We start from the raw sequence: 57,671 nt of genomic DNA on the forward strand, positions 1-57,671 counted from the left end.
TTTCCCATTGATTCTCCAATATACAGCATTCTGTATCACGGAATTTGCCGGAAAATCTTTATATACGCCACCGACTGTAAAAGATAAATTATTATCCTTCAAAATTTTACCCACAGCCTGGTCGTTCCCAAATATTTTTTGCGCATAACTCATCGGTATTAGAACAGTACCCGGATTATTTATGCTCTCTACATTACCTTCCAACATCCGGAAATCAAAAATAGTCGCATATTCAGGTGTCATGGCATTTACCATACACCAAAAACCGACATCATCATTCTTTCCGGTTTCCGCCTTTAGCGTTAAGCGGCTTCCACTGGAAAAAAGCAATGCTCCTTTCTCTATATGAGGAGACGATTGAATAAAAGCATTGGCAAAAGGAGGAGATACGATTACCTGATTTCCCCAGTCCGGCGTATAAAGTCCTACCCTGAAAATCCGTTCCGCATTTTTCTGATACCTGTCGAATCCCCAGTCATATTGCAGCTGGATCATTAAAATTATAAAAGCTGCAAAGGCAACACTAAGCCCCAATACATTCAACAGGGTTGCCACCTTAAACCGACGAACTACTCCCAACAGATTTCTAATAATTGTTTTCATAATCGTATCGAATTAACGTTATAATCTGAATGATATATCCTCTTATGCTGCGCTATCCGTTATATCATTTTGCTAAATCCATTCAAATAATGTGCCAAAGACATAAATATGTAGAAAACAAGGCGTTGCTTATGCAACGCCTTGTCGGAGGTGTCCAATATTTAGACACAGGTGTATAATTATTAGACAAAACAAACCATGAATCTGTCTAATTATCTTTTATGCTATATACCGGATTCTCATTTGCTGTCCGCCAGTTCTGGAAAGTCACTGTCAGGATCGTGATAAAGAAAATCAGAGCGAAAGACAAGGCGAATACCCACCAGTAAACCGGAGTTTTATAAGCAAAGTTTTCCAGCCATTTATTGACGGCATAATAGGCTGCCGGAGCTGCCAGTACAAAACAAACTGCCAGAATCCGTATGTATGTTTTATTGAACATGATCAGGATTTGAGAAGTAGTCGAACCCAATACTTTACGGACACCTATTTCCTTCCGACGATACTGGCTGTCGAACACGACCAGACCGAAAACCCCGACCATCGAGATAAAGACAGCGATCAGGCTGAACAGGGTAATCAATGCACCCAGGTTTGTCTCCTTCTCATACAAATTATTCAGTACATCATCGAAGAAGCGGACATCGAAAGGATAATCCGATTGGATTTCACTCAACACCTTTTTTACATGCTCCATAGCAGCCAACTTGTCCGTTCCGGCTCCCACACGGATGTAGCCGAAGGTGGATTGTTCGTTACGGCTGGTTCCGGGTACGTAAAAGGCCATCGGCGTAACCTCCATACGGAAAGAGGCCGCTTTAATATCGGGGCAGAAACCGACAATTTCCGCTCCGTAGATTTTGTCACCCAACTGAATATCGTAGGCTTTCCGGGCTGATTCGTTGAAAACGTAGACACCCTCTGCCGTCAAGGCATCTTCGGGACGGAAGTCACGTCCTTCATTGACCGGAATACCTAATACCTGCAGGAAAGAGGGATCGACCGGCAGACATTGATACTGGATGTGCTTACCATTCAACTCACGTCCCCAGGTCGAATACTGGTCCTGTCCCGACAACTGAAATCCTGCTGCAGTCACATCCTCGATACCGGAGAAAGACTTCAGACGATTCTTGAAAGAATCCTTATTTTTCATAACTTTAGCAGTCAGGTCGGTCACGATAATTTCATCTTTGTCGTATCCCAGGGAACTTGTCCGCATGTAGTTGTTTTGCATATACATAAACATGGCTCCGATGATCAAAGCAAACGAAGCGATGAACTGTACGCTGATCAGTACATTCCGCAGCAACCGTCCTTTAGGAGAAAGTCCGAAACTACCCTTCAACACCAGGGCTGGTGAGAAAGAGGTAATATAGTAAGCCGGATAAAGTCCTGCCAACACACCAAGCAGGATGGCAAGCACGCCGGTTACGCTAATCAATACCGGATGAGCCGTCAACGAGAGATCAGCTCCGACCAATGCCTTGAGTGGAGTATCAGCAGCCAGATAGACAGCCACCAGTGCCAATATAAATGCGATGAAACTGATACCAACCGCTTCCATCAATAGAGAGAAACGCAAGGTACCATCGGAGCTTCCCAATACTTTCTGTGTATTGATACTCCTGATACGCATCGGCGTAAGTGCCGTACTGAAATTGGTAAAATTGATTCCTGCAATAAGTATAATCACACAGGCAATAGCGATAAGCACCAACAGCGTCTGCCGACTCGTTTTAGGAGCCATATCGAAGGCTACATCCGTTACGTAATGCAGTTCCGGCAATGGGGTCAACTGGAAATTCGCAGTTTTGTTTCCCCACATATTTTTCTCCAGATCGTTTTTCTTGTAATAATCCAGAAACTCGCTGACTAGGTTTTCAGCCGATGCAGGACTGTCCAGAAGTAGATAGGCATTGTAACTGGAGTTTCCCCAGTCATGCAATCCTTCTTTATCATCTATTTTCAGATAGACAGCATTCTGAAGGATACCGTTCACGGGAAAATCGCGGTAAACCCCTCCTACCGTATAATCGATCTCGGCAATGGTAAACATTCCCGAAAAGCGTCCTTGTGTATCTGCCGCTTTCATGTGACGTCCGACGGCAAACTCCGTACCGAATATCTTCTGTGCCATGCTGGCCGGAATCAGTATCTTCTCGGGATCTTCCAGAGCCTTTGCCGAACCATCCAACATATCGAAAGTAAACACATCGACAAATGAAGAATAGACCGGCAAATTCGGCTCCATATAGCTGACCCGCTCTCCTGTGCCCACATCGGCCAGAAAAACCGTTTGGCTGTACATCGGATAAGTCAGCGCACCGGCAACAATATGCGGTGAGAAATTGAAAAACGCATCCGCCAACGGCCTGGAGAGAACTGCTTGTAAACCATCATCATCGCCCCACTTCATTTCCAGCCGGTAAATCCGGTTGGCCTCTTTATGGAACTTATCGAAATTCCTGTCATAATCGACCTGCATCATGATTACCATAAAGGCTGCAAAAGCAATGCTCAGTCCCAATACATTCAACAGTGTCGCCATTTTAAACCGGCGCAATACACTTAACAAGTTTCTAATAATAGTCTTCATATCTATAGTTCATTTCTTTCTGGTCAATATAATTCAAATACTGTGCCAAAAGAGATAAGCCAATAATAAACAAGGCGTTATAAATATAACGCCTTGCCGGATGTGTCTAATATTTGGACACTGATGTATAATAATTAGACAAAACAAACCATGAATATGCCTAATTATCTTTTATGCTGTACACCGGATTTTCATTGGCTACCCGCCAGTTCTGGAAAGTCACCGTCAGAATGGTGAGGCAGAAAACCAATAAGAAAGCAAGCATAAATACCCACCAATAAACCGGTGTTTTGAGGGCAAAGTTTTCCAGCCATTTATGGATAGCATAGTAGGCAACCGGAGCCGCCAAGGCAAAACAGATACATAATATATATATGTAAGTCTTATTAAACATGATCAGGATCTCGGAAGTAGTCGAGCCCATTATTTTTCGTATGCCGATTTCTTTTTTGCGGTATTGGCTATCGAATACCACCAGTCCGAATACTCCGACCATCGAAATGAACACGGCAATCAAACTGAATAAGGTTATCAGCGAACTCAGGTTCTCTTCCTTCTCATACAAAGTATTTAATACCTGATCGAAGAACTTAACGTTAAACGGATAATCCGGATGTATCTCATTTAGTACACTTTTCACATGAGCCATTGCTGCTTGCAGGTTCGAATCACCCTTTACCTTTATATAAGCATAATCCGCTCCACCGCCATACCCCTTACCACGCACATAGAAAGCCATAGGAGTAACTTCTGTACGGAAGGACGCAAATTTTATATCCGGAATAAAGCCGACTATGTTGGCTCCATCGATCTTATCCCCCAAACTAATATCGTATAGATTTCTCGCCCGTTCATTAAATATGAAAGCCCCTTCGGCTGTCAAAGCATCTTCCTCCCGGAAATCCCGACCCTCAGTCACAGGAATATTCATGACCTTAAGAAACGACGGATCTATCGGCATGCACTGGAACTGTATATTCTCGCCTTTCAATTCACGCCCCCACTCCATATATTGATCCTGGCTCGATAGCATGAACTCACCATAAGTGACATCCTCTATACCTGAAAAAGTCTTCAGGCTACTCCTGAAAGCGTCCGAACTCTTCAATACAGGTGCAGTCAGGTTCGTCACAATTATTTGATCCTTATCATACCCTAACGGACTATTTTGCATAAAACGATTCTGCAAAGACATAAACATCGAACCGATAATCAAAGTAAAAGAAACTATAAACTGTATGCATATAAGCACATTACGCAATCTTCGTCCTGCCGGAGACAGACCGAAACTCCCTTTCAAAACCAATGCCGGAGAAAAAGAAGTCATATAATAGGAAGGATACAAACCTGCTAGCAGTCCGGTCAGCAATGCGATCAAAGCCGTTGCGGAAAGTAACAACGGATGGGCAAACAAAGACATATCCGCATCTACCAACTTCGCTATCGTACTGTTGCCAGCCATATGGACCATCCACAAAGCCAGTAAATAAGCCACCGTACTGATACAAACAGCCTCCATCAATAGCGAGAAGCGCAATACGCCATCGGAACTGCCCAACACCTTTTGTGTATTAATACTTTTCACACGCATCGGCGTCAGTGCCGTACTGAAATTAGTAAAATTTATACCTGCAATAATCAGTATGACCAATGAAATAGCGATAAGAACCAATACCGTTTGCCGACTAGACTTGGGAGTCATATCGAAAGTTACATCCGTTGCATAATGTACATCCGGTAAACGAGTCAAGCGAAAATTAGGCTCACCTGAATACCACGACATATTCTTTCCCAGTTCATTCTTTTTATAATAGACTAAAAAATCGCTCACCAGATCCTTTGCTGACTCAGGATGGTCAAGACGGACATAAAAGTTATAGCTTGAATTTCCCCAATTATGCAAATCTGCTTTCTCATCCATCTTCAAAAAAATAGCATTTCGGATAATACTATTAAGGGGAAGATCCTTATAAATACCACCTATCGTGTAATTTCCTTCCGGTGTAGTGAAAAAACCGACCAACAGTCCTTTACTCTCCTTTGCTGTAATCTGTTTACCAACAGCCGACTCTTCTCCGAATATTTTACGCGCCAAACTTTCCGGAACCAGCACCTTACCCGGTTCTTTCAGAGCATCTACCGAACCATCCAATATATCGAAGTCAAAGACATCCGTAAAAGAAGGATCAACAATCATGGTCGGTTCCATATAGGTACTTTTTTCTACTCCTTTATCGACCGAATAAAATGTTTCATTATAAAACGGAGAGGTAACCGCCCCTGCCACAATATGCGGAGAGAAATTCATAAAAACATTAGCCATCGGACGTGACAGGACAGCCTGTGTCGACTCCTTATCCCACTGAAACTCCACTCGGTAGATATTATCTGCATTCTTATGGAACGTATCGAAGTTCTTATCATAGTCCACTTGCATCATTATCACCATAAAAGCGGCAAAAGCCACAGATAATCCAAGGATGTTAAGAATAGTTGCCATCTTAAAACGGCGCAATACACTGATAAAATTTCGAATAATTGTTTTCATTTCTTTGTGTTGTTTATATATGGCTAACTTAATTATCTTTTATATTATTCACCGGATTGGAAGTTGCCGCCTGGTAACTCTGCACCAATACGGTAAAGAACGAGATGAACAGGCAGAACAAACCGGCTGCCGCATAAATCCAGGGAGACAGCTCGATTCGATACGAATAATCCGAAAGCCACCCATTCATAAAATACCAGATTACCGGTATGGCGATGATAAAGGCTATTGCCACATAGGTAAGGAACGCTTTTACCAGCCGGACAAGTACCTGCGCATTTGTCGAACCGAAGACTTTACGTACTGCTATCTCGGAAGAACGCTGCTGGATAAAGTAGGTTGACATCGCCAGCAATCCCAGTAAAGAGATCAGGATTGCAATCATGGCAAAGATCGATACGATCTTCAGGGTCCGTTGCTGGGCGGCAAACGACCGCTCTACCTGCTCGTTAATGAACATTCCTGTAAATTCCATTCCCGTATATTTCTCGTAAACAGCCTCTATCTCTTTACGGGCTGCAAACGGATCCCCCTTCACCTCTACAATGATATTGCGCGGATTCATATCTTCCCGGTTTGAACAAAGTATCACAAGTCCCGGAAGTTTTTGCATCAGGATATTATTCATCTGGAAATCCTGAACGATACCGGCCAATGGCGTATCGAACGCAGCCCTGTGCTTGAACGAGGCAGCATCTTCCGGCAGTTCCAGGGCTTTCATAAATTCTTCGGAAAGATAGTATTTGACCGATCCGGCGACATGATTGTCACGCAGTATCTTAAAGCCCAGAATATCGAAATAGGTCTGATCCCCCCGAAACTCCTGTGAGCTGATACTCTTATTGTCGTAACGGCCACTGAAGTTCATACCCATAGTGAAAGGAGTTCCTTCCGCCAGTCCGACCCGGCTGACACACGCCAGTTGTTCCAGTTCGTTTGCCAGGGTATAGCTGCTTTTCTGATCAGGCAACTCTCTTGCATAGATATCGAGCACATTTACCGTATTGTATCCTAACGGAGCATTTATCAGATACCTGATTTGTAAAAACATCGTGAGTGAAGCAGCCACCAGGCAGATCGTTATCAGATTCTGGAAAATGATAAAGAACTTGCTAAACACCATTTTCGTCTGTTTACGGAACGTACCCCGTACCACTTCGATCGGCTTCGCATTCGATATCACGATGGCAGGCAGCAACCCGGCAATAAATCCGACCAGGACGATCAGACAAATGACGATAATACCATTCACCGGTGTGATCATCTCGGTGATCTCTATCTTTTTCTGCAACAGGTCGCCGGCATAAGAAGCAAAGAAAAAGGCAAGGAATAAACCAACTACAAAAGAAATAGCCGTCAGTAAGGTCGACTCCATGATCAGACGGGTAAACAGCTCCTTTCGCGAAGAGCCCAGCAAGCGGCGGGTAGCCATCTCTTTTGCCCGGAATCCCGTCTGTGCCACCGTCAGGTTGATATAATTGATAACGGCAAACAGGAGGACTAGCAAGCCAACCGAAAGCAAAATGACCACAAACTTCCAGTCTCCCTTTTCTATTGTAACAGCTCCGAATGATCCCTCCGGTTCCCAGAAATACAACTTATTCAGCGGGATAAATACAACTTCTGTAGAAAAGCCTCTTTCATATATCCAGAAAAAAGTATTGAACCAGTCTCTTACCTCATCCGATTTGGAAGCAATATCAGTACCTTTACGTTCCATCACAAAGATGTTAACAACACCGGCACTATTATAATCGTCAAACATATTCTGTCCTACCGCTTTGATATTCTCGACCCGGAACAGAATATCCTGATCGGGAATGACCGAATGACGAATATTTTCCATCACCCCATTGACCACCAGTGTCAACTCATCATTGATACGAATCGTTTTACCCATCGGGTCTTCTTTACCAAAGAACTTATTGGCAAAAGACTCGGAGATCACCGCATAGTTTCTGGCGGCCAATGCCTGTTCCCGGTTCCCCTGTATCAACGGAACATTGAAAAAGTCGAAGAATGTCGTATCGGCCAGCATCAGATTGGCTGTCAGCGTTTCATTTCCACGTTGGATTAGGGTATTGTCGAATATCCGGCATAAAACATGACAGACTTTCTCTATTTCCGGATAACGTTCTTCCAGACGATATCCGATCTGGTAAGCCGATCCGATATCCTGACCATTACTTACGGCATAGATACGGTCAGCGTTTTCATTGTTGCGATCGGTCGACAACTCGCCGACGACATAGGTTGCAATCAGGATCACAAACATCAGCGAGACGGACAGGCCGAACAGGTCGATCGCCGTATACCCTTTGTTTCGTCCCAGAAAATTAAAGAAGGACTTAAAATTCAATACATTGTTCATTGCAGTGTTACTCTAAATGTTTCTACTAAGTCATTAGCTATAATAATTATGTAAAAGGTTTTGGTCATTCCGGTTAAAAGACAACCAGGCAAAAGCCTAATTATTCTTTATGTTTTCTACCGGATTGGCTATTGCTGCCTGATAGCTCTGTATAAACACAGTTACAAACGAGACGATCAGACAGAACAGTCCGGCAACAACATAAATCCAGGGGGAAAGTTCGATCCGATAGGAATAATCGGTCAGCCATCCGTTCATAAAATGCCAGATCAACGGTATGGCGATGATAAAAGCTACCGCCACATAAGTAAGAAAAGCCTTCACCAACCGGATCAATACCTGTGCATCTGTCGAACCGAAAACCTTACGTACCGCTATTTCAGACGAGCGTTGCTGAATAAAGTAAGTCGACATGGCCAGCAGTCCCAACAACGAGATCAGGATCGCAATACCGGCAAAGATCATAACGATCGATAACGTCCTTTTCTGAACGGTAAACGATTCCTCGATCTGTTCATCCATGAACTTACCTGTAAAGTCCATTCCGGTTAGTTTTTGATAAACAGCCGCTACTTCCTGACGGGCTTCAAACGGATCACCGTTCACTTCTACCAGGATATCACGAGGATTATTAAGTTCTTCTTTATTTTCTGTCTGAATGATAACTACCGGACGATTCTCCAGCAATACATTATGTAACTGAAAGTTTTTTACGATACCCGCTACAGGATGCACACCCCAGGCAACGAAATCAAAAGAGGTAGCATCTTCTTTCAATTCCAGAGCTTTCATCGATCCTTCAGACAAAAAATACTTTGTCGGATCGGCAATCCGGTTATCACGCAGGACTTCAAAGCCCAGGATATCGCAATATTCCTTATTACAATAAAGTATCTGGAAAGGTATTTCCTTATCACCGTAACGGGCAGTATAATTCATACCCATATCGAATGGTGTGCCATCTCCCAGTCCTACCCGATTGACGCAAGCCATCTGTTTCAGCTCACTCACCAGGGTCTCGTACATCTTACTATCAGGCAGCTCTGTTCCGTTTATATCGATAATATTGACTAAATTATACCCTAACGGGGCCTTGATCAGATGTCTTACCTGTAAAAACATGGTGACGGAAGCGGCAATCAGACAAATAGTGATCGTATTCTGAAAAACAATAAAGAATTTACTGAATACCATCTTCGTCTGTTTCCGGAACGTACCCCGTACCACTTCGATCGGTTTCGCATTCGAGATAACGATTGCCGGTAACAATCCGGCTATAAATCCGACCAGGGTGATCAACAGTATCACAACCATACAGTTCAATGGAGTAATCATTTCAACCAAATCTATTTTCTTCTGCAACAGGTCGCTCACATAAGGAGCAAAGAAAAAGGCTAACAACAAACCGACAAAGAAAGAGATGGTTGTCATCAAGGTCGATTCCATGATCAGACGGGAAAACAATTCCTTCCTTGAAGAACCCAACAAACGGCGGGTGGCCATTTCTTTCGCCCTGAAACCCGTCTGTGTCACCGTCAGATTGATGTAATTAATGACAGCAAACAACAGGATAAGTAAACCGACCGACAACAGAATCATCACAAACTGCCAGTTACCTCTTTCTATCTTATATCTTCCGAACGGACTGTTTTGTTCCCAGAAGTATAACTTTGTCAGCGGAACAAACCCAACAGCCTTCATCGCCCCGTGCTTGTATCCCGGAAGAAAAGTCTTGAACCAATCCACTATATCATCTGCCCGTGAAGTGATATCGGCTCCTTCACGCTCCATGACAAAGACATTGGTAGCCCCATAACTGTTGTAATTAGCGAACCACCCTTCAGGTGCCATAGCTGTGATATTATCGATCCGGAACAGGATATCCCCATCCGGAATGACAGAGTGACGGATATTCTTCATTACTCCGTTGACTACCAATGTCAATTTATCATTGATACGGATCGTCTTACCCATCGGATCTTCATTTCCAAAATACTTATTGGCAAAAGATTCGGAGATCACGGCATAGTTTCTGGCAGCCAAAGCCTGCTCTTTACTTCCTTGTACCAAAGGGAAGCTGAAGAAGTCGAAAAAAGTCGTATCGGCAAGCATCAGGTTTGCCGTCATATTATTCTCTCCGTTCCGGAGGGGGACATTATCGAAGACACGGGTCATGGTATGGCAGACTTTTTCAATCTCCGGATAACGTTCTTCCAAGCGATAACCTACCCGGTAAGCCGAGCCGCTCATTTCGCCATCCGTTAAAACGTAGATACGGTCAGCGTGCTCATGATAACGGTCGGTCGACAACTCGCCGACTACATAGGTTGCAATCAGGATCACAAACATCAGCGAGACGGACAGACCGAACAGGTCGATCGCCGTATAGCCCTTGTTTCGTCCCAGGAAATTAAAGAAGGACTTAAAATTCAATACATTGTTCATTGTGGTGTTACTCTATATGTTACTACTAATTCATTAGCTATATATAATATGGATAAGGTTTTGGTCGTTTTGGCTAAAAGATAATCAGGCAAAAGCCTAATTATCTTTTATATTTTCTACCGGATTGGCTATTGCTGCCTGATAACTCTGTATAAACACAGTTACAAACGAGACGATCAGACAGAACATTCCGGCAACGACATAAATCCAGGGGGAAAGCTCGATCCGATACGAATAATCGGTCAGCCATCCGTTTACAAAATGCCAAATCAGCGGTATGGCGATGATAAAGGCGATCCCCACATAGGTCAGGAAGGCTTTCACCAACCGGACAAGCACTTGTGCATTGGTCGAACCGAACACCTTGCGCACGGCTATTTCAGACGAACGCTGCTGGATAAAGTAAGTCGACATAGCCAACAAGCCCAACAACGAGATCAGGATCGCGATACCGGCAAAGGTCATAACGATTGTCAAAGTTCTTTTCTGAACCGTAAACGATTCTTCGATCTGTTCATCCATGAACTTACCTGTAAAGTCCAGACCAGTCAATTTTTTATAAGTGGCAGCCACTTCCCGGCGGGCAGTAAACGGATCGCCATTCACTTCTACGATGATATTATGAGGACGATCGAGTTCCTCTTTACTTTCAGTGAGAATCAGAACGACCGGAGAGTTCTTTTGTATTATATTACGTAACTGAAAATCCTTTACAATACCGGCAACAGGATGTTTTCCCCAGGCGCTGAAATCAAAATCCGTAGCGTCTTCCTTCAATCCCAGAGCTTTCACCGAACTTTCGGCAAGAAAATATTTATCCGGATCGGCTACATGGTTATCACGCAGGTATTCAAATCCCAGAATATCACTATATTCTTTATTACAACGAATGATCTGGAAAGGAATCGTCTTATCATCGTAACGGGCATTATAATTCATTCCCATATTGAAAGGAGTACCTTGTCCTAATCCTACCCGGTTGACGCTACCCAACTGTTTCAACTCACTCACCAGAGTATTACAGGATTGATTCTCCGGCAATTCATCTCCTTTTATATCGATAATATTGACTGAATTATATCCTAACGGAGCATTGATCAGATGCTTCACCTGCAAAAACATGGTAACAGAAGCTGCAATCAGACAAATCGTGATCGTATTTTGAAAAACAATAAAGAACTTACTGAATACCATCTTCGTCTGTTTACGGAACGTACCCCGCACCACTTCGATCGGTTTCGCATTCGAGATAACGATTGCCGGTAACAATCCGGCTATAAATCCGATCAGGGCGATCAGCAATATCACAACCATACCATTCAACGGAGTGATCATTTCAACCAGATCTACTTTCTTCTGTAACAGATCACTCACAAAAGGAGCAAAGAAGAAAGCAAGCAACAAACCGACTAAGAAAGAAATTGTTGTCAACAATGTCGATTCCATGATCAAGCGGGAAAACAATTCTTTCCTCGAAGAACCCAACAAACGACGGGTGGCCATTTCTTTTGCCCTGAAACCTGTCTGTGCCACCGTCAAGTTGATGTAATTAATGACGGCAAACAACAAAATAAGCAAACCTACTGACAAGAGAATCATCACAAACTGCCAGTTGCCTCTTTCTATCGCATAAAATCCATACGGATTGGTCTGTTCCCAAAAATATAACTCTGTCAGCGGAATGAAGCTAAGTCCCTTTGCTGATCCATTCATATATGCCGGTACAAAGGTATTGAACCAATCCATGATATCCTTCGACCGGGAAGTAATATCTGCACCTTCCTGTTCCATCACAAAGACATTGGTCATTCCATAACTGTTGTAGTTAGCAATCCAACCTTCAGGAATTAAGGTATTGATATTTTCGATCCTGAACAGGATATCCTGATCCGGGATAACAGAGTTCCGGATATCCTTCATCACACCATTCACCATCAGCGACAGTTTATCATTGATACGGATCGTTTTCCCCATCGGGTCTTCATTTCCAAAAAACTTATTCGCAAAAGATTCGGAGATCACGGCGTAGTTCTTTGCCGCCAATGCCTGCTCTTTACTCCCCTGCACTAACGGGAAATCAAAAAATTCGAAAAAAGTCGCATCAGCAAGCATCATATTTGCCGTTACATTATTCTCCCCGTTTTGGATCGGAGTATTTTCAAAGACACGGGTCATTGTATGACAGACTTTTTCAACCTCCGGATAATGTTCCTCCAGACGAGTACCCAACGGATAAGCCGAACCGCTCATTTGACCATCCGTCAAAACGTAGATACGGTCGGCATGCTCATGGTAACGGTCGGTCGACAACTCACCGACCACATAGGTTGCGATCAAAATCACAAACATCAGCGAGACAGACAAACCGAACAGGTCGATGGCAGTATACCCCTTGTTACGTCCCAGGAACTTAAAGAATGATTTGAAATTTAAAATGTTACTCATAATATCGATACTAGATTAGTTATTCACTTTTAACACTATTCACCGGATTCTCATTCGCCGCCTTCCAGTTCTGGAAAGTAACCGTCAGCATCGTGATCGCTGCCACAACGGCAAAAGCCAAAACAAACACCCACCAGAAGATCGGTGTCTTGTCGGAAAAGTTTTCCAGCCATTTATGCACTCCGTAATAAGCAAACGGAGCCGCTATGACGAAGCATATACTGACAACCTTCAGGTAGATTTTATTGAACATATTCAATATCTCCTGTACCGTCGCACCGAACACTTTCCGAACGCCGATCTCTTTCCGTCTGTACTGTGTTTCAAAGACTACCAAACCGAATACACCCACGATCGACAGAACGATAGCCAACAGGCTGAACAAGGTGATCATCTTTTTCAGATATTGTTCTTTATGATAGAGATTATTGAATACCGTATCGTAAAACTCGACCTCGAAAGGATAAGCCGGATCGATATCGGCAATTACCCGATGGATATGGGCAACCGCCTCTTCCACATTTGTTCCGACTTTCAGGCGGATATAGGAAACAGGTAAGACATCGAATCTTGCACTCAGCCTGAATAACAACGGCCTGTTAGACGAACGCAGGGAAGAAACCTTTATGTTGTCGATGAAGCCGACTATATTACCTGTACCCATCCAGCTCTTTTCCAATGGATATCCCGGTTCCATATCCGGAACGACATCCAGAACCCGCTTGGTAAAGATACAAGCGTAAGTAGAATCACTTTGTGCATCCGAACGGCTAAAATCACGTCCGCTGGTGACGGGAATACCCATCACATTCAGAAAGTTCCATGAAACATCGATAATTTCGCTATTAAATTCTTTATTATTATAACGGAAATAATTGGCAGAATAGACATCCGAAGCTCCTACTATGGTATTGGCAAATCCTACATCCTCGATACCGGCATACTCTTTGAACCGGTTTACCAACAAATCACCGGACTTCTTGACTATATCCTGGCTCAACGTCACCATCGCTACCTGGTCTTTATCGAATCCCAACTTGTAAGAACGCATATAGTTATTCTGGATCTGTATAAAAGAAGAACCGATAATCAAACCGATGGAAACAACATACTGGAAACCGATCAAGGCCGTACGCAACTTCCGTCCTGAAGTAGACAGGCCGAAACTACCCTTCAATACCAGTGCCGGTTGGAAAGAGGTCATATACCATGCCGGATACAGACCGGCTACCAACCCCAATAAAACAGAAATACCCAACACCATAAATAACAGCGGTATATAATGCAGTAAATTCGTATCCGCTTCGACGAATGATAAAACTTCCGTCCTGTTCAATATCCAGGTCAATAAAAAGGCCAACAGGCAGGCAAATACACAAATAGATACCGCTTCGGCTACCAAACTTGCCCGCAAACTTGCTGTCGAACTGCCCAATACCTTTTGGGTATTGATACTTTTTATTCGCATCGGAGCCAGTGAAGTGCTGAAATTCGTAAAATTGATCCCGGCAATGACGATAACCAGTAAAGCGATCAATACCAATAACCGCATCGTATCGACATTTCCGGTCTTAATAAAATCATCCAACTGACCAGGCATATAATAAATGTCAGTGATAGGTATCAGTTGCAAGCGGGTTTCTTTATTGACATTATATTTAGCAAAATCGAATGTACTATTGAAATTATCCTCTACTACCTGACGTGATTCAGGTGAATCGAGCAATAAATATCCCATAAAGTTCTGGGAAAGCCAATCATCTTCAAAGTGTTTATTTATTCGGGCATAAATCCCGTTTTCCATCTGCGAGTTCTCCGGAAAATCTTTATAGACAGCTCCGACGGTAAAGTTCATTCCATCTACATAAAACACTCTATCTTTCGAACGAATACTTTTGCCTATAGCCGATTCCTTGCCAAACATCCGTTTAGCCATACTTTCAGATATCATTACCTTTTCCGGGTCTTCCAGACAAGTTGCAATTCCTTCCACCAAAGTCGGTTCGAATACTTTGGGAAAATCCGGATAGCAAGGGATAAATAGTTCTTTAAAACCTCTCTCATCATTTCCCTCTCCTACGTTCACATAGGTTTTACTACTAAAAGAATTCAGCAATGTATAGGCTTCAATATGCGGAGACGAAGTAAAAGCAGCATTCGCTAACGCCTGGGGAATTACTGACGCATAAATATCTCCTTCGCCGTGATTCATATCTACCCGGCAAATACGGGATGCGGTCGGATAACACCGGTCGAAAGTCCGTTCATATTGAACCTGCATCATAATCACCAGAAAAGCAGTGAAGGCAACGGTCAACCCTATCACATTCAGAAAAGACGCCATCTTGAAACGGCGCAGTACGTTCATAAAGTTTCGTAATATTGTTTTCATCTATACTAATGTTTTTTGTCTTCTATTCTTATTACACCTATCAATATTCAAATTACGTGCCAAAAACAATAAACAACTATTTATCAACAACATACATGAATGCATATTTTCAAGACATGTCAAATTATTGGACAGTCCTGTCTAGTTTTTTTACATCGAAAAGCATTCCTCTCCAAGATATTCATTATTCACGTTTCAGGTTTCAGTTCATTCAGACGTTTGTTTTTCAAGAGAACAAACTGAAAGGAGATAAATTGCTTATCCGGAAAGGTCCTATCTTTTGATTTCAAAATAAGGGACTTTTGATCTCAAAACATATATGTTTTGCCAACGAAACATATATGCTTTTTTTAACGGGTAACGACTGCTCCCTCCACAGGTAGGCATTCGTAAAAAATAAGACGGGACCGAAAAAAAACGAGACGGCATCCGTTTCAGAAAAGCCTTTAGTATATAACTCAAAAGCCTTGCAGCTTTCTGAAAAAAACTGCAAGGCTTTTGGAACCTGATGACGTTTCAGTATAATCGAATCATATACAGATATTTAAAAGTAGCTGAAACCTGAAACGTTATTTTGTTTTTCCTATGGGGAAAAGTCATTCGTTCTCTATTTATTCGCTACGCTATCTACCGGATTGGCATTCGCCGCCTGGAAACTTTGTACAACGACCGCGGCAAATGAGATAAGCAGACAGAACAGACCGGCCGCAATGAAATAAAGCGGATTGAGGCTGATGCGGTATGAATAGCCCGACAGCCATTCTTTCATGGCATACCAGACAAGCGGCGTTGCGATAACAAAAGCAATCACCACATAGATCAGGAACGTACCTACCAGCCGGAACAGGATACTCTTATTATCCGACCCGAATACTTTACGGACCGCTACTTCCTGTGCACGCTGCTGGATGAAATAGGTCGACATAGCCAGCAAACCGAGCAAAGAGATCAGGATCGCGATCAGGGCAAAGATCACTACAATCTTTACCAGGCGTATCTGCGAGTCGAACGATTCCTGTATCTCACCATCCAGATATTTAGCCTCGAACTCTACCTTGGTCACATCTTCCACGATCCTGGCAATCTCTTTATAAGCGGTGAACGGATCGCCCTCCACCTCTATCAGGATATTCCAGGGCCAACTGTTCGGTTGGTTGAAATCGCGGAAGCGTAACATGACCGGCGAACTTTCGTCCGTGATCCTCCGTAACTGGAAATCTTTCAGCACACCGAGGATAGGCGCCGGATCATTCCCTTCCAGGTTGAACGACTGGGCATTCAGTGGTAATTCCATATCGCGGAGAGCTCTTTCGGAGAGATACCAGCTCCAGTTATTACCCGATGCAACCTGGTTATCCTGCACAATCTCAAGCCCCAGCATCTTAAATGCAGCACTGTCGAGCACCATCTGCTGGAAACTGAGCGATTTCCCTTCATATACTCCTGTCAGGTTGTTAGTGCCGCTGAACGGCGTACCGTTACTGAACCCGATGGACTTGACACAGGTCAACTGACGCAGACCGTCCATAGCCGCCGTTTTCTCGCTGTCCGAACGGAACTGGTTTTCGGCAACCAGGATATTCCTCGTATTATATCCCAGCGGGGCCGTTATCATATGATGAATCTGGACACCCATAATCAGGGCTGCCGCCAGGGTAGCAATCGTGATCGTATTCTGGAAAGTGATAAAACATTTACTGAATACCATTTTAGTCTGACGACGGAATGTACCGCGCACCACTTCGATCGGCTTGGAGGCCGAAATCAACAAGGCCGGCAACAAACCGGAAAGCGTTCCGATCAACAGGATTATCCCCGCAGCCACAGCAAACCATACCGGTGTACAGGCTTCTGTCAGGGAAATACGTGTATCCAGCAGTTCATTGGCATACGGCACAGCAGCAATAGCCAGCAGGACACCGAACAGGAACGAAACCAGCGTAAGCAGTAAAGATTCCATCATCAACCGCAGGAACAATTCCATACGGGAAGAACCCAACAGACGGCGGGTTGCCATCTCTTTTGCCCGTTGGCTCGCCTGGGCTACCGTCAGGTTGATATAGTTGAATATGGCAAAGATCAGGATCAGGATACCGACCGACATCAATACGAGCACGAAGTTGCGGTCGCCACGTTCAAGCGTAGACCATTGGAAATCTTTAAAATAAAGTTCATTCAGCGGTGTAACCGTCACTCCTTTCCATACATCTATCTTATAAGGCCAGAAGATCTCTTTAAAATAGGTATGGATATCGTCGACTCTGTTACTCAGGTCAGCCCCTTCATGCAACATCAGGAAACCGACGGTTGCACCGGCATTGTTATCGGTTGTCTTAGTCAGACCACCGTTAAACTCACCCATACGTTCGATGCGTATCAGCATATCGGTGTAAGGCAAAACGGATTTACGGATATCTTCCATCACACCGGTAACGATCACCGAGGTGGAATCGCTGATGCGAATACTTTTCCCTACAGCGTCTGCCTCTTGTCCGAACATTTTACGGGCAAATGTTTCGGAGATCACCGCATTATAACGGTCCTGCAAGGCTCTGTCAGGATCGCCTTCCAATAATTTGAATGAGAAAAAGTCGAAGAAAGTCGAATCGGCACACATCAACGATGCCTTCAGTTTCTTATCTCCATAAAAAACCTGATGGTTATCCAGGTTATTCGGGATGACGGGACAAACCTTCTCTATCTCCGGATATCTTTCCTGCAAACGGTAAGGGATGGGAACGGCAGTAGCCGGGCCGTCCTCATTGCCGATCACACAGATACGGTCACGGTTCACATGGAATTTATCCACAGATAATTCCTGCACGGTATAAACAGCGATCAGGATAACGAACATCAGTGAAATAGATAATCCGAATACATCGATCGCAGTATATGCTTTATTCCTGCTAAGAAACTTCAGGAACGATTTCATGTTCAACAAATTATTCATCATTCAAATTATTTGATATTGACTCATTTCTATTTCATACTACCTGCCGCTCACGCTTTCTATCGGGTTGGCATTAGCAGCTTTGTAACTCTGGAAAAATACCGTTACAAGTGCAATTACAAGACAGAATATACCGGAGACAATAAAGATTAACGGATTCAGGGAGATCCGGTATGAATAATCGGACAGCCACTGTTTCATGAAATACCAGATAATTGGTGTTGCTATAATAAAGGCTACACCCACATAAACCAAAAATGAACTGATCAAACGGATCAGAATAGCCTGATTATCCGATCCGAACACTTTGCGAATAGCCACCTCCTGCGAACGCTGATGGATGAAATAGGTCGACATGGCCAGTAAACCCAACATAGAGATAATAACTGCAATCGAAGCAAAAAGCGAAACAATCTTTGTCATCCGGACTTCAGACTCGAACGATTTCTGAACCTGTTCATTCAGATAGGTGGCATTGAAATCCAACCCACCGGAAGCCTCCTTATAGATCTCTTGTATTTTGTTATAAGCTGTATAAGGGTTACCTTCCACTTCGATAAGAATACTCCAGGGGAACATCTCACTCCGTTTGTCGATGCGAAGCATGGCGGGACGCATGTCATTCGTAATATTTCCTAACTGAAAGTCCTGCACAATACCGGCAATCGGCGTTGCATTTTTATTCCATAGGAAACTGGGGGCGTCCTGTGGCAACTCCATATCCCGCATGGCTTTTTCGGTGACATACCAGCTCTTTTCTGCTAATTGGTTATCACGGACAATCTTATATCCCAACATATTGAACGCTGTGCTATCCATGATGAACTGCTGGAAACCGAGAAATTTGCCTTCATATTCGCTGGACATATTATTACTTCCGCTCAGGGGCATCCCGGCTGCCAGCCCCACTCGTTTAACGAATGGCTGACGACCAAATTCATCGATAGCCGCATTACGGTCGGAGTTGTTTGCAAAACCATTCGCAACCTCCAGTATACTATTCGTATTATAGCCCAACGGTGCATTGATCAAGTGACGCGATTGCAGGATCATGACGATCGATGCCGCAATCATAGCGATGGTGATTCCATTCTGGAAAGTGATAAACACCTTACTGAACACCATTTTCGTCTGCCTACGGAACGTTCCGCGCACGATATCGATCGGCTTCACGGAAGAAATCAATACAGCCGGCAACAGTCCGGCAACAACGCCAATCAGAAGAATCAAGACAATACCGGCAAGACACCAGCCAGGAGTGAAAGTCGCCATCAGATCGATCTGCGTCTGCAAAAGATCATTCACAAAAGGAACCGCCGCATGTGCCAGCAACCAGCCTATTCCGAAAGAAATTACGGTCAGCAAAGTCGATTCTATCATCATACGTATGAATAAATCTCCACGTGACGATCCTAACAAACGTCTTGTAGCCATCTCCTTCGCCCGCTGACCTGCCTGTGCAACCGTCAGATTAATATAATTGAATATGGCAAAGACCAGGATCAGGATACCTACAGACAAGAGAACAATGACCAAACGCTTGTTCCCTGTTTGAACAGATCCGAAATCGTTCAATTCAGAGAAATAAAGTTCACTCATCGGTATCAAGTTCACTACTTTGGACATATCACGCTGGTAAATCCAGAACGATTCCTTGAAATATGCCAGGATATCCGGTATCTTCGGACGCAGGTCGGCACCCGGCTTCATCTTTAAGAAAGCGACTGTCGAGCCGGCATTTCCGGGATGATCCATACTGATCGACCAGTTGTACTCATGAGCCCGCTCCACACGAAACATAATATCAGCGTACGGGATTGTCGAATGTTTGATATCTTCCATAATGCCACTCACCAGGAAAGAAAGCGAATCGCCGATAATAACGCTTTGTCCGATCGGGTCTTCCGTGCCGAACAGTTTATTGGCAAAAGTCTTTGAGAGAACGACATTGCTTCTGTTTTCCAATACCCGGTTCTTATCTCCAGCCAGGAGTTTAAAAGAGAAAAAGTTAAAGAAGCAGGAATCGACGGGGACTGTTCTGGCAGTTAATTTTTTATCATTGTTTTTTACGATCTGGTTACCCACATTGGTTGTAATAACCGGGCAGACCTGCTCGATCTCAGGATAGCGTTCCTGCAAGCGGTAAGCAATCGGCAAGGCCGTGCTCGGTCCTCTGTCGTTAGCCAACACATAAATGCGGTCTACATCCTTATGGAACTTGTCGACCGACAATTCCTGTACGGTATAAACGGCAATCAGTATAACGAACATTAAGGAAACAGACAATCCGAATACGTCGATTGCCGTATAGGCTTTATTCCTGCTTAAGAATTTGAGGAATGATTTTATATTTAATAGGTTATTCATATTCTTACTGATTTCATTTAGGCGAGAGAATAAACATATCCCACCTTCACAGGTAGGATATGCCGGTTTATCTTAATTTATAAATTTAGCTATATGCTTTGTTATGTATCGAAATATGATCAAATAAATTCACTGACAGAAGATACGATGCTACCGTCGAACAGGTTGACGATGCGGTGTGCAAAGCTGGCATCATGTTTGGAGTGGGTTACCATGACGATGGTAGTTCCTTCCTTGTTCAGTTCGGTCAGCAGCTGCATCACTTCGGCACCATTCTTAGAGTCCAGGTTACCGGTCGGCTCATCCGCCAGGATGATCTTCGGGTTGGAAACGACTGCACGGGCAATGGCCACACGTTGTTGCTGACCACCGGATAACTGCTGTGGGAAGTGAGTGGCACGATGGCTGATATTCATTCGTTTCAGGATATCGGTTACCATCTGTTTACGTTCGGCAGCTTTTACCTTCAGGTAAGTCAAAGGCAATTCCACATTTTCATACACATTCAGTTCGTCGATCAGGTTGAAGCTCTGGAATACGAAACCGATATTCCCTTTACGCACCTGGGTACGTTCTTTTTCTTTCAGGTGGCCCACTTCTTTATCGATCAGATAGTAGTCGCCGGAAGTCGGGTTATCCAGCAATCCCAGAATATTCAACAATGTTGATTTACCGCAACCGGAAGGTCCCATGATAGCAACAAACTCACCGTCTTTCACTTCCATTGAAATATTGTTCAATGCAATAGTTTCAACCTCCTCTGTACGGAAATGCTTACTTAATCCTTCAATCTTAATCATAATGTTATTTTTTAATTCTACGTTATATACTTTGTAATATCTAAAAAACGCTCTGTTTTCTCTATATAATTCAAAATACGTGCCAAACTTAATAATTTACTGATATTCAAACTTATAGATTTTATTCTTTTTTCAAAGAGTGTCTAATATTTAGACACTCATGTCTAGTTTTTTTACACTCGGCAGCAAATCGGTCATTTATTCTTTATACTTTCCACCGGATTGAGATTGGCAGCCTGGTAACTCTGGATAAATATCGTAACGAACGATACGAATAAACAAAACAGACCGGCTGCTATAAAAATAAGCGGGCTCAATTCGATCCGGTAAGAATAATCGGACAACCATTGCTGCATGAATCGCCAGATGATCGGTGTAGCGATCACAAAAGCAATCAATACATAGACAAGGAAAGTACGGATCAGCCGGTACAATATCTGGGAATTGGTCGAGCCGAATACTTTACGCACCGCCACTTCCGATGAACGCTGCTGGATAAAGTAGGTCGACATAGCCAGCAACCCCAGCAACGAGATCAGGATAGCGACGAAAGCAAAGATCGAAACGATCCGGGAAGTCCTTTCCTGTGCAGCAAATGATTCCTGTATCTGCGTATCTATATATTTCCCTTCAAAGCCGACATGGCCGATACGTTCATATATTTCCTGTATATCTTTATAGGATTCCACAGGATCGCCTTCTACTTCCAGCAGTACATTATACGGGGTCCATTCTTTTATATCATTCTTAATAAGCAATCTGACCGGCTTCTTCTGATACATGATATTCGATAACTGGAAATCTTTCACAATACCGGCAATAGGAATTTCCTGCCCCCACACTTTGATGGAAGGAGAATCTTCCGGCAATTCCATTTCACGCATAGCCTGCTGGTTCAGATAGACCTTTTTAGGACCGGCCAGATGATTATCACGTATTATCTCAATACCTAATATACTCAGAAAAGCCGTATCGGCCTTGAATACCTGAAAACTGACCTGCTTGCCATTGATCTCTTCCGTAGAATTATTCCCCCGGTTAAAAGGAGTGCCCTGTGAAAAAGCGATCCGCTTAACAGAAGCCAGTTGGCTCACCTCATTAGCGAATGTCTCTATATCTGTCTTACTTTTATAAGATTCGACCGGAACATCCATCACATTCGTCGTTTTATATCCCAACGGAGCATGTATGAGATGATTCACCTGTGCCACCATCGTTATGGAAGCTGCCACCAAGGCAATCGTGATCCCATTCTGAAAAGTAATGAAGAACTTACTGAACACCATCTTGGTCTGCCGACGGAAAGTACCCCGCACCACTTCAATCGGCTTGGCATTGGAAATCACAATAGCAGGCAACAATCCTGCTAGCAGACCGATCAGCAGAATGACGGCTACAGCCAGCAATACATAACCGGGGGTAACAAAGTCTGACAGATTTATACGGGCATTCAACAACTGAGATGCATAAGGAGAGAAAAATATTGCCAGAAAGATACCCAACAGGAAAGAAATGAAAGTCATCAGGGTAGACTCCATGATCAGTCGCAGGAACAGGTCTCCTCTCGACGATCCCAATAATCTGCGGGTAGCCATTTCTTTTGCCCGGAAAGCCGTCTGCGCCACTGTCAGATTAATATAGTTGATGATGGCAAACAGCAGGATAAGTATCCCCACCGAAAGCAGGATCATTACAAATTGCCAGTCTCCTTTAGCCAGCGTATAGGTACCCATATCCGAGAAATAAAAATCCTCCAGAGGATTCAGAAGCACTTTGCTGTAAATTCCTCTTTGATACATCCAGAATACTTCTTTGAAATAAGCAACGATATCATCCGTTTTGGCAAGCAGGTCTGCTCCTTCCTTTACCATAATGAAATTGTTGACGGCTCCGGTATTATAGAACTGATCGCTGTCTATTCCCTCTTCCATATATTTGAGCTGTTTGATTCCCATCAGGATATCGCAATACGGAATCGTAGAGTTTTGAATGTCTTTCATGATCCCGTTCACCTGGATACGGATGGAATCGTTCACCTGAACGACCTGCCCTATCGGATCACTGTCGCTAAATACTTTGCGGGCAAAACTTTCGGAGATCACGCCATAGCCATCGGCATCCATCACATGATTGCGGTCGCCAACCAACAGCGGGAAAGAGAAGAAATCGAAGAAAGTCGTATCGGCGAACATTAATTCGGCATTGAAGTTTTTATCGGCTACCGTTACAGATGTATGATAGAATCCCCAGGGAGCGACCGGACATACTTTTTCTATTTCCGGATACCGTTCCTGCAAACGGTAGGCCAGCTTATAGGCCGATCCGGTATTGGCTTCGCTGCTTAACACGTAGATACGGTCGCCTTTCTCATGGTATTTGTCGGTAGACAATTCCTGTACCGAATAAACAGCTATCAATATAACGAACATCAACGATACGGATAAGCCGAAGATATCGATTGCCGTATAGGTTTTGTTCCGGCTTAGAAATTTGAAAAATGACTTAAAGTTTACCAGGTTATTCATTTGATTCGTGTTTTTAATATTTTATACCAGTGTATGCTAAATACATATAGCCTGTAAAGAATCAAATAGTGTGCCAAAACAAACAATTATCTGATATACAAGAAAATAAATCAGACAGAATTCAAAGAAAATGTCAAATTATTAGACAGTGGTGTAAATTAATTAGACAGTTAAGAGTATAAAAATAAAAAACATCCTACTTTCACAAGCAGGATGTCTAAGTAAATAAACAACTTAAAATCACACCAACCATGGTGTATATCATTCGATCTCCGGCCGATCGCTGCCCGGTTTCTTTTTGTCTTTATTTGCCTTAGCGATACCGATACGCTGGTTGTAGCGTGCTTTGGTTTCGTCGATCAGGGCATTGACGGAAATGACAAAAGCGGCGGTTTCGGCCGTAGGCTGTACTATATTATACGATTGTGCAAGCAATAACATTTCTGCATAAAGCGGTTCCATCCGTTGGCGGATCACCTTGCCGTTGTCTATCGCATTAGCAGCTTTATTAGCCGTGCGCTGTTCGGTCAGGCGGCTGAATTCGTCGTTGGCAGTTTTCAATTCCGCCAGAACGGAAGTGAGACCCAATGTCGCCACATTGGTTTTATTCGGTTCTTTCTCCATGTCGATCAGCAGTCCGACGATTTGCTGCGTCTCCTGCTGGTCGGCCAACCGGTAAATGCCGACATATGGTTTAACTGCGTTATACAGGCTCACAGCAGCCGTTTTTTGGGCGACAATGGGGCTTTTACGCTTCTGTGAAATATCTGAAGTAAAGAAAACGATGCATTCATCGCGATGTGTATCGACTTCTCTCAGTTGATTTGTCTCATCACTAATAGTCGAAGTATTGACCAGATCAGTCAGTAAAGTCAGATTATCTCCGAATTCCTTGATAAGTTCGTCGGAAAAGCCCAATGCCGGAGGGCCTGTCAGATCGACACTTTCAATTTCCGGGCGATCCCCGCCGCCGCTGGCAGGAATAAGTCCCTGAAAACGTGTCATGTGATTGGCATATTCTGTATTATTCAACTGGGATACTGCAAATTCCTTGATTTTCTGATGTGTTTCCATATTAGATTCGTTTTTAATATTAATACTTGCTTAAAAAAACATTTAAAGATAGGTATTTTAATCAATAGAATTGAAAATCACTGCTTTTATTCTCGCTTTTAATAAAAAAACTTGCGAAATGTAATCCTGAGACCAGAAAACATTTCGCAAGTGATGTAAAATGGATTCCGGGGGCAGGAGTGCACTTCGCAAGTGATACAAAACGGAATCCGGATTCAGGATTGCATTTTGCAAGTGATGTGAAACGGATTCCCGGGTCAGGAAACCATTTCGGAAGCGATGCAATCCCCCGGCAGGTTTCCGACTGAGGCTCCGACAGTTTTTCCTATTCCGCTTTCAGACTGTCGATCGGATTCTCGTTGGCCGTCGCCCAGGCGCGATACAATACGCAACCAATGATGACGAGGTAAACGAAGAAGGCCGCGATGATAAACAGGAAGATATTCAGGTGGATACGTTCCGAGAATTTCTCCAGCCAGTCGGAGGCACTGATATAGGCAATCACTACACCGATCGTAAGAGCAGGAACGGCTATATAGGAGATGTCGCGCGAGATCATCCGGAGGATGCTGGCGGCAGTCGCACCGTTGACCTTGCGGATCGCTATCTCACGTCCGCGGCGGTTGGTTTCGTCGGCAGTATATCCCAACAGGCCGATCAGCGCAATGATCAGGCAGACGATGCCGCTGATGAAGATGGAGTCGCGGAACTCACGGTCGCCCTGGTATTGCTGAGCCAGACTCATTTTATAGACAGAAGCTTCCACCACTTTATTCGGCATTGCATCTGTCAGGATCTGGTTAACCTGTGCGATATTGTCCGATGTCATATCGTGCATCTTTATCAGGATATTTTCCGTAGGGGCAATACCACCCGGCTTCATGTCGTAGAAGAAAACCGAGGCACGGGTATCGGGACCTTTGATGGAGCCGATACGGAAGTCATCATAGACACCGCAAATGGTGTATACCTGATTTCCATTACTATGTTCGGATATCATCACACCTTTACCAATAGCACTTCCTGTCCAGCCCGCCACCTTCTCCATCTGTTCGACAAAACGACGGCTAACCATTATTTTATCGCCGTTAGCCTCACCCTGGCGGAAAGCGTGGCCCTCCAGAATAGGTATCTCCATCAGTTCAAAATAATTATCACCGACGCTGTACATATCGGCAATGTTAAACAGTTCGCGGTTATCACCCGGCAGACCGACATTATTACCCGAAGGATATTTGAAAGGCAACTCGCAACTGGCCGACACCAGGTTGACCTGTGGCAGACGGCGCAGTTCGTCCATCGCCCGCTCACGCTCCTGGGCACTCACCCCGCGGGTATTACAAAAGATCAGATTCTCGTAAGCGTAGCCGGGATCACTCGATATCATAGCACCATACTGGCGGTTGATCGTGATCAATAATGCCACCAGATAGGCCGTAGCGACAAACTGTACAAAAAGCAGGCACAGTTTCCAGTAACGCTTCGACTCTTTTACGCTGCGGAAAGCCGATGCCACCGGAATACGCAGGAAGAGCCAGGTCGGCACCAGGCAGGTAACGGCGAATACAACGATACAGATACCCGACAAAATCGTCAAAGTAGGTACCGTAAACAGGGCAGACAACGAAGCCGACAACAATTCCTCTACCTTCCCTTTACAAAGGATCAGCAGGAAAGCTCCCAGCAAGAGTGCCAACAACAGATGCAGCAAGGATTCGGAAAAGATCATTCCGAATATATTTTTACCCGAAGCTCCGTAACATTTATGTACGGCCACTTCCTTCGTACGTCCGATCAGTGTGGAGATAACGACTAGCACATAATTGAGCACGGCTATAAGAATCAGGATCGTAGCCAGGAAGAGAAGCATGGCATTCATGTCTTTCACCTCCTTATCATTATTATGGATATCCTGCAACGGCGAGATGGTATAGAACAGATCGACACCGGCTTGTTTCAGAGCTTCCATGTCCTGATTGCGTTCCTGCATACGGCGGATAGCGGGGGCCAGTCCTTCCGGGTCAGTACCCGGAACCAGTTTCACATAGGCGATGTAACGGTCGTTACCCAGCCAGTTTGTCGTACTCCATTCCGGCATGCTTGCCAACGCTCCCAACACATCATAACGCAAATGGCTGTTTTCAGGTATATCTTCAAATACACCGCCGATGGTTTGCGGAGAGTTACGGTTTGCTTCACGAACGAAGGTCTTACCAACCACACTCCCTACTCCCCCCATTTTCTCGGCAAGAGAGCGTGAGATCATCACATAACCGGGACGGGACAGGACATCTTTCGGATCGCCCACCAGAATCGGACGGGGGAATATATCGAAAAAGCTAGTATCGGCAAGCAGAATGGTCGCTTTATAAAATTGTTTCTCCGGCGACATGATCAGTTCATTGGCCGGTCCTATGCGGGTATAGCGCGTTGCGACTTCCACCTCCGGAACCTCCGCTTTCAAACCCGGAGCGATAGCACCGCTCACCTGCCCCCAGGTATCTTTCTTCCCGTCTTTGTTTAAGCCGGACTTGACCAGATAAATGCGGTCGTTGTCGGGATAAAAATTATCATACGAACGTTCGAAACATACTTTTGCTACTAACACCAGCCCCATTGCCAGCCCGACAGCAAGCGCAAGTATCTTAATCCCATTGTTCCTTCCCTTCTTAAACAGGGAACGGATTGCCATACTAAAATTCCTCATATTTCTATCATTTATTCAGATTTCAAACTTTCCACCGGATTGGATACGGCAACCATCCAGCTACGATAGACAACGGTACCCAAAATGAGCAACAGTACCCCTGCCACACTTAACGTGAACACACCGGCATTCATCGATATCTTTTCGGCAAATTGCTGCAACCACTTCTCGCCTGCATAATAAGAGGCACCGGCTCCCAGCAACAAAGCGGGGAAAGCCATCCAGGTTACATCGGAAGCGATCAGCGAAAGGATATCCTTTTCCGTTGCCCCGTTGATCTTGCGAACGGCTATTTCTTTTCCGCGCCGGTTGGTTTCATCATTGATATACCCGATCAGCCCGATCAGAGTGATGATCAGCGTTACGATACCTCCCAGCATCACCGCGTTGCGGAAAAGGCGCGAAGAGTTATACATATTTGCCATGCTGACACTGTAGGAAGATACAGGCATCTCCTTATCCGGCAAAGTGGCCTTGATGGTTTCGTCCAGCCGTGCCATATTCTCCTGCGACATTTTATTCAGTTTAATGACCAGCGTATTCTGCGGACGACCGCTATAAAACAGCGCCGAAGGTCCCATCAATTCGCTTCCGATAGCCCCGACACGGACATCGTCGTACACGCCTGCTATCTCGAAATCGTTAGGTGTACCATGACCACTCACATATATTTTCTTTCCTACCACGCCGTCTTTCCAGTCGAGTGCCAAGGCCAGTTTGTCGGCCATCATCCGGCTGATCATTACCACGCGGGAAGAATCGGAATAAGAATGATCGAATGCTTTTCCCTGGATAACGGACATTTCCATCAGAGAGGTATAATTGGCATTCGCCCCGTAAAGGTCAGCGAAATGAATAATGGTTTCCTTTGTTCCCGGACGATAGACCATATCCCCTGAACCGCTGAAAGCAGGTAAGCTACTGCAAGTAGATACATCCTCCACCTCCGGAAGTTTTTTAAGCTCATCTATCAAGGCGCGGCGGGAAGAACTCGGTACACCTTCCATCCAACAATAAGCCAGCCGTTCGTATTTATATCCCGGATTATCGTTTACCATCTTATTATATTGCAAACCGATCACTACCAGCAGACATACCAGGAAACCAACGGCCATAAACTGGATAAATAACAACGCCTTCTTCCATGAACGGCGTGATTCTTTATAGGAGCGAAATACCGATGCTACCGGTATTTTCGAAAACAGTTGCGAAGGCAGTAATCCCGCCACTAAAAATACAATTACACAAACAGCCACCAGCATCAGAACGGTATCGACCGTAAACAGTGATAACAACGACGCACTGAGCAATTCTTCCACCATCTCACGGAGTGCCAGTATCAACATAGCCGATATCCCCAGCGAGACAATCAAGTTGAGAAAGGTTTCCGAAAAGATCATGTCCGAGATATTCCATCCGGATGCACCGTAACATTTATGTACGGCAATATCTTTCGAACGGGTTACCAGTGACGAGATCACCAGTAAGACGTAATTCATCAGGGCTGCAAAAAGGATAGCAAATGCAATAGCCACAAGCATGACAGCCATCCGTTTCGTGGCCGGCGACTTAGCATAAAGCTCCTCCAGCGGACACAACGCCAGGGCGTAATCGATTCCCTGTTCTTTCAATTGAGCAGAGTCGACATGGCGGTCGAGCATCTCAGCCATCGGCTGCAACAGGTTTTCGGCACGAACACCGGATTGCAAACGAACATAACCATTATAACTATCACCACCAAACCATTGATCGAGGTTCGTCCATCCCATAACCGTCTCGAAAGAGACCAGTGAAACCAGCATGTTATATTTCAGATGGGTATTATCCGGTACTTCTTCAAATACTCCGCCGATCGTAAAAAGATGTCCGGGGAAAGAGGCGATTTCAAACGTCTGTCCTACCACATCTTTTCCACCGCCTATCTTAGCAGCTATCTTTTCGGATACAAGGGCATACAATGGACGCGAAAGAGTCTCCTTCGCATTACCGGCCAACACTTTACGGGGAAGGACATCAAAGAAGTACTGGTCTGCCATTACAAAGTTACCGGTGTATTTTTTCTTATCGGAAGTAGTAAAAAGATACTCCCCTATTACATTGGCACAGGTAGCCGATTCCACACCGGGTATTTCTGCTTTCATCCCCGGCGGAACACCTCCACTTACATGCGGATATCCTTCTATTTTCTTCTCTCCTACAGATACATTTTCCTGTATGGCAAAAACACGATCCGACTCGGGATAGAAATTATCATAAGACAGTTCGAAACATACTTTAGCAATCAGCACCAAGCCCATGGCCAGGCCAACACCTAATGAAACTATTTTAATTCCATTATGTCTTCCTTTCTTAAAAAGGGAACGAAAAGCAATATGTACATTCTTCATTGTGGTTATCTTTTATAGGTTGTTTATTTCAGTAAAATAATGCGCTAAAGTTGCTAGTTGACAGTTGACAAGTGACAGTTGACAGTTATTTCGGCTTTCAGCCGATTTATTTACCGAGCGCGAAGCCTAACTGTCACTTGTCAACTGTCAACTGTCACCTGAAATATTATTCCAACACCAGGACTTCATTATCCTTATAGCTTTCGTAACTTGATACGATCACTTTTTCACCGGCTTCCAGACCTTCGGTCACTTCATAATACTGCGGGTTCTGGCGACCGATCTTGATCTTGCGACGATAAGCTTTTTTACCATCTTTATCCAGTACGAATATCCAGCTACCTCCCGTGCTCTGGAAGAATGTACCACGCGGAATAATGATACTTTCTGTCGGCTGTCCTAATTCCAGATTGATGTAATATGTTTGTCCGCTACGGATATTGTCAGGACGTTCGCCGGTAAAGACAAAGTCGGTACGGAACTTACCTTCACGAACTTCCGGATATACTTTACGTACAGCCAGTGCGAAACTTGTTCCCTGACGGTCGAAAGCTGCACCCAATCCCGGTTTAACACGGTCGATATAATGTTCGTCGATCATAGCTTCTATCTTATAATCGGAAAGGTCGTTGATCTGACCGATCTTCATACCGGCTGATACATTCTGTCCGAGAACTACATCCAGCAAACCCAGTTCACCGTTGATCTGTGAGCGGACATTCAGATGTTCTTTCCGTTCGTGTACCAATTGGATGTTACGGCGCATATTAGCCAAACTCGTTTCCATTTCATCCATCTGGATCGTACGGGAAATTGAATCCTGACGCAAACGTTCAACGACAAGAGCATATTTCTTGGTTGCCAGTTCATAATCTTCTTTCGCTTTCAGAAATTCTTCCTTGGCGATCAGGTTTTCATCATAGAGCTTCTTTTGTTGCGTATAAGCACGGCGTGAACGGGCGATGTCGACATCGAGCTGAGCTTTCTCCAACTGGTTATTCAGCTTGTCCTGTTCCATCGCTACCTGGGTATTACGCAGGAAGTTCTGTTTTTCAGCCAACTGGGCTTCCGCATCCAGTATCTGCAAATCGAGGCCGGAGTTGGAAAGGCGGACAATGATATCGCCTTTTTTCACCTGGGCACCTTCCTCAACAACCTTTTCCTGTACGATACCACCTTCTTCAGGACTTAACTGTACCACTGTGATAGGCTGAACCTGTCCGTCCACACGAACAAAATCGTTGAACTGTTCCTTGGTCACATTGCCGATACTTATTCCACGGGCATCTACTTTCAATGTCGATGCATGGTCGCCGAAAATGATCCATCCCACCAGTACCAGGAATAAAACACCACCACCTACATAAGGTAAATGTTTCTTTTGAATGCCTTTTTTCTTTTCTAATTGTATATCCATCGTTGTATGTTTTTATTTCTTTATTGTTTGTTTCCTAGTTATTCGCGTTATTCTCAATGAATGCCTTCAATCAAAGGTTTCCCTTTATAATAATCGACCAGCTTGCATTTCATCAGATACATCAGCTTCCGCTGCAGCAGATCGGCTTTTGACAGAAGTAATGTATTTGCACTGGTTTGCAGATCGATCGGGCTCATCAGACCTTCTTCAAATTTACGTAAAGTTACCTGATAAGCAATTTCATCCGCTTTTGCTTTTTTATCCATCTGAATAGTTTCTTTGGCATAGCCCTCACGGTCGAGAATAGCTTGTTCGATGGCTGTCTCCAACTGACGGAGCACTTCTGTCTGCTGTTCCTGGGCAATACGCATATTATTGCGTGCCTTGCGCAGGTTGGTCAAACGGCTCAATCCGTCAAATAATGGGAAACTCAGGTTGAAAGAGATATATTCACCACGATTATTTTTAAACTGATTGCTAAAAGAAGCAGGTGCCTGCACTGCCTTCAGGTTCTCATAATAATTCGTAGAAACCCCGGCAGAGAAAGAAATTGAAGGCAACAAACGTCCTTTCGCCATCAGATACTGCATTTTATAGGATTTCAACTGAAGTTTTGCCTGCAAAGCTGTCGGATTATTTTCAGATGCGTAATCATATATTTCATCGATCGACTCCAACATGGTTGCATACGATTTATCCAAAAGCATGGTATCGACATCCAGTTCCATGTCAGAGGGGTAATTCATATTTTGCTTCAAAGTTAGCATAGCGGTATTAAGTAAATTCTGTTGATGGGTCAGATTGTAATCGTTGGCTGCTACCTGGGCTTCGATCTGTGCCACATCCGCTTTACCCTTCAATCCTAGTTCCTCCTGACGGCGGGTTTTATACAGGATACGGCTATTTTCTTCCAGCTGTTCGGCAGCCAGCTTAACGGTTCCCTGATAATACACTACATCCATAAAAGCCTGCATCGTATTAATAGCCAGATCATCTTTCGCCTTTTGGATATCGTTCATACCTAACTGACGGTTTGCTTTTGCCATACGCCATTGGTTGACCAATTGTCCCCCGTTAAATATAGGAATGGAAACTCCCAGGCTATATCCGTTATTGAAAGTAGATGTATTATTATAAACGTTAGTCTCCGGGTCGATCGAACGTCCAAAACTATATTGTGCACCAACACTGGCACTCATAGACGGAAAGAACGAAGCTACAGCAGAATTCAACTCTGCCTTATAAGAATCACTCGTATAAGCTTGTTTCTTGACTTTCGGACTGTTCTCAATAGCATAATGCATGCATTCATCCATTGTCCAGAGCTTTTCCTGGGCCATGGCGGCTGTTGCCAGGCTAAACGAAAGAATCGATGTGAATATTATCTGTTTCATTTTTGTGTTATTTTCTGCCTATAGAAGGGCAAAGACTGTGCCAAACCATTTAAAGAATTATTTATCAACACATTGACAAAACAAGTATTTTCTCAAAGTGTAAAAAAATTAGACAATGGTGTATAAATATTAGACAACAGATATTTATTCGTTTCATCCTCCTATTTTATATGTCTAAATATTAGACAGTGGTTAGGAAGTATAAAACCGAACCTGTATCTTTGCACTATAATATAGATATTATCATATATGGCTAAACAAGGCACCATACTGGTCGTGGACGACAATAAGGGGATTCTTACCGCAGTACAGATGCTGTTAGGCACCTGCTTTGAGAAAGTGATAACCATCTCTACCCCGAATAAAATAAAGACAACCCTGCACAATGAAGACGTGGACGTTGTTTTACTCGATATGAACTTCAGTGCCGGGATCAATACCGGTAATGAAGGACTTTTCTGGCTTTCTGAAATAAAGAAGGAAGACCCGTCGGTACAGGTAGTTCTTTTTACCGCTTATGCCGATATAGACCTGGCAGTAAGGGGGATCAAGGAGGGGGCTACCGACTTCGTTGTCAAACCCTGGAATAATGCCAAACTGCTGGAAACACTGAAAACGGCTTATGATATCCGGACAGCGAATAGGAAAGGGATTCCTCATGAAAGTAACAAGCAGGTTGTCTCCAAAGAAAGCGGTATGTTCTGGGGCGAAAGCAATGCAATGCAACAACTCCGCAACCTGATCGAAAAAGTAGCTAAAACAGATGCCAATATCCTGATCACCGGAGAAAACGGAACCGGTAAAGAAATGCTGGCCAGGGAAATACATATGTTGTCGAACCGTAAAAAGGAGGCAATGGTCCCCGTAGATATGGGTGCCATTACCGAAACATTGTTCGAAAGCGAACTGTTCGGTCATATGAAAGGAGCCTTTACCGATGCACGTGCCGACCGACCGGGTAAATTCGAGGCAGCCAACAACGGAACACTTTTTCTGGATGAGATAGGAAACCTCTCCTACCATTTGCAGGCAAAACTACTGACCGCCCTACAACGCCGCAGCGTAGTGAGAGTGGGGAGCAACACGCCTATCCCGGTAAATATCCGTCTGATTTGTGCAACGAACCGCGATTTACAGGATATGGTGCAAAAAGAACAGTTCCGCGAAGACCTTCTATATCGTATCAATACGATACACGTAGAAATCCCCTCCCTCCGCGACAGACCCGAAGATATCGTACCGTTAACAGAGATATTCCTATCTAAATATTGTAATATCTACGGAAAACCTTCCATGCGCCTGAGTGCGGATGCAAAGGAAAAGTTGAAACAACAGCCCTGGTTCGGTAATATCCGCGAATTGGAGCATACGATCGAAAAGTCGGTAATCATATCGGAAGGGGAAACGCTAGACAGTTCGGATTTCGATTTTCCCCGGAAGAAAGAATCTCCGTTGAAAGAGGCTACCACACTGGAAGAAATGGAATACAACATGATCAAAAATGCCATGGATAAATACAATGGCAATCTTTCGCTCGTTGCCAGCCAGCTGGGTATTTCACGTCAGACGCTATACAATAAAATCAAACGTTACGAATTGTAATAATGTTAAAAGGCATATATCATAGTCTGACTTTCCGGCTGGGTCTGTTCGGAATATTTACCGTCTGCGGAACCTACTTCGCTATGACCCGCCAATGGGAATGGTTCATTCTCATTCTTATCGGTTGGATCTATTCCATTCGGATGATGAGTGAACTATACAAACGCAATGCCCAAAAGGTAGCCTTCATGTTCGATGCCATCGATAACAGCGACTATGCCTTCCAATATGCGACCCGAGGTCGTTCTTCCAATGACAAACTGGTCAGCGAATCGCTGAACCGTATCACCCAGATACTTTTCCAGGCAAAAGCTGATGCTGTCCAGAAAGAGAAGTATTATGAACTGATCATGAACTCTGTCAATACCGGCATCATCGTATTGGATGATATCGGAAATATCTACCAGAGCAACAACGAGGCACTCCGTTTACTGGGGCTTTCCGTCTTTACCCATGTCAAACAGTTGGCTCGCATCGATGATAAACTACAGGCTACGATCGCTAATATCCTCCCGGGGGATAAACATCAGATATCATTCGTAAATGAACGCGGTACGGTCAACTTGTCTATCCGTGTATCCGAAATGACCCTCCAGGAAAAACATGTACGTATCCTGGCAATCAACGATATCAACAGCGAACTGGATGACAAGGAAATCGATTCATGGATACGCCTGACCCGGGTACTGACACATGAGATTATGAACTCCGTCACCCCTATCACATCACTGAGCGACACCCTGTTATCCATCCATGAAGATGCCGACAGCGAGATTCGGAACGGACTGGAAGTGATCAGCACAACCGGCAAGAGCCTGATCTCATTCGTCGAATCCTACCGCAAGTTCACTCATATCCCGACGCCTGAACCGTCGTTATTCTATGTACAGAAATTTGCCGAACGGATGATAAATCTGGCCCGTTATCACAACAATTTCCCTAATATAACGATTAATATACATATAGAGCCGACCGACCTGATCGTTTATGCAGATGAAAAACTGATTACGCAGGTTGTACTGAACCTGCTGAAAAATGCCATGCAGGCCATCGGCAGCGAACAGCCGGACGGACAAATAGAACTGAATGCATCTTGTAACCCGGATGAATCCGTGATCATCGAGGTTAGTAACAACGGTCCCTGCATCCCGCCGGAAGAAGCGGAACATATTTTCGTCCCGTTCTTCACCACCAAAGAAGGCGGTAGCGGTATCGGGTTATCTATCTCACGGCAGATCATGCGGCTTTCAGGCGGTAGTATCGCGTTGAAGAGCAATCCGGCAATAAACAAAACGTCATTTATCCTGACGTTCCCGTAAAAAACCGGAGAATGTCCTTTACAAGATTTTACCAGAGGCAGTTTGCCCAAAAAGACATCAGGAAAGAACAGAAAGAAAGTAACTAATATTTGGAAATACAAGCAATAAAAAATATGAAACTACTAGACAAACTCAAAATTAATCACAAACCTCGTTCCGGAGGATTAGACCTTTTGAAATATATCGGTCCCGGATTATTAGTCACTGTCGGATTCATCGACCCGGGAAACTGGGCAACCAACTTAGCCGCCGGATCCGAATTCGGTTATGCCTTACTATGGGTCGTAACCTTTTCATCCATCATGCTGATTATCATTCAACACAACGTAGCCCACCTGGGGATCGTCACAGGACTTTGTTTATCCGAAGCAACCAACAAATATATGCCCCGCACACTCAGTCGGCCTATTCTCGGTTCGGCCATGCTTGCCAGCATATCCACCTCGCTAGCAGAGATATTGGGTGGAGCCATTGCGTTACGGATGTTGTTCAGTATACCTATAAAGATCGGTGCCGTGATCGTTACAGTGGCCTGTCTGATCATGTTGCTCAGTAACACATACAGTAAAATAGAACGCTGGATCATCATGTTTGTCTCCATCATCGGATTGTCTTTCTTATACGAACTGGCTTTGGTCGATGTCAACTGGGGACAAGCGGTGCAGGGATGGGTAAAGCCTTCTTTTCCTGAAAATTCTATGCTGATCATTATGAGTGTGCTCGGAGCCGTGGTAATGCCGCACAACTTGTTCCTGCACTCGGAAGTGATACAAAGCCGTGAATGGAACCTGGAAGACGAATCCGTCATCAAGAAACAATTGAAATACGAATTTTACGATACGCTCCTGTCGATGGTGATCGGCTGGGCAATCAATTCGGCGATGATCATCCTGGCTGCGGCTACTTTCTTCAAGGAAAAGATAGCCGTAGACGAACTGGACCAGGCACAACAATTACTGGTTCCGCTGGTCGGAAACAATGCAGGCGTTATCTTTGCCGCCGCCTTATTGCTTGCCGGTATTTCCTCGACGATCACATCCGGAATTGCCGGAGCGTCCATCTTTGCCGGTTTTTACGGGGAGGCATACAACCACAAAGACTTACACTCCAAACTGGGGGTTATTCTTTCGTTCGTTCCGGCTCTGCTTATCATCTTCCTGATCGGCGACCCGTTCAAAGGATTGATCCTTTCGCAGATGTTGCTCAGCGTGCAGCTTCCCATCACCGTCTTTTCGCAGGTATATCTTACTTCCAGTAAAAAAGTGATGGGTCAATATGTCAATTCACGTTCGACCACCATCCTGTTGCTGTTGTTGGGAACGATGGTGACCGTCCTGAATATCGCCCTGTTAATCAGTTTGTTTTAACAAAATATTTATTCCGGACTATTTCAATTATACCCGGCAGGATGGAGATAAAAATGATGAGGACAATCAGAAGTTCCAGATTCTTTTGAACGATCTCCATTCCGCCGAAGAAATAGCCGGCATATGAAAACAAAACCACCCAAATAATCCCTCCTACGATATTATACGAAGCAAAATGGCGGTAATTCATATGTCCCATCCCTGCTACGAACGGAGCGAACGTACGCACAATGGGAACAAAGCGAGCAAGGATAATAGTTTTTCCTCCGTGCTTTTCATAAAATTTATGTGTTTTCTCCAGATAACTCTGTTTGAATATTTTCGAATTTGGATTGCTGAACAGTCTTTCACCGAAGAACCGACCTATTATATAGTTAGAAGCATCTCCCAGTACGGCAGCAGCAATCAGCACCAGTACAATCAAATGCACATTCATCGGATTACCCGGCAAAGCAGCCAAAGCTCCCGCCACAAATAACAACGAGTCACCCGGAAGAAAGGGAGTGACCACCAACCCCGTTTCACAAAAAATGATTAGAAACAAAATGGCATATATCCAGATGCCATAAGTCGACACAAGTGCAGCCAGATGGGCGTCGATATGCAGCACAAAATCAATCAGGAGATTGAAGTATTCCATATAAATGTATTATAATCTGTTCGATAAAATTAAGGCACAAATATAGGAAAAAACTTGTATTGCTATGCAGCGAATAAAGAAATCGCTACCTTTGTTCCGTTAATAAAGAAATAACATATTTATAACAGATATGAGCGATATCAAAACGAACGAAGAAGAAGGCAAAAAGAGCCTGAATTTTATTGAAGCAAATGTTGAAAAAGACCTGGCAGAAGGAAAGAATGGCGGACGCATACAAACTCGTTTTCCACCTGAACCAAACGGTTATTTGCATATAGGACACGCCAAAGCAATCTGTCTGGATTTCGGTATTGCAGAACGTTATAACGGAGTTTGTAACCTTCGTTTCGACGACACGAACCCTGTAAAAGAAGATACAGAATATGTCGATGCAATCAAGGAAGATATAGAATGGCTTGGATTCCATTGGGGTAACATCTATTACGCATCCGACTATTTCCAGCAATTGTGGGATTTTGCCATCCGTCTGATCGAGGAAGGAAAAGCCTATATCGATGAGCAAAGTTCGGAAGTTATCGCCCAGCAGAAAGGAACTCCTACCCAGCCGGGTATCGATAGTCCGTATCGTAACCGTCCTATCGAGGAAAACCTGACTTTGTTTCAGAAAATGACTGACGGAGAGGTAGAAGACGGAGCCATGGTGTTGCGTGCCAAAATTGATATGGCTAATCCGAATATGCACTTCCGCGATCCGATTATTTATCGTGTATTGAGGACCGCACATCACCATCGCACAGGTGACAAATGGAAAGTCTATCCGATGTACGACTTTGCACACGGACAGAGCGACTTCTTCGAAGGTGTTACGCATTCACTCTGTACCCTGGAATTTGTGGTACACCGCCCGTTATACGACCTGTTCATCGACTGGCTGAAAGAAGGTAAAGACCTGGACGACAACCGTCCCCGTCAGACCGAGTTCAACAAGTTGAATCTGAGCTATACATTAATGAGTAAGCGTAACCTGCTTACGTTGGTAAAAGAGAAGTTGGTCGACGGTTGGGACGATCCCCGTATGCCGACTATCTGTGCATTCCGCCGTCGTGGTTATTCCCCCGAATCTATCCGCAAATTCGTCGACAAGATCGGATATACCACCTACGATGCCCTGAATGAATTTGCCTTGCTGGAAAGTGCCGTTCGTGAAGACCTGAACGCCCGTGCCACACGTGTATCCGCTGTGCTCGATCCGGTGAAACTGATTATTACCAACTATCCGGAAGGACAAGTAGAAGAGATGGAAGCCATCAACAATCCGGAAGATCCGGAAGCAGGCAGCCATATCATCGAATTCAGCCGCGAATTATGGATAGAAAAAGAGGACTTCATGGAAGATGCTCCGAAGAAATTCTTCCGTATGACTCCCGGACAGGAAGTGCGTCTGAAGAATGCATACATCGTAAAATGTACAGGCTGTAAGAAAAACGATGCAGGTGAAGTGGTAGAAGTTTATTGCGAATACGACCCGAACACCAAGAGCGGTATGCCGGACAGCAATCGTAAGGTGAAGGGTACTTTACACTGGTTGAGCTGTGCACATAGCTTGCCGGCAGAAGTCCGTCTGTACGACCGTCTGTGGAAAGTCGAGAATCCCCGCGATGAACTGGCTGCTATCCGCGAAGCAAAAGATTGCTCCGTACTGGACGCCATGAAAGAGATCATCAATCCGGACTCTCTGAAAATATTGACAAACTGCTACGTTGAAAAGTATCTGGCAAATGCCAAACCATTAGATTATTTACAATTCCAGCGTATCGGTTATTTTAATGTAGACAAAGACTCTACGCCGGAAAAGCTCGTCTTCAACCGTACCGTATCTCTGAAAGATACCTGGAGCAAGGTTAAGGACAAGGCTTAACAATGTGCCAATTAAATTATTCCCTATGAAAAAAGATGATATCTCACGCTTGTTACAACGTTATCTGTCTGCCCGCGAAATGGGAAAAGAGCCCTATTTCGATGCAGATGAAATCGATGAACTGTTGGGCAGCTTTGAAGAATCGGATAATTATGAATATTTCGATGAAGTTTTAACCTTAGGGTTAAAGCTTCATCCCGGTAATACAGATTTACAGTTCAGACAATGCAAGCTTTACGTCTATAATGAAGACTATGAGAGTGCATTGGCTTTGATCGATTCAATCGCTGAAACAGACAACCAGGACCTCGACTTATTGCGATTGGAATGTTACTGCATGCTCGACCGGTATGATAAACTGATCGAATATACGGAAAGGCTGATCGAATCTGATTGCGAATATCTGGAGACTATATTCGAATACACCGCTCCCCTTCTGAGTGATATGGAAATGACGAACGAAGCGCACGATTTCATACGACGCGGCATCGATCTGTTCCCTGACAACCTCACTCTGAAAGATGAGCTATGCTATAACATGGAGATGAAAGGAGATATCGACGGGGCGATCAGTATGTGTAACGAACTGATCGATAAAGAACCCTACTCCTACGAATCCTGGTTCACGCTCGGACGCCTGTATTCGATCAAATCGGAATTTGAGAAAGCAATCGAAGCATTCGACTTCGCACTAACCTGCGATGACTCGGACCCGGAGCTGAAAATACTGAAAGCATACTGCCTCTACATGAATGAGAATTATGAAAAGGCATTGGAGGTTTATCAGGAGATCGATGCCACTACCGAAATAGCAGAACGTATCAAACCGCTTATGGCTGAATGCTATATCAAACTCGAGGATTTCGAAGGAGCATATAATTTACTGAAAGACATTATCGGTAAAAAGGCAACCTCCAACGAACCGGCTGCCTACATCAACTTTATCCGGTGTTGTGCTGAGACAGAACGCGACAAAGAAGCGTCCAAGACGCTCAACAAAGCAATCGAACTGTTTCCCAACAACGTCAGGATACTCTCTTTACTGGCTCTGACCTATGTGGAAAACGGAGAAGACAAGCTGGCTATAGAGACCACCGAACGTCTGTTCAATGTCCTGGATAAAGGAGAGAACTATCAGCCCGAAGATTACGAAAGTCTTTTCCACGCAGGTCAGTACCTGTATATGAAAGGAGATATCGACAAGGCACTCAAATATTATAATAAAGTATACGCCGTCAATCCGGAGTTACCTTATATGCACCTTCATATGGCTATGGCTTACCTGGCAAAGGGCGACATGAAGCATTTCGGTGAACACTTCAGCCAGACATCTCCGAAAGAACTGGTAAAATACCTGGAAGAATCCGGTATCGATTTCAGTGATGTAGAACAGCAACTGATGGGAAAACATATCCCACCGGAAGATCTGACGAAGGAATTCCTCAATAACAAAGACAATAACAACTAATGGACAGAAATCTAAAAGACTACGGTCTCCTACTTTTGAAAGGCATGGGAATGGGCGCAGCCGATGTTGTACCCGGTGTATCAGGCGGTACGATTGCCTTTATTGTTGGTATTTATGAAGAACTGATCGATTCGATCAAGAGTATCAACGGAGCAAGCCTGAAGTTACTTTTCACCGGTAAGATCGCCTCATTCTGGAAAGCGATAAATGCGAATTTCCTGTTGGCTATCGTTGCCGGCATTGCTATCAGTATCTTTTCGCTGGCAAAGATCATTACCTGGTTGCTGGTTACGCATCCGATCCTCGTATGGGCATTCTTCTTCGGTTTAGTTCTGGCTTCTACCTGGTTCGTTTCAAAAGATATCAAGCAATGGAACTGGAAAACAATACTGAGTTTTATTATCGGAGCCGTCATTGCGTACTATATAACTGTTGCCACACCGGCAGAGACTCCAACTAACTTATTTTTCATATTCCTTTGCGGTGCCATAGCAATCTGTGCCATGATCCTTCCCGGTATTTCCGGTAGTTTTATCCTGGTCTTATTAGGGAAGTACTTCTATATTATGGAAGCAGTAAAGACTCTCAATATACCGGTCATGCTTGTATTTATCTGTGGGGCAGCCATAGGTATTACCTCTTTCTCCCGTATACTTTCTTTTGCCTTGCGTCGGTTTCATGATACGACCATTTCGGTACTGGCCGGTTTTATGCTGGGTTCGCTGAATAAAGTATGGCCGTGGAAAGAAACAATCGAGACATATACCGACAGCCACGGAGTAATCAAACCGTTGGTAGAAGCAAATATCTTACCTAACCAACTGGTATGGGAAGCAGTCGGATTAATGATCTTCGGATTCGCTATCGTCTATTTTCTTGAAAAATTATCCATGAAAGGAGCTAAAGCTTAAAAAAATCTCTTCCCTATGCTCACGCACAAGGAAGAGCTTGTTCTCTCGCCAAAGAGAACCTCATCAATTATGTTAACCTTATTCAAGGTCATAGAAGGGAGCAGTTCGCCAGAGTTGCTCCCTTCATGTTGAAAACACACATATTCTTAGTATTGTTTATCTTTTCACCTTATTTATTAGCAAATAACATGCCAGAATCGTATCTATCTGATAATTAGCAATATTAAATAAACCGGACATGTCCGATAGTGGACAGTTGCCCGGTTTTGCTTATTGTATATCCGGCAACGCCATTTATATTGCAAATGGCGTGCCAAAATATACAAATACCTATCTATCAAACATATAAACATTATACACAAATCCTAATATGTCCAATTATTAGACACTGATGTACAAAATTTAGACAGTTATTACCTTACATCATATCTTGTAAAGAAATAAAAACAGGCCATAAACAGGACAGCAATTGTTATTATCATAGCAATCAGGTATCCGCTGATAAATTCGATACGCTGGCCGAACGATGCAATCTGTTCCTGATATTGCGGAATCTGGTCTACAGCGACGGACTTTTTACTGGTTGAATAATCTTCATAAGGATTATACCAGTGCGGACTACCTGAATCATTCGCATCTATATCTTTAAACCATTGCAGGAACCGTTCCTGAAAAGCATGCAGGTCATTCCAGTTCTTCTGAAAACGCAGGTAACCGCCTCCCAGGAAAGCTTCATTCATATAATCGAACTGGGCAATCGGCGAAAGCAACGTAAAATTACGGGTCTGCTCGAACTGACGGAACTGCTGCAAATAATAGGCATCATTAAACTTTTTATCGTTATTCATCAGGTTTGTCTGGTTCTTTGCACGTAACTCATGGCGAGGGAAAAACGCATCGCCACCATTGGACGACCAACTGCCCGGAGGCGCATTACGGTTAATATCGTCACTCGCTTCCCGGCGCTTACGGTCTACCTCTTCCGACGCCGGTATGCCGAATAGCTTTTTCGCCCAGAACACAGATGTATTAGGAATAATTACCGCAGCAAACAACCAAAAGCAAAGAGATATGAGCAGACTGATATTGGAATAACGCGTTACGACCGACGATAACAGGCCGAATACTGCGAAAGTAGTGATAAACAACAGACTGATCAACACAAATCCGCCCGTCTCCATCAAAAAGCTTCCGTTCAGCTGCACCTGTCCCGAAACAGCCAGAATAAGCAAACTGATTATTATACCGACCAACTCCATCATTCCCACGATCGTAACGATACTGAGCAATTTACTGCACAGGAAAGTACGCCGCGGCACAGCATTGGAAAAGACCAGTGCCAACGTCCTCTCCTCCTTCTCGCCCGATATCGCATCAAAAGCAAAAAGCAACGTGATAAAACTCAGAAACATAGAGACTATGAACGACCAGCTCAGGCTGTCCCCACGGCTTAATAACGGATTGTTGCTATCGTGACGCACCGAATAACCGAACACATTGTAAGCACTATATTCGATACGGTTAGGCAAATAGCTCTCTTTACAATCTGCAATTACACTGTTTTCACGCGGAGAAGTCACAAAACTACTCGGTTGTGTCGCTACCTTCGACACATTCTCGGCACGTTTAGCCAATGACTCCTGCTGAGCCTGGTTGTATTTGGCGTAATTATCGTGCATACCTTTAAAAGAAGAAACAAATGAAACACTTCCCAAACTAAAGACTAGCACAACAATTACAAAAGAAACCTGAAAACGCAGACTATATAAGTAGTTCTGCAATTCCCGTATATATAAAGTTGTAAACATAACTGTAATTATTTATTATCTGACATCATATTTCATAAACGACACGATTGTTCCGACCAACAATACGATCGCCAACCCCAGCAAGGCACATAAGCGTCCCAATGCATCGCCCAAAGCAGCAGAAAGTGCTACCGGCTGAGGGACATAACGAGGAACACCACTGGTATCCAGATATGGAAATTCACTGTTTCCTCTGTCATATCTCCTTTGTGCCTCTTGGTCTCCTGTATCCAATTCGGCACGGGTAGGAAAATCCTCCAGTTTCTGTCCCGTAAAGTAAGAGATAGATTCAAACAACTTATGATCTTTGAAATAAGTAATAAGGCTCTCCCGGTAATTGCGAAGACTCTCCATATATTTCAGGAAACAATTCGCATTGGTATGACACAAAGCATCTGTTGCCTGGCCAAACAATTCGGAAGGAGACAACCAGGCAATAACCTGTTGCAAATGTTGCTGCCGCATCAGTCCATCCAGGTAATCGCGTTGCAAAGCCCACTTCTTATCCGCATTATTCAACATGACAGGGGTTGACCAAATCTGCATCTGCTGATGGAATAAGGGAGTTTCGCGCGGTCCTCCTGCCAGTTCCAGATATTCCACACCATCTCCATTACAATTATTATAACTCAACCCACGCATATTGACCCGTTGGGCTGCTCGCGGCCATTCTTCCATATATTCTTTATAATACGTGTCATCATAATTATTCATCGCTGCCTGTACATTATCATACAGAGGTGCTTTAGAGATACTCTGAGAAAGATAAGTGGCAATATTAGGCATGAGGAAAAGAAACCAGATCCAGCACAGCAAGCTAATGATGATGGATGATGACGAATGCGTGACCCTGCTGGAGATAAACATACCCAACAAAAGGAATACCATCATATAAATAACAGATGTCAGGAAAAGCAATGCCACTCCGCCCCAATCGGATGCAGAAAAGGATATTCCCGGATTGACCACGATAATCAGGCAGGCCAACAGATAACAGAACAACAATATAGGAAGCAATATCAGCAACAGTCCCAACAACTTACCCATCAGGAAAGAAATACGGCTCACCTGTCCGGTAAATGTCAGCTTCATCGTCCCGTCTTCCCGTTCGCGGGTGATGGCATCGTACGAAAAGACAAGTGCCAACAACGAAATGAGGATAGCGATCACCTTTGAAAAGTCTATCGAGAAGAAGGCATTCAATGACGGGTTATCACGCGTAATCGTATGACCCGAAGGAAACAACGGATATTCCCAAAAAGCGATCTTTACCTTGTTTCCCACATTCGTCATTATACCCGTACTAAAAATACTCAGAGGTTCAGGCTCCTGTACGATGGTAGGACGTACCGCCGACCACACCCGACTCTCTTTCAATTCCCGATCCGCCTGCGCCTGTTCGATCTTATAGACACGAACCTGGTTCTCGTAATTGTCCACACTGACGATGATCGTAAACGGGATCACCAGGAGGCAGAGCACAAACCCTATAATAAACCTGACTGACAACAAGTTCAGCAGGAAATCTTTCTTTGCTATTAACCAAATCATATTATTTATCGTATTAGACAGTTTGTACTCTTATTCTAAAATAGCTTCTTGCATATAATCCAGATAGATTCGTTCCAGGTCGTCCTGAAGAAACTCTTCACGGCTACGGAGCATGACAAGACGCCCTTCCTTCATAATACCGACACGGTCGGCCACCGCTTTGGCACGGAAGAGGTCGTGGGTGCACATCAGGATACTTTTACCGGCATTGCGCAGGTTGATCAATATCTGCATCAGCTCGGCAGCACTCTTGGGATCGAGTCCGGTAGTCGGTTCGTCCATGACGATGTTGTTGGCATCTTTGATGATAGCGATGGCAAGACCTACTTTCTGGCGCATACCTTTGGAGAAGGTTTTCAACTTGCGTTCGAAGGCTTCTTCCTGAAGGCCGACACGGCGCATGACGTTATAATAATCGTCTTTTGTCAGATTCGTCTTCCCTCCCAGGCGGGCAAAGAAATCGAGATTCTGACGGGCGGTGAAGTTACCGTACAGCATGACGTTTTCAGAAACGAAAGCGACATGATTCTTAGTTTCCAACGGGTTCTCCATCACGTCGATACCGTCGATCAGGGCATGGCCCGAAGTCGGTTCGATAAAGTTCAGGAAAATATTGATGGAGGTGGTCTTTCCGGCACCGTTAGCTCCCAACAGGAAGAATATTTCCCCCGGTTTGATTTCCAGATTCAAGGCATCCAAAGCCAGGTTGCCGTCTTCGTATCTCTTTGTTAAATCGATTGCTTGTAACATAGTGTTCTTATTTATATTGTTATTATTATTTTATTTCTACTTAAGTGACTTAGCCATTACAGGTTCATTTGCCGTCGGTTTTAACCGACGGTTTACAAATTGTTTCTCTTCTTCGGCTTTAGCCACATTCCTCTTAAATAGAGAGACTGTTTAAAATAGGACTAAAGTCCAAGAGATAGATCATTTACCAGTCCGTCAGCTAAAGCAGACGGCAAATAAACCTGTAACCAAGCATGTCCCATTTATAATTGATGCCCTATGCCCGGATAGGCTCAAATCTTCATAACTTACCGCTTACTAAGCTTCATCCCGAACCAGACAATTCCACCTACAAAGCCAATTAGCAACAGGATTAAGAAGATTGTTCCGAAGATAGATGTGGCGGCGTTTACCTGGATGCGGACTGTCTTATCCTCTGTATCCACCTTGCGGTTATCCGCCATGGCTTCCGTCTTGATCTTTACTTCCTGGGCACCTACTCCACCGTCTTTCGGCGGGATGATGGTTACCTGTACGGTCATTTCCTTTTCCGGTTCCAGGCTGCTGATCACATCCGGTTCGATGCGGGTATCCCAACCCAAAGGCCTCTCAGCAGTCAGCTTGATGTTATCCAGGCGACGGCTACCACCGTTACGTACGGTCACATCCATTGTCACTTCTTTTCCTACGGTTGTTTCGTGGTAGAGGTTGTTTGCACGCACTTCGATCTTTCCTTTTCCGCGAGGGATGATCTCCAGATTTTCGTTACCGGCCTTCTCGCCGTTAGAGGCAGAAACAGTCTGAACCTGGAACTTGATCGGTTTGTCAATCACTACTTGCTGGTCGTCGCGGTCGGGTAAATATACCTGCAAAGATAATTTCTTTATGTTTACGCCCTGCGCAAATTTGATCTGGGTCACTTTACTTTCTCCGTCCATAAAGTCGTAAGTGATCTGACGCGGCAGGTCGAGTACTTCCAAACGATATACATCGTCCGAAGTAGAGAAGCGTTCGAGTGTCAGATCATACGTGGCCTTACTGCTCAGGTCCGCTTCCTGGCTGAACTGCATGGAGGAAATATCGATCACATTCACACTGGCATCTTTCTTCAGATAGATGTTCTTCTCATCCTTGCGGTTATTGTAGTTCAACGACACCGTAAGGTTCTCCGCATCTTTCAGCAATTCAAAATCGGCAGTCGCCACCTTCCCCAGTTCGATAAACGGCACACGGTACTCGTACGGCGAACCGATAATCGTCTTCGATTCGTTATCGACCAGCGATACATATATATTATATATCTTACCGGAACGCATCTCGGGCGTAAAAACATCGAAATGTTCTTTGAACTGGCTCAGATACTCTTCATTCCCTTCCAGCGCACTTTTCAGGGTGATCTTTACCTTGCGTTCGCCACGCTGGTCCTGATATTTCACGGCACGTTCCACCGTGATGTAACTCTGTTGCGAGATCAGCTTCAGGATCAGCTTCTGATAATCCACTTCCTTACTCAGCAGCTCATTCTTCGAACGGTTGAAATCATTAGCGGAGATGGCTTTCTCATTATACAACTTCGTGTCGTTCTGAAACTTCTGTTTCGCTACTTCATAGTCGGCACGTGTCTTCTTCAAGTCGAGCAACAAGGCTGCTTCGCTGTCACCTTCCGCCCGGACGGTAAAGGGCATCAGTAAAATGACCAGCAATACCGTGATAAAACTTTTCATGTGTTCGTTCATTTGTTCTTCTTATTATTAGTTATTTCAATTTCGTTCCTAAGTTTCTTTTAATTTCCTGCAATGGAAACTGGAGTTTCTTCGGTAGGAAACTGTAATTCCCTCCGCAGGAAACCGGAGTTCCCCGGGCAGGAAACTGGAGTTTCCAAAGCAGGCAACTACGAGGAAACTGTAATCAATTATATATAAAACTACTAACTAAAAACAGCTTTCCTACGATTCAGGCAGGAAACTGCGGTTATGTTCAAAGTCATACATCGTCTTACGGTTCAGGTCAGCTACCGATAAGCGGTAAGTGATATAACTGTCGATGTAAGCCAACTGCACCTGCGAAAGACGCTCCTGTTCGATGGAAAGTTCCTGACTCGTCATATCGCCGTTTTCAAAACGCATCTGGCTGATCCGGTAACTCTGTATGGCAACCTCCTGGTTCCGGCGGTTGATGCGGTAACGCTTCTCGGCCTCATACACGCTACGGACAATCTCACGTATCTCCTGTTCGATAGTACGTTCGGTATTGTCGAGATCCAGTTTGCGTTGTTTCAGGCGGACTTGTTCGCGGCGGACCTGATTTCTGGCACGTCCCCAGTCCAGAAGCGGATAAGAGACAGTCAGGGCAATCCCACGGTTTGCAGGACGGTCGCGCATATTGTCAAACGAAGAACCGACCAGCTGACCGACCGTACCGTCGCTGCGCGTACTTAATCCGGTAAAATCATAGTAAGCGGATATATTCCCCTTAAACTCCCGTTCCCGTTTAGCACGTTTCACTTCGATGGCCTGCAACTCGATATCGAGATTGTTTTCCTTGATCTCCATACGGTTGCGCAATGCCTCGTCGATGGCCTGCTGCATATCGACAATAAAAGCCTCGAACTCCATCTCTGCTTTCAAATCGATCTCCTCCCCGAGAGGTAAACCGATCAATAGCTTAAATTGGTCTTTAGCAGTAGATAGCTTTCCTTCACTCTCCATTACACGGGCCTCGTCCTGCGCTACGGTAATCTCGGCAATCAACATTTCCCCTTCGGGAAGATTACCCGTTTCCTGTTTCAGCTTGGTGATGCGATAAGCCTCACGGGAATTGATCAAACGGTCCTGATTGATCTTATGTTCGTACGCCAGTTTATATACAGTATAAAAGCTCTCCGTTACATTATATACTATATTCATCTGCACACGGGTGAAATAACAGGTACTTTTCTTATAATCCAGTTCCGCCACCTTCATATTCTCTTTCAGCTTATTGGCTGTAAAGATAGGCTGGTTGAAAGAGAGGGCGAAACGGCTGTACACCTGGTCGCGTTCCAGTTCCTCATAATCCTGTTGTGAAAGCGTAGTCCGGTAATTCTCCCAATACATTTTAGAACTGAGGGCAAAATTACCTCCGGTGGGCAATACATAGGTAAAGTTCAGATTCCCTCCCACCTGCAGGGAACCGGTGGAGTTATAAACCGGCAGACCGTTGGCTTGCGAGATTTCTGTCAGCCCTTCCGTCCATGAAGGCGTAAAGAAATCGAAATTAAGCAACGGCTTGAACTGCGCCTTTGTGTAAAGATAAGAATAGCGGGTGGCATCCATGTCTTCCTTATAATATTTCACCGTATAACTCTCACCCAATGCGATACGAATCGCTTCATCGTAAGTAATCATCCGGGGCGTTTCCGTTTCAGCATGCCCTGCCAAAGCAAATCCCATTAACAGAGATACCAGTAATTTTCTTTTCATACTATATCGAATTAAGTCTTTCCGGGTAATAGATTACCCAATTATCTTCTTTTATTTATATATTCACATATAGTAAGGCAAACGGCGTGCCAAAATCATAACAGACTGATTATACGCGCCTCGCTGAAATGGGTAAGTTTTTACTCATGGGTAACCGCCTTTATCTTTACCCAAATTGGGTAATTATTTACCCATTTGCTATACATCAGAAGATAATACAACCTATTCATCAGAAAGTTATAATCCCAAATAAGAGAAAACTCATACCTTTGCCTATCTGAAATAAACAAGTAATGCCATGAATATAAGAAAAGTAGCACGTAACATATTCTTATCTATCACGTTCCTTACCACGCTGGCTTCTGCAACGGCCAAAGAACCTGTCGACTACGTGGATATGTTTATCGGAACATCCAACTCCCGGTGGATGCTGGGGCCTTATGCCCAGGAGCCGTTCGGGATGGTACAACTCGGACCGGACAATCAGGGAAATGTCTGGATGGGCGGATACGAATACGCCATCAACAGCATTTCCGGTTTCAGCCATCTGCATGCCTGGACAATGGGCGGACTGATGATCATGCCGACAACAGCCGATCTAGCCCTGTCGAATCCATCTTCCGACTCTCCCTACAAGGGAGCAAACGCAGGGTATCATTCCCGTATCCTGAAAGAAACGGAAAAGGCTTCGCCGGGATATTATTCCGTTTATTTATACGACCATGAAGTGAAAGCCGAACTTTCCGCCACTACTCGTTGCGGTATCCACCGGTACACCTTTCCCGAAAGAAAAGAGTCGAGGATATTGATAGACCTTCTGTTCCCTACCGAATGGGATTACGGATTCAGCGTAAAAGATGCCTGCATCACCCGGGTAAGTGACACGGAACTGGAAGGTTATGCCGACTGCCAATCCGGATCATGGAGCAGATGGAATGATTATAAGCTGCACTTCATCATCCGCTTCAGTAAACCGTTTTCCCGGCTAAACGGATGGAATGAGGGGAAAGAAGTCGATGATATACAATCCATCTCCGGCAAAAACGACATCGGAGTCTATGCCCTTTACACTACGAAAGAAGGGGAAAGCATCACCGTCTCTACCGGCTTGTCGCTGGTCAGCATCGAGCAAGCCCGTTTAAATATGGAGGCGGAACTGGCTCCCCTAGAATATGACTTCGACCGTGTAGCAGCGCAAACCCGTACCAAATGGAACAAACTGCTTGGGAAAATAGAGATAGAAGGACAGAACGAAGTGGATAAAACAAAGTTCTATACCAACCTCTACCGCGCTTATGCCGGAAAACAAACCTGGAACGATGTGAACGGCCAATACCGCGATGCCTGCGAAAACGTACAGCAACTGGATCACGGCAATATGTACGGTGGCGATGCTTTCTGGAACAGTTTCTGGAACCTGAACGGCCTTTGGTCGATCATCTCCCCTCGCATCGTTGACGATTGGGTAACCACCCAGCTCGAAATGTTCAAACACACGGGATGGACAAGCAAAGGTCCGGCAGGTCTGGAATATTCGGGGATCATGGAAGGTTCGCACGAAACTGCGCTGATGGTGGCAGCTTACCAGAAAGGGATACGCAAAGACGGAGAAGACATTTACAAAGCCGTCATAAAAAATGTAACGGAGACGGGTATCAACCATCCCTGCGGCGGTAGTTGCGGCAATCCTTTACTGGATGTTTACATTAAGTATGGTTATATGCCGATGGAAATGGGCGTTGTATCCAAAACACTCGATTATGCTTACGACGACTGGTGCGTCGCCCAGCTTGCCTTTGCCCTCGGAAAGAAAAAAGAGGGAAAAGCATTGCTGGCACGTTCCATGAACTATAAGAATGTATTTCATCCGGAGAAGAAGTTTGTCATGCAGCGGGACAGTCTCGGCAATTGGGATCCCGACTTCAACGTATTCTCCAACAAAGGGTTTATCGAAGGGAACAGCTGGCAATACTCCTGGTATGTACCGCATGATATTGCGGGATTGGTCGATCTGCTGGGGAAAGATCTTTTCAACAGCCGCCTGGAAGAAGGTTTTATCAAATCGGAAAAGCATAAGTTCGCTGCTCACGTCTTCGACCGTACGATGGGGCAGGCAGCCGAATTTTATATCAATCAGGGGAATGAGGTAAATATGTGTACGCCGTTCCTGTTCAACTACTCCGGCAAACCGTGGCTGGCACAGAAATGGTCGCGTGCCATCCTGGATAGTTTCTACGGTTCGACTCCCTATCATGGCTGGGAAGGTGATGAAGACGAAGGACAGATGGGCGGCTGGTATGTGATGAGTGCCCTCGGCCTGTTCGAAATGAACGGAGGTGCTTCCCTACGGCCGGAACTGGAACTGACCAGTCCGCTCTTCAACAAAGTAACCATCCATCTGGATCCGGATTATTATAAAGGGAAGACTTTCACGATCGAAGCCCGTAACAACTCAAAAGAAAATATCTATATCCAGAAAGCATACCTGAACGGCAAAGAATTGAAACAGCCGCGAATCCCCTTTACCGCAATAACTGTCGGCGGGGTACTTTTACTCGAAATGGGCGATAAACCGGGGTATACATGCTTCTGAAACAGCTCCATGTTGCCGGACGAAATCATTATTCTATGTAACCGTCCGGCAAATTCATCTGTTTTTTATACTTTTGTACAAAGATCAGAAACAACATGCCACTATTCAGAAAGAACGAACGACCCGCGCAACCCAATCTGGAACAATTGCTTTCAGAGTTCAACCAGTCACTTACGTTGATTGTCGACAAACAATTGCTTATCGGTAACATCGCCGCCAAAGTAAAACAAATATGCCCTGTCGAGAGTATCTATATTTTCCTGCTGGATGAGAACACCGGGAAATACAAACAACAGAACGAAGCAAAGAACAAACCGGTGACCCTGACCAAACGAAGCCGCCTGACTAGCTGGCTATCGGTAAACGAAAAACATCTGACCGTGTCCGAACATCCGGATATCATCGCTTACTTCCCTCCGGAAGAACAGGAAATAGTACGTCAACTGGGCGCAGAACTGATCTTCCCGCTAAAGGTGATGAATCAGATAAACGGAACGATCTTTATCGGAAAGAAAACCGACGGAACCGTTTTCACCCCACAGGAACTGAAGCTGCTCTCCATCCTGATCAACCAGGCGACTTTTGCCATCGAACATGCTTCGCTCTACGAGATACAGACCGAACGCCTGAAAAAGATGTACCGCACAGATCGTCTGGCAACTTTGGGAGAACTGGCTGCCGGTGCCGCCCATGAGATACGGAACCCGCTGACAGCCATCCGCAGTACGATCCAGTATCTGAGTAAGGATTTCAATGCCGACCCGACCAAAAAAGAGATGATGGATGAACTGATCTCGGAAGTGGAACGTATCAATAAGATCGTACAAGGCTTGCTGTCGTTCGCCCGTCCGTCGGAGTTGAACACATCGGAGGTAAACATCGAGCAACTGATCAACCAGACGCTTTTGCTGGTGACAAACACTTTACGTAAACAGGATATCGAAGTAGAGTTCGAATACTTCACCGACAATACGACCCTACAGGCTGACACGGAACAACTGAAACAGGTCTTCCTGAACATTATTCTAAATGCAGTCGAGGCCATGAGCAAAAATTCTTCCGGCCACTCGCGTACATTAATAATAAGTATAGAAAAGGGAGCACCGATCAATACGCATTCCCGTTATCTGATCGTCTCGTTCGAGGATACCGGAAAAGGGATCGAACAGAAAGACATCGAGAATGTATTCAACCCGTTCTTCACGACAAAAGAAGAAGGGACCGGATTAGGATTAGCCATTTGCTACGGCATCGTGAAACGCCATGAAGGCGAGATCGAGGTAAAAAGTACGCCGGGCAAAGGCACTTGCATAAACATAAAACTACCGCAACGTATATGAAAGCAAAAATAGTAGTAGCCGACGATGAGCCGCGCATCCGTAAGATGATCGCCCGCCTGCTGACAGACGAGGGATACGAAGTCATGCCCGTCGAAAACGGACGGGAAGCGGTAGAGGCACTTCTCTCCTTCCACCCCGATGTGATCTTGCTGGACCAGCAGATGCCGGTACTGACAGGTGTGGAAGCATTGGAAGAGATCAAACGTATTTCCCCCAACCAGGTCGTCCTGTTCGTTACGGCCTTCGGTTCCATCTCCCTGGCCGTCGACGCCGTAAAGAAAGGAGCTTACGATTTTATCGAAAAGCCGTTCGATAACGACAAGCTGGTGCTCACTGTAGGCCGTGCCGTTGAACACAGCCGGATGAAAGGTGAACTATCGACGCTAAAGAAGACACTGGGAGAGAAACAAAGCTCCGTTATCGGAGAAAATACCGGACTCAGGCAAACCATGATACAGGTCCGCCGGGTAGCTGAAACGAATGCCACCGTCCTGATCCACGGAGAAAGCGGTACAGGTAAAGAACTGATCGCGCGTGCCATCCATACCAATAGCCTGCGTGCTAACGGCCCGTTCGTTGCCATCAACTGCGGAGCTATTCCGCTTACATTGATGGAAAGTGAACTGTTCGGCCATGAACGGGGTGCCTTTACGGATGCCAAAGAGGCCAAGGCTGGAACTTTCGAGCAGGCAGACGGCGGAACTCTTTTCCTGGATGAAATAGGCGAACTGCCTTTGGATGCCCAGGTGAAACTACTCCGCGTATTGGAAGAACGGAAAATCACCCGTATCGGAGGGAAGAAGGCAATCCCGGTAGATGTCCGTATCGTAGCAGCTACCAACCGCAACCTGGACGATGAAGTGAAAGACGGCCGTTTCCGCCTCGACCTTCTCTACCGCCTGAACGTTTTTACCCTTATCCTCCCGCCACTTCGCGAACGGAAAGAGGACATTCCGCTGCTGACCAATTTCTTTATCCGCAAATATAACCGGACATTGAGCCTCGACGTACAATCCATTACACCGGAAGCCGTGAAGTTGCTCGGCTCTTACGGCTGGCCCGGCAATGTCCGCGACCTCGAGAATGCCGTACAAAGTGCCATGATACTGTGTACCGACGGTACAATCCGTCCCGAACACCTGCCCGACCGGGTGAAAGGATACGAACTGGCAGAGGAACAATCCGTAGCAGGAAGCAGCGGAAACAGTATCCGGGAGATCAATGCGCAAATAGAAAAAGAACTGATACTCGAAACGCTCCGGAAACATAGTTTCAACCGGACACTGACAGCCGAAGCACTCAATATCAGCCGGAAAACACTGTTCAACAAAATGAAGCGGTACGGACTGGATTCAGCGATTGACAAATAGCAGACGACAGTTGACAAGTGACAGTTGACAGATGATAACTCAATAATTTACACATTGATTTTTAAACCGTCAACTGTCACTTGACAACCATCAACTATCAACTGTCACTTGTCAACTGTCAACTAAAAAATGAAGCAACCCTTGTTTTTATAACATTAGTTCTTAACTTTGTAGGTCTTACACGACATAAAACATAATTAGTTATACTATGGCAAAGATAAAAGGAGCGGTCGTTGTTAACCAGGAACGCTGCAAAGGGTGCAACTTATGTGTAGTTGCCTGCCCCAGCGATGTACTGGAATTACACCCGCGTGAAGTGAACAACAAAGGGTACCATTATGTGTACATGAAAAACCCTGATGCTTGCATCGGTTGCGCCAGTTGCGGATTGGTTTGTCCCGACGGCTGTTTAACCATCTACAAAGTAAAAATATAAAACAAATATGGCAGAAGAGATAAAATTAATGAAGGGAAACGAAGTCGTCGCCCATGCAGCTATACGCTACGGTGTAGACGGATACTTCGGATATCCTATCACTCCGCAGTCGGAGATCCTGGAAACCCTAATGGCCGAAATGCCGTGGGAAACAACCGGAATGGTAGTACTGCAAGCCGAAAGTGAAGTAGCAGCTATCAACATGGTGTATGGTGGTGCCGGTACAGGCAAACGTGTAATGACTTCATCTTCCAGTCCTGGTGTCAGCCTGAAACAGGAAGGTATTTCTTATATCGCAGGTGCCGAATTGCCTTGTTTAATTGTAAACGTAATGCGTGGCGGTCCCGGTCTGGGAACGATCCAGCCGAGCCAGGCAGACTATTTCCAGACAGTGAAAGGTGGCGGACACGGCGACTATCGCCTGATCACCCTCGCTCCTTCTTCCGTACAAGAGATGGCTGACTTTGTCGGATTAGGATTCGACCTCGCTTTCAAATATTGCAATCCGGCTATTATCCTTGCCGACGGTATCATCGGTCAGATGATGGAAAAAGTGGTTATGCCTCCTTTCCGTCCGCGTAAGACAGAAGAAGAGATCATCGCCGAATGTCCGTGGGCTGTACAAGGCAAAACGAAAAATCGTAAAGCCAATGTGATCACTTCACTGGAACTCGATCCGGCGAAGATGGAAGAAAACAACCTTCGTTTCCAGGCTAAATACCGCAAGATTGAAGAAAACGAAGTACGCTACGAAGAGTTCCAGTGCGACGACGCAGAATATCTGCTGGTTGCTTTCGGTTCTTCTGCCCGTATCTGCCAGAAAGTGGTAGAGATCGCACGTGGAGAAGGCATTAAACTCGGGTTGTTACGTCCGATCACGTTGTGGCCGTTCCCGACAAAAGCGATTGCCGCTTATGCCGATAAGGTAAAAGGTATGCTTTCTGTCGAATTGAATGCCGGCCAGATGGTGGAAGATATCCGCCTGGCTGTTAACGGAAAAGTAAAGGTTGAACACTTCGGCCGCCTGGGTGGTATCGTGTTTACTCCGGATGAAGTACTGAATGCGTTAAAAGAAAAGTTATTTTAATTTCTATGATACGCGGAAGTAAAACAGACAGCATATTGACAATCCTGTTCATGGTATTGGCAGCAGCAGCGATCGTTTGCTATTTTGCAGTCGACGATCGCCATGTATTCCTCTATTGCGGAGGGGCTGCCATATGCTTCAGACTTGTTCAATATCTACTGAGATTTATTAGTTAATTAAGCAACAATTATGGAACTCAACGAAATAATTAAACCGGAGAATCTGGTCTATACAAAGCCGGAATTGATGAACGACAATCCCATGCACTACTGTCCCGGTTGCAGCCACGGTGTGATACACAAGCTGATCGCTGAAGTGATCGCCGAAATGGGAATGGAAGAAAAAACAATCGGTGTCTCCCCGGTGGGTTGCGCCGTATTCGCATATAACTACCTGGATATCGACTGGGAAGAAGCTGCTCACGGACGTGCACCTGCCATCGCTACAGCGATCAAACGCCTGAATCCGGAAAAGATGGTCTTCACTTACCAGGGCGACGGCGACCTGGCCGCTATCGGTACAGCCGAAACCATCCATGCTGCCAACCGCGGCGAAAACATCGTGATCGTATTCGTAAACAATGCTATCTATGGTATGACCGGAGGTCAGATGGCTCCTACTACACTCGAAGGGATGCCGACTGCGACTTGCCCTTACGGACGTAACATCGCCCTGAACGGCTATCCGCTGAAGATCGGCGATCTGCTGGCTCAGCTGGAAGGTACTTGCCTGGTTACCCGCCAGAGCGTACAGACTGCCGCCGCCGTTCGCAAAGCCAAAAAGATGCTTCGCAAAGCTTTTGAAAACTCAATGGCAGGCAAAGGGACTTCAGTTGTCGAATTCGTTTCCACCTGTTCATCCGGTTGGAAGATGACTCCTGAGAAATCAAATAAATGGATGGAAGAGAACATGTTCCCGTTCTATCCGCTAGGAGACTTAAAGAACAAAGAATAAGTAAATACAAAAACGACATGAAACAAGAAATAATTATAGCAGGCTTTGGTGGACAAGGTGTTCTGTCGATGGGTAAGATACTTGCTTATTCAGGCTTGATGGAAGGCAAGGAAGTTACCTGGATGCCTTCAT

At 44.8% G+C, this 57,671-nt stretch carries 35 protein-coding genes (2 of these 35 only partly in view); 13 read left to right on the top strand and 22 right to left on the bottom strand.

Going from position 1 to position 57,671, the window contains the following annotated elements:
- The 16 genes from DWW23_RS01695 to DWW23_RS01775 all read right to left on the bottom strand — a co-directional run.
- Nucleotides 1-603: the start of an ABC transporter permease gene (locus DWW23_RS01695; RefSeq protein ID WP_122351546.1), read on the bottom strand. The gene continues 1,755 nt to the left of window position 1, outside the view; 603 of the gene's 2,358 nt are visible here — the first part of the coding sequence; it begins with the start codon at nt 601-603; its stop codon lies off the left edge, out of view.
- 208 nt (nt 604-811) lie between these two features.
- Nucleotides 812-3,202, bottom strand: a complete 2,391-nt coding sequence (locus tag DWW23_RS01700; protein WP_122351547.1) for an ABC transporter permease — start codon at nt 3,200-3,202, stop codon at nt 812-814.
- A gap of 160 nt (nt 3,203-3,362) precedes the next feature.
- Nucleotides 3,363-5,750, bottom strand: a complete 2,388-nt coding sequence (locus DWW23_RS01705) for an ABC transporter permease (RefSeq protein WP_122351548.1) — start codon at nt 5,748-5,750, stop codon at nt 3,363-3,365.
- A 28-nt stretch (nt 5,751-5,778) separates the two neighbouring features.
- Nucleotides 5,779-8,121, bottom strand: a complete 2,343-nt coding sequence (locus DWW23_RS01710; RefSeq protein ID WP_122351549.1) for an ABC transporter permease — start codon at nt 8,119-8,121, stop codon at nt 5,779-5,781.
- A 96-nt stretch (nt 8,122-8,217) separates the two neighbouring features.
- On the bottom strand, nt 8,218-10,566 hold the full coding sequence (locus DWW23_RS01715; RefSeq protein WP_122351550.1) for an ABC transporter permease: 2,349 nt from the start codon (nt 10,564-10,566) through the stop codon (nt 8,218-8,220).
- Between the two features lie 96 nt (nt 10,567-10,662).
- Entirely contained in the window at nt 10,663-13,011 is a 2,349-nt protein-coding gene (locus DWW23_RS01720; protein WP_122351551.1) for an ABC transporter permease, read from the bottom strand.
- A gap of 19 nt (nt 13,012-13,030) precedes the next feature.
- On the bottom strand, nt 13,031-15,403 hold the full coding sequence (locus DWW23_RS01725) for an ABC transporter permease (RefSeq protein ID WP_122351552.1): 2,373 nt from the start codon (nt 15,401-15,403) through the stop codon (nt 13,031-13,033).
- A gap of 607 nt (nt 15,404-16,010) precedes the next feature.
- Nucleotides 16,011-18,353 carry an ABC transporter permease gene (locus DWW23_RS01735; protein WP_122351677.1) on the bottom strand — a complete coding sequence of 781 codons (2,343 nt, stop codon included), beginning with the start codon at nt 18,351-18,353 and terminating at the stop codon, nt 16,011-16,013.
- A 39-nt stretch (nt 18,354-18,392) separates the two neighbouring features.
- Nucleotides 18,393-20,720, bottom strand: a complete 2,328-nt coding sequence (locus tag DWW23_RS01740) for an FtsX-like permease family protein (RefSeq protein WP_122351554.1) — start codon at nt 20,718-20,720, stop codon at nt 18,393-18,395.
- Between the two features lie 119 nt (nt 20,721-20,839).
- Nucleotides 20,840-21,520, bottom strand: a complete 681-nt coding sequence (locus DWW23_RS01745) for an ABC transporter ATP-binding protein (RefSeq protein ID WP_122351555.1) — start codon at nt 21,518-21,520, stop codon at nt 20,840-20,842.
- Between the two features lie 194 nt (nt 21,521-21,714).
- Nucleotides 21,715-24,045, bottom strand: coding sequence for an ABC transporter permease (locus DWW23_RS01750; RefSeq protein WP_122351556.1), 2,331 nt, complete (start codon nt 24,043-24,045; stop codon nt 21,715-21,717).
- Between the two features lie 261 nt (nt 24,046-24,306).
- Nucleotides 24,307-25,119, bottom strand: a complete 813-nt coding sequence (locus DWW23_RS01755; RefSeq protein ID WP_122351557.1) for a DUF6261 family protein — start codon at nt 25,117-25,119, stop codon at nt 24,307-24,309.
- Nucleotides 25,120-25,444: 325 nt separating this feature from the next.
- A complete protein-coding gene (locus DWW23_RS01760) occupies nt 25,445-27,826 on the bottom strand; it encodes an ABC transporter permease (RefSeq protein ID WP_122351558.1) in 2,382 nt (793 codons plus the stop codon).
- Nucleotides 27,827-27,837: 11 nt separating this feature from the next.
- Nucleotides 27,838-30,213 (bottom strand): ABC transporter permease, encoded by a 2,376-nt coding sequence (locus DWW23_RS01765; RefSeq protein WP_122351559.1) that lies wholly within the window; start codon nt 30,211-30,213, stop codon nt 27,838-27,840.
- Between the two features lie 166 nt (nt 30,214-30,379).
- Nucleotides 30,380-31,630: an efflux RND transporter periplasmic adaptor subunit gene (locus tag DWW23_RS01770; RefSeq protein ID WP_122351560.1), complete on the bottom strand. Its 1,251-nt coding sequence runs from the start codon at nt 31,628-31,630 to the stop codon at nt 30,380-30,382.
- Nucleotides 31,631-31,683: 53 nt separating this feature from the next.
- Nucleotides 31,684-33,024 (bottom strand): TolC family protein, encoded by a 1,341-nt coding sequence (locus DWW23_RS01775; RefSeq protein WP_122351561.1) that lies wholly within the window; start codon nt 33,022-33,024, stop codon nt 31,684-31,686.
- 249 nt (nt 33,025-33,273) lie between these two features.
- Here DWW23_RS01775 and DWW23_RS01780 point away from each other — a divergent pair, with 249 nt between their 5' ends.
- The 3 genes from DWW23_RS01780 (at nt 33,274) to DWW23_RS01790 (ending at nt 37,312) form a co-directional block, all read left to right on the top strand.
- Nucleotides 33,274-34,626 carry a sigma-54 dependent transcriptional regulator gene (locus DWW23_RS01780; protein WP_122351562.1) on the top strand — a complete coding sequence of 451 codons (1,353 nt, stop codon included), beginning with the start codon at nt 33,274-33,276 and terminating at the stop codon, nt 34,624-34,626.
- A gap of 2 nt (nt 34,627-34,628) precedes the next feature.
- The gene (locus DWW23_RS01785; RefSeq protein ID WP_122351563.1) at nt 34,629-35,945 is read left to right on the top strand and encodes a PAS domain-containing sensor histidine kinase; all 1,317 of its coding nucleotides are present in this window, start codon (nt 34,629-34,631) and stop codon (nt 35,943-35,945) included.
- A 113-nt stretch (nt 35,946-36,058) separates the two neighbouring features.
- On the top strand, nt 36,059-37,312 hold the full coding sequence (locus DWW23_RS01790; protein WP_122351564.1) for an Nramp family divalent metal transporter: 1,254 nt from the start codon (nt 36,059-36,061) through the stop codon (nt 37,310-37,312).
- On the opposite strand, the gene DWW23_RS01795 is transcribed toward DWW23_RS01790, so the two are convergent.
- The gene (locus tag DWW23_RS01795) at nt 37,299-37,952 is read right to left on the bottom strand and encodes a DedA family protein (RefSeq protein ID WP_122351565.1); all 654 of its coding nucleotides are present in this window, start codon (nt 37,950-37,952) and stop codon (nt 37,299-37,301) included. The genes DWW23_RS01790 and DWW23_RS01795 overlap by 14 nt on opposite strands.
- A gap of 130 nt (nt 37,953-38,082) precedes the next feature.
- Here DWW23_RS01795 and DWW23_RS01800 point away from each other — a divergent pair, with 130 nt between their 5' ends.
- Genes DWW23_RS01800 through DWW23_RS01810 form a run of 3 tightly spaced genes read left to right on the top strand, consistent with a single transcriptional unit; the run spans nt 38,083 to nt 42,210 of the window.
- Nucleotides 38,083-39,831 (top strand): glutamine--tRNA ligase/YqeY domain fusion protein, encoded by a 1,749-nt coding sequence (locus DWW23_RS01800; RefSeq protein WP_122351566.1) that lies wholly within the window; start codon nt 38,083-38,085, stop codon nt 39,829-39,831.
- 25 nt (nt 39,832-39,856) lie between these two features.
- Complete coding sequence (locus DWW23_RS01805; protein ID WP_122351567.1) at nt 39,857-41,299, top strand: tetratricopeptide repeat protein; 1,443 nt, start codon at nt 39,857-39,859, stop codon at nt 41,297-41,299.
- The gene (locus DWW23_RS01810; RefSeq protein WP_122351568.1) at nt 41,299-42,210 is read left to right on the top strand and encodes a DUF368 domain-containing protein; all 912 of its coding nucleotides are present in this window, start codon (nt 41,299-41,301) and stop codon (nt 42,208-42,210) included. Before DWW23_RS01805 ends, DWW23_RS01810 begins: the two co-directional genes overlap by 1 nt.
- Before the next feature lie 413 nt (nt 42,211-42,623).
- Here DWW23_RS01810 and DWW23_RS01815 read toward each other — a convergent pair whose 3' ends face one another.
- The 5 genes from DWW23_RS01815 to DWW23_RS01835 all read right to left on the bottom strand — a co-directional run bounded on the left by DWW23_RS01815 (nt 42,624) and on the right by DWW23_RS01835 (nt 49,759).
- A complete protein-coding gene (locus DWW23_RS01815; protein ID WP_122351569.1) occupies nt 42,624-44,018 on the bottom strand; it encodes an ABC transporter permease in 1,395 nt (464 codons plus the stop codon).
- Between the two features lie 15 nt (nt 44,019-44,033).
- Entirely contained in the window at nt 44,034-45,569 is a 1,536-nt protein-coding gene (locus DWW23_RS01820) for an ABC transporter permease subunit (protein WP_122351570.1), read from the bottom strand.
- A 30-nt stretch (nt 45,570-45,599) separates the two neighbouring features.
- Nucleotides 45,600-46,319 carry an ABC transporter ATP-binding protein gene (locus DWW23_RS01825; RefSeq protein WP_122351571.1) on the bottom strand — a complete coding sequence of 240 codons (720 nt, stop codon included), beginning with the start codon at nt 46,317-46,319 and terminating at the stop codon, nt 45,600-45,602.
- Between the two features lie 287 nt (nt 46,320-46,606).
- Nucleotides 46,607-48,022, bottom strand: a complete 1,416-nt coding sequence (locus tag DWW23_RS01830; RefSeq protein ID WP_233564238.1) for an NEW3 domain-containing protein — start codon at nt 48,020-48,022, stop codon at nt 46,607-46,609.
- Nucleotides 48,023-48,244: 222 nt separating this feature from the next.
- Complete coding sequence (locus tag DWW23_RS01835) at nt 48,245-49,759, bottom strand: TolC family protein (RefSeq protein ID WP_122351573.1); 1,515 nt, start codon at nt 49,757-49,759, stop codon at nt 48,245-48,247.
- Between the two features lie 298 nt (nt 49,760-50,057).
- Between DWW23_RS01835 and DWW23_RS01840 the strand changes: the two genes are divergently transcribed.
- From DWW23_RS01840 to DWW23_RS01870, 7 genes are all read left to right on the top strand, one after another.
- The gene (locus tag DWW23_RS01840; RefSeq protein WP_122351574.1) at nt 50,058-52,352 is read left to right on the top strand and encodes a GH92 family glycosyl hydrolase; all 2,295 of its coding nucleotides are present in this window, start codon (nt 50,058-50,060) and stop codon (nt 52,350-52,352) included.
- 95 nt (nt 52,353-52,447) lie between these two features.
- A complete protein-coding gene (locus tag DWW23_RS01845; protein ID WP_122351575.1) occupies nt 52,448-53,692 on the top strand; it encodes a GAF domain-containing sensor histidine kinase in 1,245 nt (414 codons plus the stop codon).
- Nucleotides 53,689-55,062 (top strand): sigma-54 dependent transcriptional regulator, encoded by a 1,374-nt coding sequence (locus DWW23_RS01850; protein WP_122351576.1) that lies wholly within the window; start codon nt 53,689-53,691, stop codon nt 55,060-55,062. The genes DWW23_RS01845 and DWW23_RS01850 overlap by 4 nt, the downstream gene beginning before the upstream one ends.
- A 208-nt stretch (nt 55,063-55,270) precedes the next feature.
- Nucleotides 55,271-55,498: a ferredoxin family protein gene (locus DWW23_RS01855; RefSeq protein ID WP_007653280.1), complete on the top strand. Its 228-nt coding sequence runs from the start codon at nt 55,271-55,273 to the stop codon at nt 55,496-55,498.
- 7 nt (nt 55,499-55,505) lie between these two features.
- On the top strand, nt 55,506-56,585 hold the full coding sequence (locus DWW23_RS01860) for a 3-methyl-2-oxobutanoate dehydrogenase subunit VorB (protein WP_122351577.1): 1,080 nt from the start codon (nt 55,506-55,508) through the stop codon (nt 56,583-56,585).
- A gap of 189 nt (nt 56,586-56,774) precedes the next feature.
- Entirely contained in the window at nt 56,775-57,539 is a 765-nt protein-coding gene (locus DWW23_RS01865; protein WP_122351578.1) for a thiamine pyrophosphate-dependent enzyme, read from the top strand.
- A gap of 17 nt (nt 57,540-57,556) precedes the next feature.
- On the top strand, nt 57,557-57,671 hold the 5' end (the start) of the coding sequence (locus DWW23_RS01870; protein WP_122351579.1) for a 2-oxoacid:acceptor oxidoreductase family protein. It continues 428 nt past the right edge of the window; the window shows 115 of its 543 coding nt (coding positions 1-115); the start codon lies at nt 57,557-57,559; the stop codon falls past the right edge of the window.

Source organism: Parabacteroides sp. AF14-59 (genome assembly GCF_003479515.1).
GTDB classification, from domain to species: domain Bacteria; phylum Bacteroidota; class Bacteroidia; order Bacteroidales; family Tannerellaceae; genus Parabacteroides; species Parabacteroides faecis.

Excerpts from the sequence above, each read along its gene's own strand:
- DWW23_RS01700 (WP_122351547.1), bottom strand. The coding sequence starts at position 3,202 with ATGAAGACTATTATTAGAAACTTGTTAAGTGTATTGCGCCGGTTTAAA.
- DWW23_RS01705 (WP_122351548.1), bottom strand. The coding sequence starts at position 5,750 with ATGAAAACAATTATTCGAAATTTTATCAGTGTATTGCGCCGTTTTAAG.
- DWW23_RS01710 (WP_122351549.1), bottom strand. The coding sequence starts at position 8,121 with ATGAACAATGTATTGAATTTTAAGTCCTTCTTTAATTTTCTGGGACGA.
- DWW23_RS01715 (WP_122351550.1), bottom strand. The coding sequence starts at position 10,566 with ATGAACAATGTATTGAATTTTAAGTCCTTCTTTAATTTCCTGGGACGA.
- DWW23_RS01720 (WP_122351551.1), bottom strand. The coding sequence starts at position 13,011 with ATGAGTAACATTTTAAATTTCAAATCATTCTTTAAGTTCCTGGGACGT.
- DWW23_RS01725 (WP_122351552.1), bottom strand. The coding sequence starts at position 15,403 with ATGAAAACAATATTACGAAACTTTATGAACGTACTGCGCCGTTTCAAG.
- DWW23_RS01735 (WP_122351677.1), bottom strand. The coding sequence starts at position 18,353 with ATGAATAATTTGTTGAACATGAAATCGTTCCTGAAGTTTCTTAGCAGG.
- DWW23_RS01740 (WP_122351554.1), bottom strand. The coding sequence starts at position 20,720 with ATGAATAACCTATTAAATATAAAATCATTCCTCAAATTCTTAAGCAGG.
- DWW23_RS01745 (WP_122351555.1), bottom strand. The coding sequence starts at position 21,520 with ATGATTAAGATTGAAGGATTAAGTAAGCATTTCCGTACAGAGGAGGTT.
- DWW23_RS01750 (WP_122351556.1), bottom strand. The coding sequence starts at position 24,045 with ATGAATAACCTGGTAAACTTTAAGTCATTTTTCAAATTTCTAAGCCGG.
- DWW23_RS01755 (WP_122351557.1), bottom strand. The coding sequence starts at position 25,119 with ATGGAAACACATCAGAAAATCAAGGAATTTGCAGTATCCCAGTTGAAT.
- DWW23_RS01760 (WP_122351558.1), bottom strand. The coding sequence starts at position 27,826 with ATGAGGAATTTTAGTATGGCAATCCGTTCCCTGTTTAAGAAGGGAAGG.
- DWW23_RS01765 (WP_122351559.1), bottom strand. The coding sequence starts at position 30,213 with ATGAAGAATGTACATATTGCTTTTCGTTCCCTTTTTAAGAAAGGAAGA.
- DWW23_RS01770 (WP_122351560.1), bottom strand. The coding sequence starts at position 31,630 with ATGGATATACAATTAGAAAAGAAAAAAGGCATTCAAAAGAAACATTTA.
- DWW23_RS01775 (WP_122351561.1), bottom strand. The coding sequence starts at position 33,024 with ATGAAACAGATAATATTCACATCGATTCTTTCGTTTAGCCTGGCAACA.
- DWW23_RS01780 (WP_122351562.1), top strand. The coding sequence starts at position 33,274 with ATGGCTAAACAAGGCACCATACTGGTCGTGGACGACAATAAGGGGATT.
- DWW23_RS01785 (WP_122351563.1), top strand. The coding sequence starts at position 34,629 with ATGTTAAAAGGCATATATCATAGTCTGACTTTCCGGCTGGGTCTGTTC.
- DWW23_RS01790 (WP_122351564.1), top strand. The coding sequence starts at position 36,059 with ATGAAACTACTAGACAAACTCAAAATTAATCACAAACCTCGTTCCGGA.
- DWW23_RS01795 (WP_122351565.1), bottom strand. The coding sequence starts at position 37,952 with ATGGAATACTTCAATCTCCTGATTGATTTTGTGCTGCATATCGACGCC.
- DWW23_RS01800 (WP_122351566.1), top strand. The coding sequence starts at position 38,083 with ATGAGCGATATCAAAACGAACGAAGAAGAAGGCAAAAAGAGCCTGAAT.
- DWW23_RS01805 (WP_122351567.1), top strand. The coding sequence starts at position 39,857 with ATGAAAAAAGATGATATCTCACGCTTGTTACAACGTTATCTGTCTGCC.
- DWW23_RS01810 (WP_122351568.1), top strand. The coding sequence starts at position 41,299 with ATGGACAGAAATCTAAAAGACTACGGTCTCCTACTTTTGAAAGGCATG.
- DWW23_RS01815 (WP_122351569.1), bottom strand. The coding sequence starts at position 44,018 with ATGTTTACAACTTTATATATACGGGAATTGCAGAACTACTTATATAGT.
- DWW23_RS01820 (WP_122351570.1), bottom strand. The coding sequence starts at position 45,569 with ATGATTTGGTTAATAGCAAAGAAAGATTTCCTGCTGAACTTGTTGTCA.
- DWW23_RS01825 (WP_122351571.1), bottom strand. The coding sequence starts at position 46,319 with ATGTTACAAGCAATCGATTTAACAAAGAGATACGAAGACGGCAACCTG.
- DWW23_RS01830 (WP_233564238.1), bottom strand. The coding sequence starts at position 48,022 with ATGAAAAGTTTTATCACGGTATTGCTGGTCATTTTACTGATGCCCTTT.
- DWW23_RS01835 (WP_122351573.1), bottom strand. The coding sequence starts at position 49,759 with ATGAAAAGAAAATTACTGGTATCTCTGTTAATGGGATTTGCTTTGGCA.
- DWW23_RS01840 (WP_122351574.1), top strand. The coding sequence starts at position 50,058 with ATGAATATAAGAAAAGTAGCACGTAACATATTCTTATCTATCACGTTC.
- DWW23_RS01845 (WP_122351575.1), top strand. The coding sequence starts at position 52,448 with ATGCCACTATTCAGAAAGAACGAACGACCCGCGCAACCCAATCTGGAA.
- DWW23_RS01850 (WP_122351576.1), top strand. The coding sequence starts at position 53,689 with ATGAAAGCAAAAATAGTAGTAGCCGACGATGAGCCGCGCATCCGTAAG.
- DWW23_RS01855 (WP_007653280.1), top strand. The coding sequence starts at position 55,271 with ATGGCAAAGATAAAAGGAGCGGTCGTTGTTAACCAGGAACGCTGCAAA.
- DWW23_RS01860 (WP_122351577.1), top strand. The coding sequence starts at position 55,506 with ATGGCAGAAGAGATAAAATTAATGAAGGGAAACGAAGTCGTCGCCCAT.
- DWW23_RS01865 (WP_122351578.1), top strand. The coding sequence starts at position 56,775 with ATGGAACTCAACGAAATAATTAAACCGGAGAATCTGGTCTATACAAAG.